Below are 55,192 nucleotides of genomic sequence, written 5' to 3'. Positions count from 1 at the left end.
TCTTCCGGCCGGTATCGGAACCGGCAGAGGACGGTTTGCCCTCCTCCTCGGGGAGAAAAGTTGGGCGGCGTCATCATCTGCCGCTCCAGTTCTGCCAGGGGTGTGTCCTTGAGAAAATACTTTGTCATACGCTTGTCCTTTCCGGACAGAGCAGTGATCCCGAAAAAGGGCGCCCAAAAAGGCCGTTTCCCTCTGCGGGATCACGGCCTCGTCCTGTTTTATAATTTACATACAGTTACTTGACGCCCTTTTTGAATCGGGCAGAAAACCAGCCCCGGTGTGATCGTTTGTGACCGATCACACCGGGGCCGTTTTTCCTATTGGTCTGTTTCTCAGCTTCGTCCCTTATCTGCGGCGTGGAGAAGCTTAAAGGTCGGAGGTAAAGTCAGGACTGCGGCACTCGTCGATGCTGATGATATCGTCCAGGGGAACCGTTGTTTTGTCCTCCATGACCAGAACACGCTCAACCTCATCGATCCGCTTCAATCGTCCGGTCGTTGTAACATAGCGCCCGCCATCCTTTTTCCCGTCAGGCTGGAACCATGTCACCGACACATCTGGATGTTCATCGATCCGATCCATCAGCATCTGCTGTTTGAAGTCCAGAGCCGCTTTCACATCCTCATCCAGCTCTATGCGCCGCTCTGTCAACCGGGCAGTTTCTGCGATTGCGGTGCCATGGCCGCTCAAAGCCGCAAAAGGGGCAAACTGGGCGGCGCGGTCTGAGCGGGACATTCTGGAATGCCGTCTGGAGGTTGGGTGCGGCAGGTTCAGCATATCATCGTAGGGGCCCGTCATGCCTGATGCCCTCCTATGGTTTCATTTCGTTCCTTCGCAGTGGCACCCTCCTCCAGATTCATGCCTTTGAGAATGGCGTTCTTCCCATATTTCTTCTTTATATCCAGCATGGTCTCCTGGATCCTCCGCTCCCGCGCATGGGTGGCGCTTGCCTCCGCCTTTTGTTTTTCTCTGTCCGCATAGTTAGTAAACAGGTCGATCTGTTCGACTCCATCCTCTTTGGGGACAGCCGATTCATCCAGCAGGCGGTTGGCGCTGATGCTCAGCCGGCGGATCAGCAGGTCCCGATCCACGATCCGGTCATAGAGGCTGCAAACCGCTCTCAGCAGATCGTTGGCGGAGGAGGTGTAGTCAAAGTTTTCTGTGCCAACCGCGTGCTTGGGGATCTTCCGCCCGTAGCGGTCGGTGGTCACCGGCCCCTGATAGCGATGATTTTCCACAGAGAGATTTTCAATATCGTAGCCGACTGTGAGCACCAGCTGATTGGTGGCCAGTCCCTTATCCACCAGGTCCAAGGCCAGAGCGTCCGCCATCTCCCGCACGACCAGTCTGGCTTTCTCAAACGTATAGGGGCACTGGAGCACCTGGCCGGAGACGATACTTTTATGCTCCGGCTTATACGCTTTTACATCCGCGATGGTACAGGGTTCCCATCCCCATGCGTGATCAATGAGCAGTTCGGCGTTGACGCCGAAGAGTTGATACAGCAGTTCCTCGTTATGGTAATCTGTTGGTTTTCCTATGGAGCAGCGGGCGATGTCGCCCATCGTATAGAGGCCGCAGCCCTCCAGCTTTGCCGCGTATCCTTTGCCGACTCGCCAGAAATCAGTGAGAGGGCGGTGGCTCCACAGGAGCCGCCGATAGGTCATTTCGTTCAGCTTGGCTATACGAACTCCGTCTTTATCCGCATGAACATGCTTCGCTACAATGTCCATGGACACCTTGGCCAGATACAGGTTCGTGCCCATTCCAGCCGCGGCGGTGATACCAGTAGTTTTCAAAATATCCAGGATGATGGTTCGGGTCAGTTCCCGTGCTGTCATCTTGTAGGTATCCAGGTAGTCGGTAATGTCCATGAACACCTCATCAATGCTGTAGGGATAGATGTCCTCCGGAGCAATGTATTTCAGATATACCTGATAGATCCGCGTGCTCCAATCGATATAGTTGGCCATCCGGGGCGGGGCCACAATGTAGTCCAGCTCCAGCGACGGATCCCGCCGCACCTCCGGGTCATTCCAGGAGGAACCGCTGAACTGATGTCCGGGCGCGTTCCGCCTGCGCTGGGCGTTGACCTCAGCGACCCGCTGCACCACCTCGAAAAGCCGTGCCCGACCGGAGATGCCATAGGCTTTCAGCGAGGGAGTGACGGCGAGGCAGATCGTCTTTTCTGTGCGGCGTTTGTCTGCCACTACCAGATTCGTGGTCATGGGATCCAGCCCCCGCTCCACACATTCCACCGAAGCGTAAAAGCTTTTCAAATCACAGCAAACATAGGTCCGTTCTTTCATGCCCCGGCCACTTCCTTTCAAGTCCTGATATAGTGTGTGCCCTGTGATGGCCGCCCATTCTACCCTTCTGACTATGAGCAGCGCCCTTTTTGCGGGGCGTTCCCGGTTTGTATGAGGAGTCCGCTGAACTTGAGGGCCCCATTGATTATAGCACAAATGTTTCATTGATTCTATGGAAAATATATTGCGCAGATGACAATCATAATTGCTCTGGTTCTTTTCTGTGTTTCTGCGTTTAGCGCCCTTTTTGAACGGTACAGGAGAAGGCCCGACCTACATTTTCATCATCACGTCCGGTTGTTCCTCCTCTGCCACTGGCTCCAGCTCTCTTTCGCTGGACTGGCTGACCAGTTCCGCCAGATCTGGTACAGCGCACCTGACCTGTTCTGCCACACCCTCCAGCAGCTTCAGCCGTTCCGGAGTGATGGGATATACGCTCTCCAAGGTTTCGTGGACACAGCGGTAGACCTCGGCAAGCTGCTCGTTGGTGAATAGGCGGTTCTGATCCATGAGGCCGGAGCGGACGCAGAAGTCTTGTTTCGCGGACAGGTACCCATTGGGGCCGCTTCCGGGGTCATAGTAATGGCCCTGCCACAGCCCGGTTCGACCATAGCTCCACTCCCATGTGACAAACTCAACTCCGTATCTGCTGGGGTGGCCGGCAGGCACAGCGCCGTTGAACTCCGTCAGGAGCTTATAGTTTTCGCCCAGTCCATCCACTTTCAGGTCTGGGGCCTGCTCGATGAGTGTCATGTACTCCCTGACCACACCGGCAATATCTGTGACCCGGCTTCGAGCCGCTTCTGCTGCAGGGTCTGTAGTATCATCCGTTCGGAAGCGGATGCCGCCGCTCTCGGTGACTTGGCACAGCCTGCGGTCGTTCCATTCGATTGGCAGGTGACCATCCTCCACAGCCTGTACGGTGTAACCGGCTTTCTGGAGAGCAAGTTTAAGTTCCGCAAAATAGGTGTGCTGTGTGTTGTCCATGGCTGTTTCCGTCCTTTCCTGGGCTTGGCGCCCTTTTTCGTTTGTGCCGGAAAACGAAGAACCCCGGCCTGTTGATTTTCTGATACCAACAAACCGGGACTCTATTTTTCGTATATAATTTTTCTGTACTCGGGCGCCCTTTTTGGCTTGAAAAAGGGCGCCCGCTGCTACTGTGGGCTCCCAAATATCTAAATTCAGAGTTCAAGTCCATTCGGTTTAAAAAATTCCTGTTCGGCATCTTTTTTTGAACTTCAGAAATTTTGAAAATAAAAAAGCCGCAACACCTTGGCACAGTAGACTTACAGCCCACTATATCCAAATTGTTGCGGCTTTTTGGCGCAGAAGGAGGGATTCGAACCCTCGCACGGTTTAACCCGTCTACTCCCTTAGCAGGGGAGCCCCTTATAGCCACTTGGGTACTTCTGCAGCTATCAATAGCGCCTCGTCAGGAAAGAGGTGGCGGAGAGAGTGGGATTCGAACCCACGGCTCTTGCGAGTCACCGGTTTTCAAGACCGGCTCCTTAAACCACTCGGACATCTCTCCCTGTTGATCTCCAACTCAGAGGCGAATGAAAGCATACCATATTTTGAGCCGTATGTCAACCTTAAACTGCGTTTTTTGTGGGCTGTTTTTTCTGAGCCTCAAAACAGGGGCGGTCAGCCCGCCGGCCCCCGACCGAAAAGGCCCCTGGAAAAAACGGGCAGTGCATGTTCCGCAGGGCGCTTTTGGTTTTTGATATAATAAGAAGGACCCCGTCCAAATTCATATTTGGGACGGGGTTTTTTGATGGAACTTCCCGATTCCCATTTGGTGCGGCTTGTTTATGCAGGGTGTTCTCTGCCGCATCAATCTGAATTGGGGCGATGAAAAGAGGAGGAGCCGGAAAGCGTGGAATATGGATATGTTCGGGTGTCGGGAAAGAGTCAGAATGAGGAGAGGCAGCTCTATGCCATGGAGAAGGCGGGAATCGCCAGGGAGAGGCTTTACATCGACAAGCAGAGCGGGAAGGATTTCAACCGCCCGGAATACCAGCGCCTGCTCCGCAAGCTGCGGGAGGGAGACGCGCTCTTTGTCCAGAGCATCGACAGGCTGGGGCGGAACTATGAGGAGATCCTGGAGCACTGGGGGCTGCTGACCCGGAAAAAGAAGGTGGATATCGTGGTATTGGACTTTCCTCTCCTGGACACCAGGGGGAGGGGAGAGGACCAGAGCCTCACCGGGAAATTCCTGGCCGACATGGTGCTGCAGATACTGGCCTATGTGGCACAGAAAGAGCGGGAAAACATACGTCAGAGACAGGCGGAGGGCATCGCCGTAGCGAAGGCCAGCGGGAAGCGCTGGGGGAGAAAAAAGAAAAACTTACCTCCTGATTTCCCGGCACTCTACACGGCCTGGAAAAATGGGGAGATAAGTGAGGGGCAGCTTCTGGAAGTCTGCGGAATGAAGCGCAGCACGCTGTATAAACGTCTGCAGGAGAAGAGGGCGTGCCAGAGGGAGTAGGAAGAAAAGTCCCAAAAAGTGTACTCAGATAGACGAAAGAAAAAAATCTTTTCTCTCTGTAATACTTAACTTTTCCGCCGGAATGCCGAAGTACATAACAGAGACCCAGGAGCAGACAGAAGTCTATCTGAGTACACTTTTCTGGACTTGGAAAATCCTTGGGCGTTTGGAGGGAAGAGCATGCTGGTGTTGGGAGTGCGCTCCGGCGAATACATCACCATCGGACAGGATATCGTGATCCAGGTCGTCAAGGCCGGTGAAGTGACGCGGCTCGCCGTTCAGGCGCCCAGGGAGTGCCCTGTGGTGCGGGGAAAGCTGGTGGAGTCCAGCGGCGGGGCGCCCGACTGCATCCGTAAGCTGCGCCAGAAGAAGACACCTCCCCATACATCAAGATTCAAACAGGACCGGGACGAGACCGGGGCCCTGTCTGAATAGTACTATCCACCCCTGCGGACCGGAGGGAAGGAACCGTCCGGGAATATCAAAAATAAAGGAGAAATCACTATGCGTATTCAGCACAACATCATGGCGATGAACGCCTACCGCAACTACACCAACAACACCAGCGCCCTGTCCAAGAACCTGGAGAAGCTGTCTTCCGGCTATAAGATCAACCGGGCCGGCGACGACGCCGCGGGTCTGGCCATCTCCGAGAAGATGCGCGCCCAGATCACCGGCCTGGACAAGGCCCAGGACAACGCCAAGGACGGTATCTCCCTGGTGCAGACCGCCGAGGGCGCCCTCACCGAGGTCCACGACATGCTCAACCGCATGTATGAGCTGGCTGAGCAGTCCGCCAACGGCACCTTTGAGGACGGCACCGACCGCAAGCAGCTTCAGAAGGAAGTCACTCAGCTCCGCTCTGAGATCGACCGCATCGCCGACTCCGCCAACTTCAACGGCATCAACCTGCTGGACGGCTCCATGGAGGACGGTGCTACTATCACACTTACGGTTACTGGAACTGCTGGCGGCAAGGCTGTCACCAGCGCGACCAATCTGAAGTCGGGTGTAACTTTCCAGCAGGGAGACAGCTTGAAGATTGGCGGCAAGACATTTACTTTTGATGGCACGACCATCAAAAGTACTGCTGCATTTAAGAAGGCGATTACTGACGCAGGATTTACTCTGGGAAGCAAGGGCAATGCGGGTGGAACAGGCAAGGCACTAACATTGCAGATTGGCGATACCTCTGCCAGCTACAATCAGCTGAATGTTTCCATCAATGATTGCCACACTGCCGCTCTGGAGATCGATAAGCTGGATATCGGTAACCAGAAGGGGGCTGCTGCTGCGTTGGACGTGATCAAGAACGCCATCAACTATGTCTCCGACGTCCGCGGCACCCTGGGCGCCACCCAGAACCGTCTGGACCACACCATCAACAACCTGTCCGTCATGCAGGAGAACATCCAGGATGCCGAGTCCACCATCCGGGACACTGACGTGGCCGACGAGATGATGGCCTATACCAAGAACAACATTCTGATCCAGTCCGCCCAGGCCATGCTGGCCCAGGCGAACCAGGTGCCCCAGGGTGTGTTGCAGCTGCTGCAGTAAGCATCTGGCGCAGTTGTTCTTCCATAGCAACCATAGCAACCACAGGGGGCCGGGCATTGAGCCCGGCCCCTATTTTTGAGCTGAGATTGGGAGGAGAAGGAATATGAAGGAACAAACCGCTCTGGATATCGCCCGCCGGATGGCGGAGCTGGGGGAACATGGGCACGCCGTGACGGCCTATACCCTGGCCTTGGCTGACGCCCAGGACTGCCAGCCGGATACCGAGCTGGAGGCCGCCCTCTACATCCTGGAACACGGCGGGAACTATAAGGTAGCCTATGACGCCTTCCAGTCCCTCTACAGCCGGGGCTTTCAGAGGGAAACTCTGCTGGAGCTGATGACCCAGGCATTTTACATGCCCAATCGGAAGTTGCTGAAAAGCCGATATGAGAAGAATTGCCGTCTGCTTCGTAAATACCCCTACTGCTTCCGGCAGGACTTTCCCGCCTTTGAGGACCTGCCTATCCTGTTTTACCCCTATGATGACCGGAACTATATCCCCTTTACCGTGGAGACAGAGACCTTTGGGGCGCATCTGGATCCCCGGCACCCGGTAGTCAGCCGGAACTTCTTCAGGGACCTGGACAAGCCAGTGCTGGCGGCGGACGTGTACTCCCAGTATGAGCTGGAATACCTCCGTGACAATGTGCGGAACAGCGAGTGGGTGGGCCGGGAGAACCACATCTATCTCCACTACACGGACTGGGGGAACTTCTGCTCCTATCTCCAGATTCTGAACCTTCGGCCTCTGCTGGAGGCGGAGAAACTGGTTTTCCTGATAGAAGATGAGATCGAGCAGTACCCTATCGAATTCCAGTCCCGCTTCGGCATCGATTACAGCCAGTACCCGGTCAAGCCTATCGGTATCCGGGAAATCCACCGGCTGATTTGGCACACCCAGCTCTCCAGCCATAACGGCGGTGACTTTTTTAACGAGATCTTTGACAATCACCCCAACCTAATTGCTGTAGAATCTATTATGTTTTACACGATTCAGGAACACCTGGATAAGTTGCGGGAATGGCTTGCTAATGATGGAAATCAAGCGGTTGATACAGATATTATCCTTGGGGATGGAAATGAAGAGAAAGCAGATCTGTTGCTCAACCAACTCAGGCAGATGCGTGATTGGACGGAGAAGGATCTTTTTGTGGTGATTTATCTGCTGATGGCGGATTTACGATCCCTGGATCACGAGTCCCGTATCGTGCCAGCGATTTTTTTCCAGCCGCACTTTCATGACTATCATCCAAGTATCGAGGTCAATCGACGTGGCTGCGCGGTTGCAGATTCCCAGGAATATCAAAAGCTCCATAACTTTGCACCGTTGAAGGGCTTCAAGTATATCAAGACCTTCACACCCATGCGCCGGCCGACGTCCTCCACTGGGGCATGTGTGCGTTTCATGCAGAGGCAGATAGATGAGTGGGAGCCGGGGCAGGAGTTGCAGACTATGCCCGATGAGCTTGCCATGCGTGCACTCAATCGGAATTATATGGTGGACTGGCAGGATCGGCTGTTTCAGGACTCGGTACTGGTCCGCTTTGAGGACGGCAAGCTGAACCCAAAGGCCACCTTCACCGCCCTGGCGGCCTTTTTGGACCTGCCCTATACGAAGAGCATGACCTACTGTTCCCGCAACGGTGAGCGGGATCCGGAGTCCCTGAAAGGCAATGACCGGGGCTTTGATCCGGCGGCCATCTATCGGACCTATGAGAAGTACCTGGGTCGGGAAGAACGGGTGTATCTAGAGTATCTGATGGGAGATGTGTATCGGCGTTACGGCTATGACTTCCAATGCTATGATGGTTCTCCCATGGATAAAGAAAAGATGGACGATCTGCTTGGCCGGTTGCACGGACATACGGATCTAATTCTAGCATCTTACAAGAAATATATCGAGCGGAAAAGGCTTTCTGGGGAGAAAGTCTCAAAGGAGCTGGAGGAGTCGCTTCTACAGGAACGTAAAGAGAACATCGATGAAAATAGGAGTAAGATCGCTTCGATCTTAATGCGGAGGTTGCGGTTCGTGAACAAAAACGGCGCGCCGCTGAATTTCATGCCCCTATTGGAGCTGGACCCGGCCCTGCTGGAACAGCCGCTCTATCACTGAGGAGGACCACATGGAACACAAGGGAACCGTTTACTTTTTCACCGGCCTCTCCGGCGCGGGCAAGACCACCGTAGGCAGCCTCTTTTACCGGCGGCTCAAAAACACCAAGCCCAACGCGGTCTATCTGGACGGTGACGAGATCCGGGTGGCCTTCGGTGAGGATGTGGGCTACACCAACGACGAGCGCCTCCGATGGGCGGGGCGGATCTTCCGGGTGTGTAAGCTCCTCTCCGACCAAGGCATCGACGTGGTGTGCTGCTCCATCGCCATGTATCAGAGCGTCCGGGCCTGGAACCGGGCCAATATCCCCAATTACAAGGAGATCTATCTGAGGGTGAAGCCGGAGACCCTGCTGTCCCGGAACCAGAAGGGGCTCTACACCGGGGGGCACAATGTGGTGGGGGTGGACCTGCCCTTTGACGAGCCCCAGACCCCCGATCTGATCATTCAGAACGACGGAGAACGCACCCCTCTGGAGGCGGTGGAGGAGATCGAGCGGGTCCTGTATCCCAACATCGTCGAAAACCCCATCGATAACCGGGACTACTGGAACCGCTATTATCAGGACGGCCTCTGTCCCATGGACCCCTCCCCCTTTGCCCGGTATGCCGCCACTCTGGTGGAACCGGGACGGACCCTGGTGGACCTGGGCTGCGGCAACGGGCGGGACGCCCTCTACTTTGCCTCCCTGGGCCTCTCTGTCATTGCCATTGACCTGTCAGACACGGCCATTCAGACGCTGCGGGAGCGGGGCGGAGACAACCCGCGCTTCCTCTGCGGGGACTTTATCAACGCCCCCATCCACCGGCCTGCCAGCTATGACTATGCGTACAGCCGCTTTACCATCCACGCCATCAACCAGCAGCAGGAGCGGATGCTGCTGCTGGCCATGCACCGCGCGATCAAGCCCGGCGGAAAGTTTTTCATCGAGGTGCGGGGCGTCCATGATCCGCTGTACGGCAGGGGACAGCCCCAGGAGAAAAACGCGTTCTTCTACAACAATCATTACCGACGCTTCATCGTCATGGAGGAGCTGACCGCCTCTCTGCAGGAGGTGGGGTTCCGCGTGGAGTACGCTCAGGAGCGGACCGGCTTCGCCCCCTACGGAAATGATGACCCGCCGGTGATACGGATCGTTGCCATCCGCAAGGAGATGAAAGCATGACCGTCCTGGCAGACCTCCACACCCACTCCACCGCGTCTGATGGGCAGTATGCGCCGGCGGCGCTGGTGGAAAAGGCTGCCGCCGCCGGCATCCAGGTGCTGGCGGTCACCGACCACGACACCATTGACGGCGCCGAGGAGGCGGTCCGGGCGGGCACGGCCCTGGGCCTTACAGTGCTGCGCGGCGTGGAGCTGGGGGCGGCCGAGGACCGGCACATGCACATACTCGGCCTGCACCTCGGCCCGGAGTGCCCCGCCCTGACAGCGCTCTGCCGCAAGCTGCGCGCCAGCCGGGACGAGCGGAAGTTCCGCATCGTGGACTTTCTCCGGGAAAAGGGCATGGATGTGTCCCTGGAGGAAGTGGAGGCGCTGGCAGGCGGCGGGGTCGTCGCCCGGCCTCACTTCGCCCAGGTGATGCTCCGGCGCGGGTATGTCACCTCCCTCCGGGAAGCATTCGACCGCTATCTGGATTCCGATGAATATCAGCGCATCGAACGCTGGAAGGCTGGCGCCGCGGAGTGCATCGCCGCCGTCCACAGCGCCGGCGGCAGGGCCGTGCTGGCACACCCTTACCAGCTGGGCTATGCGGACGATCGATTGGAGGAGACCCTCCGCACCCTGCGGGAGAAGGGGCTCGACGGTTTGGAGTGCTTCTATCCCCGTCATACCCCGGGACAGACTGCCGCCTATCTGCGTCTTGCGGAAAAATATGGGCTCCATATCACAGCGGGCAGCGATTTCCACGGGGAAGCCGTCCGTCCGGACACCAGACTGACGCCCATTTCCCTCGAACTGGGGTGGCTGATTTAACAGCGGGGGAGGTAGACTTGACAAACACATCGCTTCCATCAGCGCAGGTAATATGAGACCGGGTTTGGCAAGAGCGCCAAACCCGGTCGTTTTTCAGCCATCCCAGCTTCCAGTATGTTCAAAATTCCTCTTTTTCCTTGAGAAAGACATAGTGATCGTGCCCGGAATGGGCGGCGTCATACCGGTAACCCAGATCCTGAAAGTCTTTCAGCTCCTCGCTCCGGCGGACGCCACGCTCTGCCATCCATCGGACCATCTGCCCCCGGGCCATCTTGCACAGCGTGCCCTTTTCCACCACCCGGCCGTCCTTACGCAGCTCGCCGAAGGTGCAGGTGAGCACCTCCACAGAGGGGGGCAGGTGGGGGAGCACCGCCCGGCTGTACTCCTGGGAGGCCAGGTCCACCACCAAGCCGGCCTCTCCGGCCAGCGCTCGGGCCAGCCTGTCTCCCCAGAAGGCGTACAGATCAGGGCAGCCGTTCACCGACAGACGGGCCTGCATCTCCAGGCGGTAGGGCGTCACGCCGTCGAAGGGGCGGAGCATGCCATAAAAGCCGGAGAGGATGCGCAGATGTTCCTGAAGATAGGTGAACTGGCCGGTCTCAAAGACGCCGGGGGCCATGTACTGATACTGGATGCCCTGATAGGAGAGCAGGGCGGGGGTGAGGCCCTTCTCCAGCTCCATGCGGGCCAGCCGCTCCACATTCAGATCAGTGATGGCATCGCTGCACCGCCACAGCTGCTTCAGCTCCTGCCGGGACAGGGAACGCAGAGCGGAGAGCAGGCGCTCCGTCTCTGGGAGAAAGGCGGGCAGGGCCTGGGGAGAGAGCGTGTCGGTGTCGGTCCGCATCTTTTTGGCGGGGGAGATGAGGATCTTCATGTGCTCTCCTCCTCCCACTGCCTCAGAACCGCCAGCTGTTCCGGGGTATGGAACCAGTGCTCCATCCCCTCCGCCGCAGTCAGGGAGCAGCGGAAGCGGCGGGCAAAGCGGTCCACTGTGTCCCGGGGCACCAGATGGTCCTTTTGGGCCCAGAGGATGCGGGTGGGGGTCTCCCAGCGGGAGACAGGGTGGGCGCGGACGTACTGGAGATAGGGCCAGGACAGGGTCTCACCGAACTCAGTGGAAATCTCTCCCTCGGCCTCCAGGCGTGACTCGGTCACCCCGGCCCAGGACATCATCTCCTGGATCAGGCGCTCCATGTCCAGCACCGGGGAGACGAAGAGGGCTCGGTCCAGGGGGCGGTCCTGAAAGGCCAGCAGGGAGAACCAGGCCCCCAGGCTGACGGCCCGGAGGGCCAGGCGGTTCCACTTCTGTCCGGCCAGGGAGAGCAGGTCTCTCAACTCGGGGACAGCGTGCCAGGGGGTGAAGAGCTCCGGCCCGCCGGACCGTGCCCCGTGGCCGGGCAGGTCGATGGCCAGTACCTGCCAGCCCTTGGGGCAGACCACCTGGGCGAAGGACTCGGCCTCCTCCTTGCGGCCGCCCTTGCCGTGGAGGCAGAGCCAGACCTGAGGGGACGGGAAGCCGTAGAGGACAGCGGGGACGGAGGCGTGGTTCAGAGTCAGAGTCATGGTATCCATAAGGTTCCTCCCGCTCCCTGGGGAGCGATCTGTCGTAGGATGGCTGGGGAGGCGTCAGGGCTGGATGGCCACCTTGATGACGCCCTCCCGCCGGGACTCGAAGAGCTGGTAGGCCGCGTCGATGTCCTTGAGAGGGTAGGTGTGGGTGATGAGGGGAGTGGTGTCCAGCTTCCCGGCGGCGATCAGGTCCAGGGTCTGGGCACAGTTGCAGCCATCCACCCCGCCGGTCTTGAAGGTGAGATTCTTGCCGTACATGTCGGGCAGAGGGAGCAGCTGCGGCCGGTCGTAAAGGGCCACCACCGTCACCACCGCATTGGGCCTGGCGCACTCCCAGGCCAGACGGAAGGTGTCCTCGCTGCCCGCCACCTCCAGCACCACATCCGCCCCTCCGTGGGCGCTGTGGGCCAGGACCGCCTCCCGGAGCCCCTCCGGCTCCAGTGCCAGCACCTGAGGATAGTGGGCACGGACGAAAGCCAGGCGCTGGGGGTCCCGCTCACAGACGATGACCCGCCTGGGGTTTTCCAGCAGGACGCACTGGAGAGTGCACAGGCCGGTGGGGCCGGCGCCCAGGACGAGCACCGTGTCCTCCGGTGAGATCTGGGAGATCTGAGCGGCCCAGTATCCGGTGGCCAGGATGTCCCCCACGAACAGGGCCTGCCGGTCCGTCACGGCGTGAGGGATCTTGGTCAGCCCCTGGTCGGCATAGGGGACCCGGACATACTCCGCCTGCCCGCCGTCGATGCGGCAGCCAAGGGCCCAGCCGCCGCTGGGATCGGTGCAGTTGTTGACCCAGCCGTGTCGGCAGAAAAAGCAGGAGCCGCAGAAGGTCTCCACATTGACGGCCACCCGGTCTCCGGGGCGGAGGGTACGGACGTCCGGGCCTGTCTCCTCCACCACGCCTACCATCTCGTGTCCCACCGTGACGCTGGGTACCGCCCGGGGAACAGAGCCGTGCTTGATGTGCAGATCGCTGGTGCAGATGCTGGCCAGCGTGACCCGGACGACCGCGTCCCCAGGGTCCAGCAGGACCGGCTTTGGCTTGTCCAGCAGGGCGAATTTCCCCCGCTCCAGATAGGTGTAGGCGAGCATGGATCAGACCTCCTGTGTTTTGAGATGGATGAAGGCGGCGCCGGATCGGAGAGAAGGTGCCGGTGCCCATGTCACACAGCGCGCCGGAACCCAGGGCGCGCCCTAACAGCGCCGCCCGGCCTGCCCATTATACCTCAGGAAGAGAAAAACAGCAACTCGGGAAGTTAGGGGGAGCGGCAGGGGACATGTGATGATAAAACCTGAGAGGAACTAAGGCCGTCAGGCAGTTTGGTCAAATGTCCTGATAGTTTGTTCCCTGAAAAAGCTGCAGTAATCTGCAGACTCCCCAAGGAATTTCATCCTGATAGGACAGAGAGGCTTCTGACTGCTCCTGCGCTAGTTTTATGATGGTGCTGTCTGTTGCTTCGAGTTCATTTCCGTTTGGATCTAAAAGCTCTCCCAATAACAGCACTCCGTGCGGCCCGCAGAGTTCCTCTTTAAATTTCAAGGCGTCAATAGCCTTATTTTCTTGTTCTGGAGTCACTGTATAAAACATCAGCTTCTTTTCGATCTGCTCCAGTTGTTCTTTTGCTGTTTTAAAAATCGGGAACAAATCGAAGCACTCTTCCAGTTTGGTAAAAGCGGCGCGCTGGGGAGCGGTAAAGCGGGAGTTGTCGAGCAACCGTTGACGATGTGCATATATCTGCGCGGGCATGCCTAAACGCACGGATATACCGTCAAAAACATCGTCTACATGTTGGAAATTTCGAAGGGCATATGTAATTTTATACTCATCGTAAGTATCGAAGGCAAGCGTGGTCAGCTTTTGATAAGCGGAAAAATAGTTGGATCCCTCGCCATAAGCTCTGACTATATAGGTTCTCCAATGATCAAGACACTCGTTGAAAGAGTACAAGAAATTTGCCACAGCATCCTTTGCGTTACGTTCTAACTTTGCGGCGTTTTTTTCAGGGGCTTCCAGGATTTCCGCTAATGCAGAAAATCGATCTTCTACCCTCTGAAAACGGTCAATATTCTTCTGATAGGGGCCCAGCTCCTGTGCTAATGAGTGATACCACTTGCGCTCATCGCTTGTGGCCGGACGCAGATGCTGAAGAGTGCTATCATCGACATAGAAAAAATACTCTATATCCATATCTATATTCTCCTCTTTCAAATTTTAAAATCAAGAATCTCATAGAGTTACTTTTGGTATATCATTTATTAAAAATCCTGTCACTCAATTTTGCTTTCGAGTGTAGTTATAGGATTTCCAGTTATGAATATTCCTACCATTCCACATGCACACAGGCATAGCAAAAGACCGCCGACAAACGTCGACGGTCTTTCCAATTTGGTCGGAGTGTAATTATAGGATTTCAGAAAACGCAGATATATCAACGGTTTGCTGGCAGTCGGAAAGAGGTATTTATTCTAAAAATCTAAAATGACAAGAACAACGCCGCCCAAACAGGACAACGGGCGGCATTGTGCATGTTACTTTTGAAATATTAGACCCGTTGAGTACCTTTATGACGAGGGTTTATGAAACAAGGCGCCTTTCAATCTCATGAATGAAATCATTGAAACTCGGCGATTCGTTCGATTTCAAATCCATATGTATTCCTATATTTTGCGCCCATTCAGCTTTCAACTTTCCGATTTCAATAAAGGAGGCATGCTCTCTGGATAACTTCGAAGTTCCACCCGGATAGACAGCATCAGCGAGTACTTCCCAAGTTCCACATATGCTATCCTGAACATAAGTATTTAATACATGCATTTTTGCATGAGGATATGCGGACAAAAGTGCATGCCTATCGCCCAGCAGCCATGCTTCAATTTCTTCAACCGCAAGGCAAAACACATGATCTATCTTTATCATGTTCTGCATTGCGACAGCTTCTAATTCAGATCGAAATTGTTGCACATCGTGATCATCGCTATCTAAGACAACAATGATTACAGAAGGAAAACTTTGAAGGCTTCTGTCAAAGCCGCGCAAGTATGTTGCTAAATCGTTGAGTAACTTTCCTGTTTTTGTTTCTTTTATCGTATTTTTTCTTGTGAATCCACCGATCCCTCGAAAACCTTTGCAATCATACGTTGCATTTGGGTAAAGCTCCACGATTTTTTGCATCAAAATTCGAATAAGCGCAGCACCTGACTGATCTTCAACAAGATACTGAAAATGCATATGCATTCCTCCTCAGCCAAAGTACTTATCATTCCACAAGTCGCCAATATATGCGCCTTCTTGAACCAAGTCACTCACAAAATCATATTCAGATGAGCGCTTTATAGTCGAAAAGCCGTCTGCCCCTTTATCTAAGACCCAGACTTGTTCTGGCGAAAGTGCATTAACAAAAAATGGACTATGCGTCGTAACAAATAGCTGCTTATTGTATCCTGTTCCTACATTTTTTGACATTTCAATAGCCAAATCAGCCAAGTATTGATGGTACAGGCCATTTTCAGGTTCCTCGATAAAAACTAATTGGCGGGGATTCTTTTCATGCAAGAGCATATAATAAGCAAACAATTTCAAGGTACCATCTGACATTCGCTGGGAAAAAAAGGGCTCATTAAATCCATTTTGCCAAAATTCTAGTACCATTTGTCCGTTTTTAAGTTTTACAGGTTCGATTTTCTTTATATTAGGAATTTTTGTTTGAATGCTCGTGAGAATTCTCTTAAAATCACCAGGATTCTCACGATACATAAACTGCGCCACGTTATTCAGGTTGCTCCCTGTACGATTTAAATACGGAGCAGGGGCCGCTGTCTGAATTTGTCTTGCAGTATCGGGAGTAAAATAACACAGATACCAGCTCTTTAAGAATGTCAGGAACTTTTCTATTCTTGAATATTGCTTCATTGCGCCAAGCGTTACAATTCCCAGCTTACGGATATCACTTAATTCGACATCTACTTTACTTCCGGTTACGACTCCTTCGTCGTCTTGCCCCCCTTCAGCGCCTTCAAATGCATACCCTTTTCCATCGATGAGGTACAAGAACGATAAAGGCCGACCACTTTTGTTTCCCGGTCTACGTTGACGCAACCTTTCGTCCTTTACATAAGGCCTATCATATTTGTCTTTTCCGATTGTCAACTCATATGTTATTGGACGAGAATTACTATTCTCTTTATAATAGATTTCAAAGTGTATAGGGCCATTGCTTCCTTGCGAAACAAGCTTGTCATATCCGCCCCGATTACTAGCATCACAAGCACTCTCAACATCGGTTGTAAGTGCATCAGCAATAAAACCGAAGGCATCAGCTAATGTGCTTTTTCCATTTCCACTAGGGCCAATAATCGCAACCATATTGCCGAGCGGTACACCTGTCTGTCCCGAATACAATTGTCCCATTTTAATATCTTTAAGCGACCCGTAGTTTTTTATGGCGATTCCAAGAATTTTTCCCATAGCACTTACCTCGCAAATATATTTTACAGTTGTTATGTCGCGACAGACTACAAAGTATACTACTATTATTAACAGAATAATAGCATATTAAGTGAGAGTTTTCAAATATAACATTCCCAATGTCTAAATAAAAAATGGGTGAGTCCTATAAGGACTCACCCATGGTCGGAGTGCCGGGATTCGAACCCGGGGCCTCTTGGACCCGAACCAAGCGCGATACCAAACTTCGCCACACCCCGATGCAGTTAGCTTATCTATTATATTTTCTTTTCTAAGATCTGTCAAGAGGAATATAGCATCTTTTCTCGGAATAGATTGGGGGTATCCATCAAACAGGACAGGGAGGGGCATCTATGTACAGCCAGTCCACACAGGCGACGCGTCGGAGGAGACCGGCCGCGCAGGGGAGGCGCACAGGGAAACAGGAGGAGAGCGGCAGGAGGGAGCGTGTCCGGCTGGTCCAGCTGCTGGCGTGTCTGGCACTGTTCCTCACCGTGTTCATCGGAAAGGGAGTCTTTCCCCAGCGGCTGGACCAGCTGGGGGAGGATATCCTGGCGCTGATCGGCTCCAACACTGATTTCCGGGCGGCATTTTCCGACCTGGGTGAGTCGCTGGCGGAGCAGGACTCCGTGCTGGGAGACATCGGGGAGTTCTGCATCCAGGTGTTCGGGTCCGGGCAGGACTCCGGCGGAGAGGCATCTCCCGCCCTGGCTGGCGGGGTGGAGGAGGAGAGCCGCTTCCTTAACAGCCGGCCGGACATGGCGGAGCTCACCGCCCACTATCTGCGGCTGGACCGGGTGCCCGACAGCTGGCTGCCGGGGGAGCAGGCGGAGGGAGAGGCAGCCCAGCAGACACCGCAGGCCCAGACGGCAGCGCCTGCGGTGGGAACGGTGCTGCTGAAAGCCAATTATAACGGCCCGGAGCTGCCGGCCAACTATACTATGGACCAGATCTCCCTGGGGGACCTGGAGACCGTGACCCCGGTGTTCGGCCCCCTCTGGTCCACCTACGGCTACCGGGACCACCCCATTGACGGAGAATACAGATTTCACAACGGAGTGGATATCGGCGCCTATCAGGGGGACCCCATTCTGGCATTCGCCGCAGGCACGGTGGAGTATGTGGGGGAGAACGACGACCACGGACTGTATTTCCAAATCGACCACGGCAACGGCATCAAATCATTTTACGCACATTGCAGCAGGATCTGTGTGACCACGGGACAGACCGTGTCCGCGGGGGAGAAGGTGGCAGAGGTGGGGTCCACAGGGAACTCCACTGGTCCCCACCTGCACCTGGAGCTGAAATACGCGGGGACCCATCTGGACCCGGCATACTATATCGACTACAAGCAGGCCGTCTGAGTGGGGCGGGGGAGGATCACGGTCACGCCCGGATTCCTGTTCCTGATGGCCTGGTGCAACTATGCGGACCAGCAGGGGCTCCTGCTCCCGGCCCTGGCAGGGTGCGCGCTCCACGAGCTTGGCCACCTGGCGGCCATCTGGGGGCTGGGCGGATCGGTGCGGCGCCTGCGGCTGACGGCTGTGGGGGCGGAGATCCAGATGGAGCGGCCCATGTCCTATCCGGGGGAGCTGGCAGCGGCGCTGGCGGGCCCGGCGGCCAACCTGGCGGCGGCCTGGCTGTGCTGCCGGGCAGAGGGCGGGGCCCTCTTCGCCGGGCTGAATCTGGCGCTGGGCTGCTTCAATCTGCTTCCAGTGGGCAGGCTGGACGGGGGACGGGCGCTGCACTGTCTGCTGTCCATGTCCATCGGGCCGGCTGCGGAGGAGGCGGAGGCGGTCCTGGACCGGGTCCTCATCGCCTTTTTGCTGGCGCTGGGCGTGCTCCTGATCGGCTGGGGAGGCAGTTTTACCCTCCTCCTGGTGGCGCTCTGGCTGCTGGCAAAAGAAAAAGAGGGGAAAAAGGGAAGAAATAGGTCTTGTCAAGGGCTTCAGAAACGGGTAAAATGGTTCCTGCACTCGAAATGAGAGTTACCTGGAGGGACATCATGAACCGGACACTGGAGCGTATTCTGCCAAAAGTACAAAAGCCCGCCCGTTACACCGGCGGAGAATATAATGCGGTGGTGAAGGATCGGGCCCAGGTGGACACCCGGTATGCCCTCTGCTTTCCAGACACCTATGAGATCGGTATGTCCAACCTGGGGATGCGTATCCTGTATGGGGCCATGAACCAGGTTGAGGGCCTGTGGTGCGAGCGGGCTTTTGCTCCCTGGGGAGACATGGAGGAGGAGATGCGCCGGGAGGGCATCCAGCTGTACGGCCTGGAGAGCGGCGATCCTCTGTGCGACTTTGACATTATCGGATTCTCGCTGGGCTACGAGATGGCCTACACCAATGTGCTGAACATGCTGGATCTGGCGGGCCTGCCTCTGCGCTCGGAGGAGCGGCGGGACCTGGCCCCGCTGGTGGTGGCGGGGGGGACCTGCGCCTATAACCCAGAACCCCTGGCCCCCTTTGTGGACTTCTTCGTGCTGGGGGAGGGGGAGGAGGTCACCCTGGAGTACATCGCCCTCTACCGCCGGGCCCGGGACGAGGACTGGACCAAGGAGGAGCTACTCCGGGAGGCGGCCCGCATCCCGGGCATCTATGTGCCCTCCTTCTACGAGCCGGTCTACCGCCCCGACGGAACCCTGGAGGAGATGCGCATCCGGGAGGGCTCCGGCGCGCCGGAGCTGGTGCGCAAGCGGGTGGTGGAGGATATGAACAAGTCCTATTTCCCGGTGAAGACCATCATCCCCTCTACAGAGATCGTCCACGACCGGGTGATGCTGGAACTGTTCCGAGGCTGTATCCGGGGCTGCCGGTTCTGTCAGGCCGGATACGTGTATCGCCCGGTGCGCAGCCGGGACCCCAAACAGCTCGCAGAGTATGGAAAGGCGGCCTGTGAGGACTCCGGCTATCAGGAGATGACCCTGTCTTCTTTGTCCTCCACCGACTATCCCTGCCTGCTGGAGCTGTGCGATGACCTGCTGGACTACTGCGCCCCCCGGGACATCGGGCTCTCACTGCCCTCCCTGCGGGCGGACACCTTCTCCATGAATCTGATGGAGCGGCTCCAGCGGGTGAGGAAGGGAGGCCTCACCTTCGCGCCGGAGGCGGGGACCCAGCGGCTGCGGGACGCCATCAACAAGAACCTGCGGGAGGAGGACCTGCTCCAATCCTGCCGCACCGCTTTCGCCGGCGGGTGGAGCGGCGTGAAGCTCTACTTCATGCTGGGCCTGCCCACCGAGACTGATGAGGATGTGCTGGGGATCGCGGATCTGGCCCGCAAGGTCTATTTCGCCTGGCGGGAGTACACTCCCAACCCCAAGCGGGGGGTGCGGATCACGGTGTCCACCTCCTGGTTCGTGCCCAAGCCCCACACGGCCTTCCAGTGGGAGGCCCAGATCCCCGTGGAGGAGTACCAGCGGCGGGTGGGCCTGCTGCGGGACGCCCTGAAGCGGGACAAGTCCATCACCTACAACTGGCACGACCCCCAGACCAGTTATCTGGAGGCTATCTTCTCCCGGGGGGACCGCCGCCTGGCCGACGTGTTGGAGTGGGCCTGGCAGCATGGGGCCAAGTTCGACTCCTGGAGCGAGTATTTCGACTACCAGCGGTGGATGGATGCCCTGGAGGCCTGCGGGCTGGATGGGGACTTCTACGCCCACCGGGAGCGGCCGCGCAGCGAGGTGTTTCCCTGGTGCCGCATCGACCCCATGGTGACCCCCGCTTTCCTGTGGCATGAGCGGGAGCTGTGCTACCAGTCCCAGACAACCCCGGACTGCCGCACCCGTTGTTCCGGCTGCGGGGCCAACCGTCTGCTGAAAGGAGGGGTGTGCAATGGCTGACCGCCTGCTCTTCTCCAAGACTGGGAGAGCCAAGTACATCTCCCATCTGGACCTGATGCGCACCTTCCAGCGGGCCTTTTTCCGCTCCGGCATCCAGATCAGGCACACGGAGGGCTTCAATCCCCACCCCTTCGTCTCCATCGCGCTGCCTCTGTCAGTGGGCTACTCCAGCCAGTGCGAGATCCTGGAGTTCGGGCTGGTGGGGGGCGCATCCTATGAGGAGGTGCCGGCGCGGCTCACTGCCGCCATGCCGGAGGGCATCGTGATCCATAGCTGCTATCCGGCCCAGCGGCCGGTGAAGGAGCTGTCTCGGGTCAACTACATCATCAATATGGAGTACGAGGAGGGGCGGCCTTTGGAGGCAGAGACCGCCCTGAGCCGCCTGCTGGGGCAGGAGAGCCTGGTGGTGCGGAAGAAGTCGAAGAAGGCCAAGGCCGGCTTCACCGAGGTGGACCTGATCCCTCTGATCTACAGCTGGAACCTGGAGGTGCAGCGGGACACCATGACCCTGGATGCGGTGCTGGCGGCCCAGAACCCGGGACTGAATCCAGAACTGATCCGGGCGGCTTTTTGCGAGACTTACCCAGATCTCCAGCCGGATTTCGTCACCTTCCACCGCCGTGCGGTGCTGGACGGGGAGGGAAAGGAATTCCGCTGACCGGCGTGTAAAACCAGGTTTGAGAAAATTTGCAAAAAAGGCTTGTCAACCGAAGGGGAAACAGGTATAATGACAAAGACGCCTTTTGGCAGCACTACCGAATTTTTGGAGGGAATCTACCTTGGATAGTGGGATGTACAGCATTGTTTTGTTAGTCCTGATGTTTGCGCTGCTCTACTTCTTTATGATCCGCCCGGAGAACAAGCGGAAGAAGCAGGCGCAGGCCATGCGGGACTCTCTGACCGTTGGGGACGAGATCACCACCATCGGCGGCATCATCGGCACCATCTGTGCTGTGAAGGAGAACACCATCGTTATCGAGACCGGTGCCGACCGTGTGCGGATCGAATTCACCAAGTGGGCCGTGTCCACCAAGGGGGCCCAGACTTCCGAGACCACGAAGTAAAGGACTCCGTGCCGTGCTTCCGGGCTGCTGTGCCCTGGGGCAGAAATGACAGGCATGACAAGCACCCTTCCCGCATAAGATTCCATACCTGGAACTTGCGGGGAGGGTGTTTTTTGTGAAAACGAAAGGAAAGCGGGAAGAGGCGGAGAGCCCCTGGCTGGGGACCATGTGCGGGATGCTGAAGGGGGGCGCACTGGCGTTTCTGACGGCGGTGGCCATCCTGTTCCTGTGTGCGCTGGCGGTGTCCAACCGCTGGCTGGGGCAGGGGATGATGGACAGCGCAGTGATGGCGGCCTGTGCCCTGGGGGCTCTCGCCGGCGGCCTGCTGGCCGTCCGTCAGGGCCGGGGCAGGAGCCTGCTGATGGGCTTCGGGGCAGGTCTGATCCTGTTCCTTCTGCTGCTCACTGCCGGTTTCCTGTTCTATGAGTCAGCGGATCTGCGCAACGGCGGGCTGGGACTGCTGCTCTCCTGCGGCTGCGGCGGCGCCCTGGCGGGCGTACTGGGGGGAAAACCAAAGAAAAAACGCAGAAGATGATTGAAATCCCGGCCTGTGTATGGTATAATCCTACCATACATATTGGCGGGGCCATGCTCCGCCCTATGACAGCATATTAGGGAGGAAGATTCCGATGAAGCACATCCAGACTCTGAACGGAGCCACTTTGAAGAACAGCGCAGCCCACGGCGGCTGCGGCGAGTGCCAGACCTCTTGCCAGTCCGCCTGCAAGACTTCCTGCACGGTCGCCAATCAGAAGTGCGAGAACGACAACAAGTAAGGACAACATCCTGACCGGAAAGGGGCGGGCGTCAGCCTGCCCTTTTTTCGCGGCTGGAATCGGCCGCAATCTTTGCAAATTCGGAGGAATATCATTATGGTACACACATTTTCCGCGCTGGGCCGGAACTTGGCGGTGGATGTGAACAGCGGGGCGGTCCATGTGCTGGACAAGCTGTGCTGTGACCTGCTTTCTCTGGTGGAGGGCCCCATGGGAGATGCCTGTCCCCAGGATCTGAAGGACCGCCTCTCTCAGTACGACGCCAGGGAACTGGACGAGGCCTGGACGGAGCTGCTGGAGCTCCAGCGGGCGGGGCTGCTCTTCTCAGATGACGACTACATCGACCCGGCTGCCGCCATGGCCCTGCCCAAGGCGGCGGTGGTGAAGGCACTGTGTCTGCATGTCTCCCACGACTGCAACCTGCGCTGCCGCTACTGCTTTGCCTCTACTGGCGACTTCGGTACCGGACACCGCATGACCATGGACTTTGATACCGCCAAGCGGGCCATCGACTGGGTGGTGGAGAAGTCGGGCAAGCGGCGGAACATTGAGGTGGACTTTTTCGGCGGGGAACCGCTGATGGCGCTGGACACCGTCAAGCGGACGGTAGAGTACGCCCGCTCCCTGGAGGAAAAGCACGACAAGTGTTTCCGCTTTACGATCACAACTAACGGTGTCCTGCTGGACCAGGACACCATCGACTACATCAACCGGGAGATGTCTAACGTGGTGCTCTCCCTGGACGGCCGGCGGGAGGTCAACGACCACATGCGCCCCACTGTCAACGGGAAGGGGAGCTATGACGTGATCGTCCCCAAGTTCCAGCAGCTGGTCTCTCAGCGGGGGACCAAGGACTACTATGTGCGGGGCACCTTCACCCGGGAGAACCTGGACTTTGCCGACGACGTGGAGCACCTGGCTTCCCTGGGCTTCCGCCATGTTTCGGTGGAACCGGCCAGCGGACCGCTGGACGACCCCTTCGCCATCAAGGAGGGAGACCTGCCCGCAGTGGAGGCAGAATACGAGAAGCTGGCCCGGCAGCTGCAGGGGAGGAAGGACGTGAACTTCTTCCACTTCAATGTGGATCTGGCTCAGGGGCCCTGCGTCATCAAGCGGCTGCGGGGCTGCGGGGCGGGCTGTGAGTATGTGGCCATCACTCCTGATGGGGACATCTATCCCTGTCACCAGTTTGTGGGCAGGGAGGAGTACCGGATGGGCAATGTCCGCTCCGGGGACTTCGATATGGACATCTCCGGGAAGTTCGCGGAGCTGAACATCTACACCCGGGAGGACTGCCGGAACTGTTGGGCCCGCTTCTATTGCAGCGGCGGCTGCTCCGCCTCCAACCTGCTTGTCAACGGCGACATAAAAAAGCCCAATGCGGTAGCCTGCGAAATGGAGCGTAAGCGGCTGGAGTGCGCCATCGCCCTGCGTGCCATTGCGGCCGGGATGGGAGAGACGGAGAATACAGAATGTAATAATACGGACTGTAGTCTGTGCGGCTCCTGCGCGGAATAGCAGGAAACACAACATCTGCGGTGCCTGACGGTACAAAATCACTATATTTAGAAAGAAGGCGGGCCAGCAGACACTGGCCCGCCTTCTTTGGTCAACAAAGTTTACATAATCATGTTGACATAAAGTATTGACGGAAATGACGAATTTTCACAAATCCTTCAAAACCCCTTGCGGAAACGGGCGCCGAGCGGTATATTAAGGATAAATTCAGATTCGGTAGGGGGATCCAAGGGTTCCCCGCTTCTATTTTTTTATCCCGCCTCATAGGCTGACACTGAGGTGAGCGCCATGGGGAGACAGGGAAAGATCATGCTGGATGTGCCGTCTGGGACGTTGGCCGCGATGGCGGTGCTGGGTATGGCGTTCCTGCTGGGGGGCGGCGCGGGCTGCCTGCTGGGCGGCATGGTGAATGGTGCGGGCGGCAGCGCCCTGTCCGACTATCTCCAGACCTATCTGACGCTGGCCCAGGACGGGACTGAGGGAGCCCCGGGCTTTTGGGCGGTGCTGTGGGAGCAGATGCGTTTTCCCCTGGCGGCCCTGCTGATGGGATTCACGGCGTTGGGGGTGATCGGACTGCCAGTGCTGTTTGCCGTGCGGGGCTTTTTATTTTCCTTTTCCGTGGCCTGCTTCTGCCGCTTGTTCGGCGGGGCGGGGCTGATCCCGGCGCTGTTCTTGTTCGGGCTGCCGGCGCTGCTGTGGGCGCCAGCCCTCTTCGTGCTGGGGGCCCAGGGGATGCTGGGGGCCTACGGCCTGCTGCGGCGGGTGACGGGGGACAGCCGCTATCCCCTCAGCTATGACACTGCCTACGGGGTCCGCTGCGCGCTGTGCGGCGGGGCAGTCATGCTGTGTGTGATCTTGGAGCTGAGCATCGTTCCGGTGCTGGTGGGGGCTTCGGCCCGCTTTGTGCTGTGACTTGCGGGAGGGCCCGCAATCTGGAATCAGGGAGTTTTGTGTGTGTCGAATCTGTTGGAGGACTATGAGAGCTATCTGACAACTGAAAAGAAGGCCTCGGCCAACACGGTGAGCTCCTATCTGCGGGACGTGCATCAGTTTGCCCAGGAGATGGAGGAACGGGACGTCCCGCTCGACGAGGTGCTGCCCCGGGACGTGGAGGACTATATCCGGGGCCTGACCCGGCGGGGCAAATCCGCTGCCACGGTGACCCGGTCCGTGGCATCCATCAAGTCCTTCTACAACTGCCTGCTGTCAAGGGGACTGGTGGAGAGCAACCCAGCCCGAAACGTGACTGCGGCGAAGGTGGAGCGCAAGCTGCCCCAGATCCTCACCAGCCGGGAGGTGGAGCTCTTTCTGGAGCAGCCAGACTGCAGCGACCTGAAGGGGTACCGGGACCGGGCCATGCTGGAGCTGCTCTACGCCACGGGTATCCGGGTGTCGGAGCTGATCGAGCTGGACGTGGACGACCTGAACCTCTACGCCGGGGTGCTTCACTGTGCCAGCAAGGGGAAGGAGCGGGTCATCCCCCTTTACCCCGCCGCCATCCGGGCGCTGGAGGAGTATCTGCGCAACGTCCGCCCGCAGCTCATCAACGAGCCGGACGAGACGGCGCTGTTCGTCAACATGAGCGGGGACCGGATGAGCCGCCAGGGCTTCTGGAAGCTGATCAAATACTACCAGGAGAAGGCCGGCATCCAGAAAGACATCACGCCCCACACCCTGCGCCACTCCTTCGCCGCCCACCTGCTGGAGAACGGGGCGGACCTGCGCTCCATCCAGGAGATGATGGGGCACGCGGACATCTCCTCCACTCAGATCTACTCCCGGATGCTGAACCACAAGCTGAAGGACGTCTATCAGAAGGCCCACCCCAGAGCATGAGCCAGGCCGGATGCAGTTCGTCCTGGTTTTTGCTTGACAGGGCGGCTCCGCTGTGCTACACTGCATGGGAATCTAGAAGAAATGGAGGCGGGAAAATGCGCAATGCCGCTTGCTGAACCGCATGATGGAAGAGAGAGGGGCCTGAAAAGCCCCGGTTCTGTCATGCCTGAGCAAGAGGGTGTTGTCTTCCCGCTCCGGCTGTTCGTATGGAGCTGCCCCAGGGGGGCGGCTGTGGATCGTCTGCCAAAGCCGTGAGAAGGTGCGCCTTCTTGCGGCTTTTTTCATATGCCCCGCCGGCGGCGGGGCGGAAAGGGAGGCAGAACAGTGTCTTTGATCCGAATCGAACATTTGTATTTTACCTATGATGGCGGCAGCGAGCCGGTCTTTGAGGACCTGGACCTACAGCTGGACACAGACTGGAAGCTGGGGCTGGTGGGCCGAAACGGCAGGGGGAAGACCACCCTGCTGCGCCTTCTGGAGGGCGGGCTGGAGTACCGGGGGCAGATCCGCACGGGGGGCCTGGCCTGCCGCCGGTTCCCCTGCGCCGTCCGGGAGACGGAGGTCCCGGTGTCCCAGGTGCTGCGGGATATCTCACCGGAGGCAGAGGAGTGGCAGCGGGTCCGGGAGCTGTCCCTGCTGGGGCTGGATGAGGAGGTGCTGGAGCGCACCTTCTCCACCCTGAGCGGAGGGGAGCAGACCCGGGTGCTCCTGTCCGCCCTGTTTCTGGACGAGGGGAGCTGGCCCATGCTGGACGAGCCCACCGACCACCTGGACGAGGAGGGGCGGGAGCTGCTTGCCCAATATCTCAGCCACAGCCGCCGGGGCTTCCTGCTTGTCTCCCACGACCGGGCGTTTCTGGACCGGTGCGTGGACCATGTGCTGGCCCTGAACCGGACGGGGCCGGAGCTGGTGAAGGGAAATTTCTCCGTGTGGTACCAGGAGAAGCAGGACCGGGACCGGCGGGAGCAGGCCCAGAACCAGCAGCTGAAGGGGGAGATCCGCCGACTGGAGCAGGCGGCCCGCCGGACCTCTGCCTGGTCCGACCAGGTGGAAAAGACCAAATACGCCAGTAAAAATTCCGGACTGCGCCCCGACCGGGGCTATGTGGGCCACAAGTCGGCCAAGATGATGAAGAGGGCCAAGAGCCTGGAGAGCCGGCAGGAGTCTGCCATCCAGGAGAAGGCGGCTCTGCTCCACGACGTGGAGCGGGCCGAGCCCCTGAAGCTGGCCCCCCGGGCGTTCCACAGTGCCCGCCTGCTGGAGCTGGACCGCGTCTCCATCGACTACGGAGACGGGCCTGTGTGCGGCGAGGTCAGCTTCTCCCTGAGCCAGGGGGAGCGGCTGTGCCTGGAGGGGAGGAATGGGAGCGGCAAGACCAGCCTGCTCCGGCTGATCCTGGGGGAGGAAGTGCCCCACACGGGGACCGTGCGGCGGGCCTCTGGCCTGGAGATCTCCTATGTCTCCCAAGAGGTGGACCATCTGCAGGGAGCCCTTCGGGACTTCCCGGCGGAGGAGGGGATAGACGCCACCCAGTTTATGACCATCCTGCGCAAACTGGACTTCCCCAGGGCGGCCTTTGAGGGAGAAATGGGTGCGTACAGCGCGGGCCAGAAGAAGAAGGTCCTGCTGGCGGCCAGCCTGTGCCGTAGCGCCCACCTGTATGTCTGGGATGAGCCGCTGAATTTTGTGGACCTGTTCTCCCGTATCCAGATGGAGGAGCTGCTGCTGGAGTACCGGCCCACCCTGCTGTTTGTGGAGCACGACGAGGCGTTCCGGGAGCGGGTGGCCACCCGGCGGGTGTCCCTGCCTGAGCGCGGGCTGGAAAAAACAGACAAAGATATGAAATAAGATTTGCAGTTTTTCCATCCCCTGCACGTATAGAGGCAGGAGAAGACTTGGCAGCCACGGGAGAGGGGGGAGTCAGGGCAAAAGGCAGGAATGGGTGTGGAAAGACTGTTGCCTCAGATGCTGATGTCCATAGCCGCCATCCTGGTTGGGATCCTGCTGGTCCTCATGGGGCTGCTGCGCATAGGGAGGTCAATCAAGTTCCACCATCACCATCGGATTTTCCTCCAGCGTTGTCGTGACCATCGACAGAGGCCAGCTGGAGAAATTCTTCCGCCGATCCGGCTGGGCCCGGTGGCCGATATCTGCATAACAGAGGGGCTCCCCGGCAGTGCCGGGGAGCCCTGACGATGTGGGAAAGTGGGCGGTCCAGAGCGCAGTTAGCGGGAGGCCCGGGGGCAGGCGGTGCCGGTGCCTGACTCCGCAGAGGCTGGAGCGGCCGCCTGGACATAGACGGCGTCGTCCCTGGGGTCCAGCACGGCCAGTGCAGACAGGGCCTCATCGTCGGCCCTGGTGAGGGACAGGACCAGACGGTTGTTCTCCTCGTCCAGGGCGCAGGAGGACAGCACCGCCTTCACTGAGGGCTGGGCACAGATCTGCTCCTGGAGCTTGGTGAGGGAGGCGAGGGAGTAGCGGGCCCTGGCAAAGGACACCCCGCCCCCGGCCCAGTCCCGGACCTGACTGCGCAGGGCCTGTGTGTCGCAGCCCTGGACCAGCAGGACCACCACATCTCCCGCGCTGTCCAGATAGCCGCCGCCGTACCAGTCCGGGTAGGTGCCGTTGCCGTATTCCCGTTGGATCTCCCGAGTCAGGCGCTCCAGGAGCAGGGCGCCCTCTCCTGTGTCGGCATCGGAAGAGGTCTCTCCCTCCGCACTGGGCAGCTGCTGGGCAGGGTAGCCGCCGTCTTGGGCGGAGGCGGGAAGCCGGCTGAGGTCGTACGGCTCCCCCTCCTCTGCGGGGAGGGTGTCCGGTCCAAGTCCGCTCTCGCTGATGATGAGGCCGGGGCGGGGGGCTGCCTCCTGGGTACTGGCGTCCTGTTCCTGCCCCGCCGCTTCCTCCACCGTCACATAGCTGTGGAGGGGCGGAAAGAGGAGGGCGTGTCCCAGCGGCAGGGCGGCCGCCAGAAGGAGGCAGGCGGCCAGCACCCAGTACCGGCACCGGTGGACGGGGCGGCGGACAGGCCAGGAGAGCCCCTCCTCCAGCGCGGCCCGGGCCGCCGGGCTGGGGATGAGCTGTTCCTTCATCTGAGAAAAGATGGGGTCATTCATGAAAATAGTCTCCTTTCAGCAGCTCCCGCAGGTGCTCCCGCCCCCGGGACAGGCGCATCCGCACCGCGCCTGGGCGGAGGGAGAGGAGCCGCGCGATCTCCTGGGTGGACAGTTCTTCAAAGTAGAACAGGTAGAGGGGGACCCTCAGCCCGTCTGGCAGAGAGGAGAGGGCGGACCAGAGCCCGGTCTGTTCCGGGGTCTGGAACTGCACCGGCGCATCCGCACGCTCCGAGAGGGGGACCACACGCCTCCGCCAGGGGGAGGCGGTCACCCGGCGGCTGAAATTGAGAGTAGTGCGCAGGAGCCAGGCCCTGCGGTGCTCCTCCTCCCGGAAATGTTTGCCGCACTGGAAATAGGCCAGAAATACCTCCTGAAACACATCGTCCGCATCCGCCCGGCTGCCGGTCCGAGCCAGTGCGAAGCCGTACACCATTTTTTCGTACCGCTCCAGGATGGAGGCGAATCCCTCCTCCGGGCTCAGCGGTTGCTCTGCCATATCACGACCTCCCTTCGCATAATACTCCATTTTGCAGGGGGAAATGTCACGGTGGAAGCAGACTTTTTTCTCCAGAGCCCCCATCCCATTTTCCGTTGTACCATACACCCGCCGGGAAAGCAAGGGAGTGCCTCTTCCCATGCCTCCCGACAGCCGCCCAGTGTGCCGCGGTATCGAAAGAGACAGGGAAAGTGAAAACAGTCTTTCCATTTGGAGAAAAACATGATACACTTACTTCGTATGTATGGAAGCGGGAGGGGCCCATGATCGTTTTAGGCATCGACCCGGGCGTGGCCACCATCGGATTCGGGGTGGTGCGTGCGGAGCGTCAGAAAAACACGCTGGTCCAATACGGCGTCATCACCACCCCACCGGGCATCCCCCTGTCCAGCCGCCTGCTCCAGATCTCTGACGACATGGAAGAGCTCATTCGCACCTTCCACCCGGACGAGATGGCGGTGGAGGAGCTGTTCTTCACCAAAAACATCACCACCGGCATCGCGGTGGCCCACGGCCGGGGGGTCATCCTCCTCTCGGCGGAGCGGCTGGGGGTCCCCGTCTTTGAGTACACCCCCATGCAGGTGAAGCAGGCTGTGGCGGGCTACGGCGGGGCCGACAAGCGGCAGGTCATGCTGATGACCCAGCGCCTGCTGAACATGAAGCAGGTTCCCCGGCCCGACGACGCCGCCGATGCCCTGGCCCTGGCCATCTGCCACGGCCGTGCCGCCACCAGCCTCCTGAACACCGAACGGGTCTTTGACCCCATGAAATACGACACACGATGAAAGAACAGCGGATCAGGAGATAGGACCAGGGGGACTTGACTCCCGGAAAGGATGGGACCCATGCCTGTCATCGTAAAGCAGCCCGCCCCAGACCTGCCCTACAGTCTCCACGACGCCTATATTCTGGAGGTGCGGCTGGAGGGGGATACCCTGCGGCTGGTCACCCAGTACGGCTATGTGGAGACAACAGAGCCCTTCGACCAGGTGCAGGGGGATGTGGAGATCACTGGGGTAGACTGGGACAGCTCCCACGCCTATGTAATGGAGTACCGCGGCGTCCTCTGCGGAAACCGAGGGCCCTTTACCGGCCGGAAAATGGCGGTGGAGGATTTTTTGAAGACATACCCTCAGGGGACGCTGGACATTATGGACGAGACCTACGGGTACCGCCAGGTGAAGCTGGACGGCTTTCTCAACCTGACCGGCCGCTGCCTGGAGTTTCGGCTGGAGCTCTATTATAGCGGAGAATTCCGATACCTGCTCAAGGAGCCGGCGCCTGGAGCGGCTGTCTGAACTGTGTCCGGCGGAGCTGGATACCGCATCCATATCTCATAACTCCTATCTGATCTAATGTGAGGTCCTATCTTATGTTTTATTATCTCAGTGGAACCGTGACCCATATCGAGCCCTATCTGGCTGTCATCGACTGCGGCGGAGTGGGCTATGCCTGCCGCACCACCAGCTATACCCTGTCCGCCCTGAAGAAGGGGGATAAGGGAAAACTCTTTACACATCTCAACGTGCGGGAGGATGCCATGGAGCTCTACGGCTTCGCCACCCAGGAGGAGCTGAACCTGTTCCAGCAGCTCATTTCTGTCTCCGGCGTGGGCCCCAAGGCCGCCCTGTCCATCCTGTCGGCCAGCACCCCGGCCAACCTTGCTCTGTCTATCATTACCGGGGATGAGAAGGCCCTCACCTGCGCCCAGGGCATCGGCAAGAAGATCGCCCAGCGGGTCATCCTGGAGCTGAAAGATAAGCTGGCCAAGGGCCAGACCATCAACGGGGCGGGGGAGACCTATGGAGGCACCGGGGTCACCGTCATCCCGGAGAACAAGCTGTCTGAGGCCTCCGCCGCCTTGGCGGTGCTGGGTTACTCCCAGGGGGAGATCAACCTGGCGCTCAAGGGGATCGACTTGGACGCCCTTACCCTGGAAGAGGTCATTAAGCAGGCGCTGAAGAAGATGATGAAGGGGTAAAGTTCCGACTGGAGGTGCAGGGAAATGGCCAAGTTTGAATGTGTGTTTCCAAGCGGCTATTCCTTTAACGATATCCTGCAGTATTTCCATACCCATCTCACCAAAAACCACGGGGAATGCACGGGGAGCAGCGACTATTCCTCTGAACGTGCCCGGGTTGCCGTCCGGGTGTATGAGCGATACAGTCTGATGGGGGACAACTATCTAAGCCTGACGCTCACCCTGGTCAATGACGGCGGGGATACCTTCGCATCCGCTATCTCCGCTGCCGGGCGTGGGGGCGGTCTGGGGATCTCCATTCACTGGGGTGAGGACAAATTTTTGGAGATTTTTTCCGACGGCGCAAACATGTTCCAGGGGATGAGGGTCCTGGAGAAAGGCTGAAGGGTGCCGGGACGCGGCGGCCAAATATGAAAAACACTTCCGCGGCGATTTTAGACAGGTTTTGACCCTGATCGACCGGGCAGTGATGGACGGCGGCTCCTCTGCCGCGCTGGAGACCGCAGTGGCATGAGCTGCGGCGAGGCCCGCCCCGTGGGCGGCCGGGACAGGAGGGGACGATGAAGAAGCTGGAGCGGAACATACCGGGAGTCTACGACTTTGATGAGGTGCTGGACTATCTGCACCGGGGGATCATGGACATGCGGACCAATGTGGTGTGGAACCTGATCCAAATGCAGGATACGGTGACCCTGGCGGGCCAGTGGGACGGCCGGCGGGATGGCGTCCGCTGCGCCTTCCGGGTGTATGAGAAATATATTTATACTCATTCAAGAGGTTACCGCCTTACCCTGACCATGATGCTGGCGGGCCGGGACGGCAGGCTGTTTTTGTCCGTTGTCCCAGGCGCGTCCCACCAGTATGCTGATATAGCCGGAGTGGATGAGACGATGGACTGGATCAGGACACTGGCGGACCAGCTCACCGGCTGAGTCCGCCGAAGGAGGAGACACGATGGCAACGCTGGAGCGTGAGTTTTCCGCCCGCTGGGGCGTGGACGAGGTCTTCCACTATTTCCGGGACGGGATCCTGGCGGGGAGCCAGTCTGTTACCGACGGGGGAGGGAGTGTCTATGAGACAGAGGGGGCGCGCTTTATTGTCCGGGTGTTTGAGCGGTTCAGCCTGACAGACTGGGATCTGGTCTCGCTGAGCCTGCTGCTGGCCGACCTGGGGGACGGCAGGATCCGGCTCACAGGGATCACCGCCGGCTGCGGCGGGCTGGAGAAGCTATGGACCTATGGCGAGGAGGCCTTTTTGAAGAAGCTGACGAAGCTGGCAGACGGGTTCGATGCCGCCCACCCACAACAGTAGGGGAGAGGGCGCCCTCTGCTGGCGGCCGCTGGCACCTTGCTAGAGGTCATCAGCGCTGAGCCGCCTAAGATCTTTTTCGACGGCTTCGGCATGGAGCTCCCGGAGGGGGCCTATCGGGAATATCCCAAATGCGACCTGCTGTACGACCTGCCCTGACCGGCGGGGCGCGTGCGGCCGGGATCGGACCAATGAACAGGAAGTGGACCTATGGCCATTGATTTTTCCAATACAGAATTTGAAGCGGAGGGGCTGGAGGAGCCCCTGGTGACCACCTCCCTCACCCGGGAGGACGAGGGAGAGTACTCCCTGCGGCCCAAGACCCTGCGGGAGTACATCGGCCAGGAGAAGGCCAAGGGCAACCTGGAGGTGTTCATTCAGGCGGCCAAGATGCGCCATGAGCCCCTGGACCATGTGCTGCTCCACGGCCCCCCTGGACTGGGCAAGACCACCCTCAGCGGCATCATCGCCAATGAGATGGGGGTGAACGTGCGCATCACCTCCGGCCCCGCCATCGAGAAGGCGGGGGACCTGGCCGCCCTGCTTACCAACCTGAACGAGAACGACATCCTCTTTGTAGACGAGATCCACCGCCTGAACCGGGCGGTGGAGGAGGTGCTCTACCCTGCCATGGAGGACTACGCCATCGACATCATCATCGGCAAGGGGCCCTCAGCCAACTCCATCCGCCTGGACCTGCCCAGGTTCACCCTCATCGGGGCCACTACCCGGGCCGGACAGCTGTCCGCCCCCCTGCGGGACCGATTCGGTGTGACGCTGCGGCTGGAGCTTTACAGTCCGGAGGAGCTGGCCCTGATCGTCACCCGTTCCGCCGGCATCCTGGAGGTGCCCATCGAGCCGGAGGGAGCCATGGAGATCGCACGCCGCTCCCGGGGGACGCCCCGCATCGCCAACCGGATGCTCCGCCGGGTGCGGGACTTCGCCCAAGTGCGGGCTGGGGGCGTCATCACCCGGAACGTGGCAGACCAGGCCCTTACCGCCCTGGAGATCGACCATCTGGGGCTGGACGCCATCGATCACCGGATGCTTCGCAGCATTATGGAAAACTACCGGGGCGGCCCGGTGGGGCTGGAGACCCTGGCCGCCACCATCAACGAGGAGGCGGTCACCCTGGAGGACGTGTATGAGCCCTACCTGATGCAGCTGGGCTTCCTCACCAGGACCCCCCGGGGCCGCTGCGTCACTCCCAAGGCCTATCAGCACCTGGGGCTGCCGATGCCCGGGGGCGCGGGCGGCGGCGGACTGGACCAGCTGAGCTTCTAAATCGGAAAGGGGAGAGGACCATGGGCTTTTGGCTTTTCTGCACCGCCTCGTCCCTGCTGATCCCGCTGGTGATGCTGTTTTTTGGCCGGCGTTTTTTGACAAAGCCGCCCAAGAGCATCAACTCCCTCTACGGTTACCGCACCGCACGATCCATGAAAAATCAGCAGACCTGGGACTTTGCCCACCGGGTGTGCGGGAAGCTCTGGTCTCGGGCGGGGGCTGTCATGCTTCCTCTGAGCCTGCTGGCTATGCTGCCTGCCTTGGGGCGGGGCACAGAGGAGACCGGGATGTGGTGTATTCCGGTGACAGGGGTGCAGCTGGCAGTGCTTGTGGGCAGCATGTTCCCTGTGGAGCGGGCATTGAAGGAAAACTTTGATCAATTCGGAAGAAAGAGGTAATCATATATGGGTAAACTATTCGGAACTGACGGCATCCGGGGCGTGGTCAACGCCGGTCTGGACGCGGACCTGGCCTATAAGGTGGGCCTGGCGGCGGCGGAGGTGCTGGCCAAGGGCAAGCAGCCGGGGGAGAAGCCCCTGGTCACCATCGGCAAGGATACCCGCATCTCCGGCGACCTGCTGAAGGGCTCCCTCATCGCGGGGCTGTGCACCGCGGGGGCCGACGTGCTGGACCTGGGCACCCTGCCCACCCCCGGCGTGGCCTGGGTGACGGTGGACGAGGGGGCGGATGCGGGCATCGTCATCTCCGCCAGTCACAACCCCTTCGAGCACAATGGCATCAAGATCTTCAACGGCCAGGGCTTCAAGCTGTCCGACGAGCTGGAGGAGAAGATCGAGGAGATCGTCCTCTTCGGCCACAACGACGTGCCCCGAAAGACCCACGGGGAGATCGGCAAAGTGAGTTATGTGGCCCCCAAAGCGTCAGAGGACTACATCGACCACCTGGAGTCCACCATCGACTCCACCCTGGGCGGCCTGCGCATCCTGGTGGACTGTGCCAATGGTGCCGCCTCCGCCACCGCCGCCCGCCTGTTCGACCGCTTCTCCAAGCTGCGCACCGACGTCATCAACGCCGACCCGGACGGGGTCAACATCAACGAAAAGTGCGGTTCCACCCACATGGACGCCTTGGCCGCCATGGTAAGGGCTGGGGGCTATGACATCGGTATCGCCTTTGACGGCGACGCAGACCGCTGCCTGGCAGTGGATGAGCGGGGGGAGCTGATCGACGGCGACCAGATCATGGCGGCATGCGGTCTGGACATGAAGCGGAAGGGGAAGCTGCCAGGAAACGCGGTGGTGGCCACCGTCATGTCCAATCTGGGGCTGCATCTGTTCGCCAAAGAGCACGGGATGGACCTGGAGTGCACCTCCGTGGGCGACCGCAACGTGCTGGAGCGTATGCTGGAGAAGGGCTATGCCATTGGAGGAGAGCAGTCGGGACACATGATCTTCCTAGAGCACGCCACCACCGGAGACGGGCAGCTCACCGCCCTCCAGGTGCTCGCTCTGCTGAAGGAGAGCGGGAAACGGGCCTCTGAGGTGTTCGGGATCTGCCAGCGGTATCCCCAGGTGCTCATCAACATCCCGGTCGCCGATAACGACAGGAAAAAGGCCGTTATGGCCAGCCAGGCCCTGGCCGATGCCGTGGCTGCGGAGGAGGAGAAGCTGGCCGGCGAGGGCCGGGTGCTGGTGCGCCCCTCGGGCACTGAGGCCCTGATGCGGGTCATGGTGGAGGCCAGGGATCAGGATACGGCCCAGGCGGCGGCGCAGCGGCTGGCGGACCAGATCGCCGCCCTGTGACAGAAAACTGGAAGGTGTGGAAGTTCGTGACAAGGGGCAGTTTTCCTGCTCTGTGAGACTTTCACAAATCGATTCAAAATTTTTCTTGACAAATCCGTCGGTTTTGTTTATTATGTATAGGAGCCATAGTATATGGATTTGGTGCAGTCCCAAACACAGTCTTACTCGGATGAATCGCTCTGCCGTCTGGCCGCCTCCGGCGACCCGCTGGCAGAGACCGAGCTGGTCGGCCGCTATACACGTCTGGTGCGAGTGTGTGCCCGCCCGCTTTTTCTGGCAGGCGGCGACAGCGAGGATCTGATCCAGGAGGGGATGCTAGGACTGCTGGCCGCCATCCGCGGCTTCCAGAGCGGCAAGGAGACCTCCTTCCGCACCTATGCGGAGATTTGTGTCCGCAGCAGGCTCTATGCCGCCGTCCGGGCGGCGCAGCGGGATAAACACTTTCCCCTGAACCATAGCGTCTCATTCGAAACCCCTCTTTTTGACGGAACCAGCGCACACCTGTTCTCCAGCGAAGAGAGCCCGGAAGATGTTGTCATCGGCAGGGAAGAACTGAGAGAGCGCCTAGACGCTCTGAAGGGACAATTATCCGGTTTCGAGGCAGAAATCCTATCCTACTATCTGGGCGGTCTCTCCTGCGCCGAGATCGCCAGCCAGGTCGGGCGCTCCACTAAGTCAGTGGACAACGCCGTTCAGCGGATCAGGCGAAAGGTGGCGCGGCAACTTTCTTCCGGCGATCTCAGCAAGAGCTGATCGCAAATATTACACCACCCATGAAAAATGGGGAACGAGTCAAAGAGAGGGAAAACCATGTACGAAGACAAGATCCTGGTATGCAAAGAGTGCGGCAATGAGTTCACCTTTACCGCCGGTGAGCAGGAGTTCTACGCGGAGCGCGGCTTCCAGAACGAGCCCCAGCGCTGCAAGGCCTGCCGTGACGCCCGCAAGAACGCGGCCCGTGGCCCCCGTGAGTACTTCACTGCCACCTGCGCTGCCTGTGGCGGCGAGGCTCGGGTCCCCTTTGAGCCCAAGTCTGACCGTCCTGTTTACTGCAGCGAGTGCTTCGCCAAGATGCGCGAGCAGCAGGGCTGATTTCATCCAGGAAAAAAGGGTGCCCACCGGGCACCCTTTTTCTCTTTTCCACCCTTTCTCAGATGTTGAGGAGCGGGAAGGAGGTCCCGGGGCTGAGAAGATAGGGGGGGCCGTCCTCTTTCTCAGGGAAAGAGACCACATCTGGAGAAAGCAGAAAACATAAAATTCTCCATTGCAAAAATCCTGTCGATAGGATATACTATTCTTATTCCAAAGAAAACGGAGGAATTCTGCTATGACCATCACCAAGGACACCATTATCGGTGATATCCTCAACATTGCGCCTCAGACCGCCCCCCTCTTTATGGGGATCGGCATGCACTGCCTGGGCTGCCCTGCCTCCCGCGGGGAGACCGTGGAGCAGGCCTGCATGGTCCACGGGGTGGACGTGGATGATCTGCTCCAGCAGGTCAACGCCATGATCGCCGCCGAAAACTGAGCTGCTGAAAAAGCGGGGCGGAGCAATCCGCCCCGCTTTTTTATTCATTAAACAACAGGGGAGGAAACAGCGTTGAAATATACGGTTTTGATGGGGAGCCCCCGGAAGAACGGCAATACCGCCGCTCTGCTGCGGGCATTTATGGAGGAGAACCGGGACATGGGGATCGAGCAGGATATGATCTGGCTCTATGACCGGACCATTTTGCCCTGCCTGTCCTGCAAGCAGTGCCAGAGCACGCCCTGGGGGACCTTCGGCTGTCCCCAGGAGGACGACATGCAGGCCATCTTTGATTCCGTCCAGACCAGTGAAGTACTTATCCTTGCAAGCCCTATCTATTCCTGGTACTGCACTCCGCCTATGAAGGCGGTGATGGACCGGCTGATCTATGCACCCAACAAGTATTATGGGCCAGAGGGCCGTCAGCCCGCCCTTTGGAAGCTGAAGCAGGTGGCTGCTATCGCCAGCTGCGGCTATCACCCCGACCGGGGCGCGGACCTGTGGGACGAGGGGCTGAAGCGCTGGTGCAAGCACGGGGAGATGGACTATCTCGGCATGCTGTGCCGCCGGGACTTCGGGCCCCAGGAGCCCTTTATGAATGAAGAGCGGGATGAGGCAGCCCGGGACTTTGCCCACGCCCTTTACCTGACGGTCAGCCTGTCCCTGTGACTATGGAGAAGCGGGCGGAGCTGAGCCCCCGGCTCCAGGGGGTGGCGGAGATGATCCCGGAGGGGGCCCGGCTGGCTGATGTGGGGACGGATCACGCCTATCTTCCGGCATGGCTGCTCCAGAACGGACGCATCCCCAGCGCCATCGCCTCAGATGTGCGGGAGGGGCCCCTCTCCAGGGCCCGGGCCACCGCCCGGGCCTGCGGCTGCTTTGAGCGGATGTCCTTCCGCCTGTGCGACGGCCTCTCTGGGATCGCTCCGGAGGAGGTGGACGCTCTGGTCATCGCCGGGATGGGTGGGGAGACTATCACTAATATCTTGGAAGCGGCGCCGTGGATAAAGGAAAAAGACTTTCCAATTATTCTCCAACCCATGAGCACTCAGGCGGAGCTGCGGGGCTGGCTGTGGCGCAATGGATTTCTATGCCTACGGGAGAAAACGGCTTTGGAAGGGGAAACCCTTTACAGTATAATTTTGGTGAGACAGGGAGGCGCGGTCCCCATGACGCCCGCCGAGGAGTGGGCGGGGCGCCAGTACCCGGGGATGGAGGACCCGCTCCGGGGCTTGCTGCTGGACCACTTGCTGGGGCGGGTGAGGCGCGCACTGGATGGGATGGCCCGCTCCCGGGCGCCGGCGGAGGCGCGCCGCAGGGAGCTGGAGCAGGTCCTGGAGGGCCTGATGGAGATGCGGAAGGAGTGGGATGCATGGCAGCAGCGATAATAGACGTCTACCGGGCTCTGGACCAGTGGGCCCCCTTCGACACCCAGATGGACTTTGACAATGCGGGCTTCCTGGTGGGCCGGGGAGAGCGGGAGGTCCGGAGGGTCCTGGTGTCTCTGGACATCACGGAGGCGGTGGCGGCGGAGGCCGGCCGCTGGGGGGCGGAGCTGATCGTCTCCCACCACCCGGTGATTTTTCATCCGGTGAAGGCCCTCACCGACCAGACCAGCACCGGGCGGACCCTGCTCCTGCTGGCGGAACAGGGTATCGGGGCGGTGTGCGCCCACACCAATCTGGACGCCGCCCAGGGGGGCGTCAATGACTGTCTGGCCCGGGCCCTGGAGCTGGACGGTGTGGAACTGCTCTGCCGGGACGGGACTGACGGACAGGGGCGGCCCTACGGCATCGGCCGGGTTGGGACGGCCCCTCAGGCCGGCTGTTCCGCCGCTGAATTTGCCGCCTTTATCAAGGAAAAGCTCTCCGCCTGCAGCATCCGTTTCGTGGAGACGGGCCGGCCGGTGCGCCGGGTGGCGGTGGGGGGCGGCGCCTGCGCCTCCATGCTCTCCGACGCCCTGGCGGCGGGGTGTGACACTTTCGTCACTGCCGACGTGAAGTACGACCAATACCTGGAAGCAAAGGCCCTGGGCATCAATCTGATGGACGCGGGCCATTTTGCCACAGAGGATGTAGTGTGCCCAGCGCTGGTGCAGTTCCTCTCCCGGCACTTCCCGAAGGTGGAGGTCCGGCGGACGGAGAGCCACCGGGAGGCTTATGATTCGGTGTGAGAAAGGCGAAAAACAGGGAAATTCTACTTGCATTTTGAAAAATACTGTGGTATAATCCTTTGGTCTGATAACGGGCGGTCCTCTGCGGCGCCCCAGCGACAGCGGGGCAGACGGCCGGCAAGAACGCCTATATAAACAGGAGGAATCATTATGGATCTCATGCAGGCTTTTACTCAGAAGCACCTGAAGGCTGAGCCCCCCGTCGTAGAGGTGGGCGACACCGTGCGGGTGCACATCAAGGTCAAGGAAGGCAACCGCGAGCGTATCCAGGTCTTTGAGGGCACCGTCATCGCCAAGAAGCACGGCGGTCTGGAGGAGACCTTCACCGTCCGCCGCGTGTCCTACGGCGTCGGTGTGGAGAAGGTGTTCCCCGTCCACGCTCCCTCCATTGAGAAGATCGAGACCGTCCGCCACGGTAAGGTCCGCCGCGCCAAGCTGTACTACCTGCGCGACCGCGTGGGCAAGTCCGCCAAGATCAAGGAAGCCCTGTAATCCAACATAAAAAGGGAGCGGTACTGGTACCGCTCCCTTTTTATACCATGGCGGCGGGGAGAGCGGAGCACGCCCTCCGCCGTAGGGAAGGAGAAGACGAGAGTTGAATATTCAGTGGTATCCGGGACATATGACCAAGACCCGACGGCAGATCGAGGCGGACCTGAAGCATGTGGACATCGTGGCGGAGATCATCGACGCCCGCATCCCCATCTCCAGCCGGAACCCGGACATCGATGCCATCTGCGCCGATAAGCCCCGGCTGATCGTGCTGAACCGGGCAGATCAGGCCGACCCGGCCCAGAACCGGGCCTGGGGCGAGTATTTCCGGAAAAAAGGATATGCGGTGCTGGAGACTGATGCCAAGACCGGCCGGGGTGTAAACCAGTTCTCCTCTGTGACCCAGGAAGTGCTGAAGGAGCAGATCTCAAAATGGCGGGAGAAGGGCCAGGTAGGCCGTCCGGTGCGGGCCATGGTGGTGGGAGTCCCCAACGTGGGAAAGTCCACCTTTATCAATAAGGTGGCCCGGAAGAAGTCGGCTAAGGCGGGGGACCGCCCCGGCGTTACCCGGGGCAAGCAGTGGGTCAACGTGGACAGTGCCCTGGATCTGCTGGACACACCGGGCATCCTGTGGCCGAAATTTGAGGACCCGCACACTGGCATGGTACTTGCCTTTACAGGCGCTGTCAAAGACGAAATCATGGATGTGGAGACCCTGGGCTGTCATCTGATGGCCTATCTTGGGGAGCACTATCCCCAGGTCCTGACCCAGAGTTACAAGCTGCCGGAAGTTCCTGCCCGCCAGGAGGAGGAAAACGACATCGCCTACGGCTACCGGCTGCTGGAGGCCGGCGCGGCAAAGCGGGGGATGCGCATCTCCGGCGGCGAGTTGGACACGGAGCGGATGGCTCGGGTCCTGCTGGATGAATACAGGGCCGGGAAGCTGGGACGCTTTACACTAGAGACACCAGAAGGAACGTCTATATGAGCAGCCTGGAGAAAAGGAAGGAAGGCATGGGACCGGGAGAGTATGAACAGAAAGCAGTGGAGGCCGGCTTTGTCCGGGTCTGCGGCTGTGACGAGGCGGGGGCCGGACCTCTGGCCGGACCGGTGTACGCCGCGGCGGTGATCCTGGCCCAGGGCGCGGACATCCCCGGCCTGAATGACTCCAAGAAGCTGACAGAAAAAAAACGGGAGGCGCTCTTTCCACTCATCCAACAGAGTGCGCTGGCCTGGTCGGTAGCCCGGGTGGAGGCTGAGGAGATCGACCGGACCGATATCCTCAGCGCGCGGATCAGGGCCATGCAGCTGGCCATAGAAGGGCTCTCCCTCCGCCCGGATTTTGCCCTGATCGACGGAAACCGGGACCACGGGCGCTCTGCCGCCATTACCGTTCCCCACTGGTGCGTGGTGAAAGGGGACAGCATCTCGCCCTCCATCGCCGCCGCCTCCATTCTGGCCAAGGTGAGCCGGGACCGCTTCATGCTGGAGATGGCGGAGCGCTATCCACAATACGGGTTCGAGCGGCACAAGGGGTACGGGACCCGACTGCACTATGAGATGCTGCGCCGGTACGGCCCCAGTCCCATCCACCGCCGCACCTTTTTAAAAGATCTGTGAGCGGGGGAGAGAGCAGGCTGCTGGGCCGGTGGGGAGAGGCTCTGGCGGCGGAGGAGCTGCGCCGGCGCGGGTGCCGCCTGGTGGAGGCCGGCTGGCGCTGCCGGTTTGGCGAGGTGGACCTGATCGCGGAGGAGGGGCCTTTCCTCTGCTTTGTAGAGGTCAAGCTGCGGAAGGACGGACGGGTGGCCCAGGCGCGGGAGTTCGTGGACCGGAGGAAGCAGGAGAAGCTGCGGACCACGGCCCAGCTCTATCTGGCGGAGCATCCCACGCAGCTCCAGCCCAGGTTCGACGTGGTGGAGATCTACGCGCCCCAGGGGCTGGCGACCAGGGCCCCGGAGATCTATGTCATCCCTGACGCTTTTTGACGTCCCCCTGCCCCAATCCGGAAAATGGGCGGGGCCCGGGGGGAGAAAATCGGGGAGAAGGGGAGACTGCCCCTCTTTTTTGCGACAAACGCTTGACCGGAGAGAAAAGAACTGGCATAATAAAGTATTAGATTGAATAGCGGGGCGAGGCGGCCCTGTGGTCTTGATGATCGAGATTTGACTGGATAAAGGACTGAGAGAAATGCAGTACATCAGCACACGAGATAAGAACACCACATATCTGGCATCTCAGGCCATCGCCCAAGGGCTGGCCCCGGACGGCGGCCTGATGACCCCGGCGTATCTGCCCAAGCTGCCGGGCAAGTCCCTGTCTGACCTGAAGGAGATGTCCTATCAGCAGCGGGCGGTCTATATCATGAAGCTGTTTCTGGACGAGTTCTCCGTCAAGGAGCTGACGGAGTTCGCTGCGGCGGCCTACGGGCCGGAAAAATTCGACACTCCCGCCGTGGCCCCGGTCCGCGCCCTGGATGACGGAACCTTCTGCTTGGAGCTGTGGCACGGCCCCACCTGTGCTTTCAAGGACATGGCCCTTCAGATGCTGCCCCATCTGCTCACAGCCTCTCTGGTGAAGACGGAGGAGGAGAAGACGGTGTGCATCCTGGTGGCTACCTCCGGGGACACTGGGAAGGGGGCGCTGGAGGGCTTCCGGGATGTGGACCGCACCCGCATCCTGGTCTTCTACCCCAAGGACGGAGTCTCCGCCATCCAGGAGCTTCAGATGGTCACCCAGGAGGGGAAGAATGTGGGCGTCTGCTCGGTCTTCGGCAACTTTGACGATGCCCAGACCGGAGTCAAGAAGCTCTTTTCCGACGAGGCGCTCCGCCAGGAGCTGGCCCGCCGGGGGTACTTCCTCTCCTCCGCCAACTCCATCAACTGGGGCCGGGTGCTGCCCCAGATCGTTTATTATATCTCCGCCTACTGCGACCTGCTGCGGGACGAGAAGATCCAGCCAGACCAGGCGGTGAACGTCTGCGTCCCCACAGGAAACTTCGGCAACATCCTGGCCGCCTACTACGCCAGGGAGATGGGGGTCCCGATCGACAGGCTGATCTGCGCCTCCAACAGCAACAATGTGCTCACTGACTTCATCCGCACCGGCCGCTATGACCGCAACCGCGCCTTCCACAACACCATCTCTCCCTCTATGGACATCCTGATCTCCAGCAACCTGGAGCGGCTCCTGCTGGCGCTGACCCAGGATGACGAGCAGGTGAAGGACTACATGGCCCAGCTGTCCGCCACCGGGACCTATCAGGTCAGCGACCGGGTGAGGGAGAAGCTGCAGAAGCGGTTCGCTGGCTATTTCTGCGACGACGCGGAGACCAAGGCCGTGATCGGCCGCATCTATCAGAAGTACGACTACCTCATCGACCCCCACACCGCCGTGGCCTTCGACGCCCTGGAGCAGTACCGGAGCGAGACGGGGGACCAGACCCCCTGCATCGTGGTCTCCACCGCCAGTCCCTTCAAGTTCTGCGACAGCGTCCTCAGCGCCCTGGGCGAGGAGGAGAAGCAGAACGGGCTGGAGCTGCTGGACGAGCTGAGCGAAAAGACCGGGATGCCCGCCCCCAAGCCGCTGTCATCCCTCCGGGACAAGGAGATCCGCTTCACACAGACCGTGGAAAAGGACCACATGGTGGACGCGGTGCTGGGGATGCTGGAGTAAGCGATGGCCCTGTACGCCATTGGAGATACCCACCTGTCCCTCAGCTCCGACAAGCCCATGGATGTCTTCGGCGGGGGATGGACGGGATATGTGGAGAAGCTGCGGGAGGGACTGTCCGTGCTGGAGCCCGGGGACACCGTGGTGCTCTGCGGGGATCTGTCCTGGGGCATGAGCCTGGAGGAGGCGAGGCGGGACTTTGCTTTCCTCAGTTCCTTCCCAGGGCGGAAGCTGCTTTTGAAGGGGAACCATGACTACTGGTGGACCACCGCAGCCAAAATGGACCGCTTTTTCCAGGAAAATGGGTTTTCTTCCTTTCAACTGCTCCACAACAACAGCCATCTCTATGGAGACATCGCCCTGTGCGGCACCCGGGGCTGGTTCTACGAGGAGGAACGAGGCGGGCACAGTGCCAAGATCTTCAACCGGGAGCTGATCCGGCTGGAGGCATCACTGAAGGCGGCGGGGGAGCGGGAGAAATACTGCTTCCTGCACTATCCGCCCCTGTATCAGGGGTACCGGTGCCAGGAGATCCTGGATCTGCTCCATCGGTACGGCGTGACCCGCTGCTTTTACGGGCACCTCCACGGGGGGAGCCACCGCCTGGCAGCGGTGGGAGAGCAGGACGGCATCCAGTTCCGGCTGGTCTCCGCGGATTATCTGCGGTTTCAACCAGAAAAAATCTGCGATTGAGCGGAAAAATCAAAAATATCTCTGGTCAAACAGAGCCACATCTGTTAGAATATCCAGGCGAAAGTAAAAAGGCGGGCTGTTCCCAACAGGGGACCAGGAGCCTACAGGAGGAAAAGGAAACATGAAGGTCACCAACGTGGAAAAGAAAGAAAAGAGCACCGTGGAGCTGACCATCCAGGTGGAAGCTCAGGAGTTTGAAGACGCCGTTCAGAAGGCTTATCTGAAGAACCGCGCCCATATCAGTGTGCCCGGCTTTCGGAAGGGCAAGGCCCCCCGCAAGATCATTGAGGGGATGTACGGCTCCGGCGTGTTTTATGAGGATGCCATCAATATCGTCTACCCCGGCGCCTATGAGGAAGCTGTGAAGGAGCAGGGCCTGGACGATGTAGGTTACCCCCAGACAGAGGTAGTGGAGGTCGGCAAGGAGGGCTTTACTTTCAAGGCCCTGGTCTCCGTCCGTCCCGAGGTGAAGCTGGGCCAGTACAAGGGCCTCACCGCCCCCAAGGCTGAGCCGGCCGTCACTGACGAGGACATTGAGAACGAGCTCAAGCCCTACATCACCCGCGCCACCCGCCTGGTCAGCGTGGACCGGGAAGCCCAGAACGGGGACACCGCCGTCATCGACTTTGAGGGCTTTGACAACGGCGTGGCCTTCGAAGGCGGTAAGGGAGAAAATTACAGCCTGGAGCTGGGCTCCGGTTCCTTTGTCCCCGGCTTCGAGGAGCAGATCGTGGGATTGAAAGCCGGCGACGAGAAGGAGCTGAACATCACCTTCCCCGAGGACTATGTGCCTGACCTGGCCGGAAAGGCCGTGATCTTCAAGGTGAAGGTCAAGGAGGTCAAGGAGCACCAGGCCCCCGTGGTGGACGACGAGTTTGCCAAGGACGTGTCCGAGTTCGAGACGCTGGAGGAGTTCAAGAAGAGCCTGGGCGACAAGCTGCTGGACAGCAAAACCAAGTCCGCCCAGCAGGAGTATGAGAACGCTGTTATCGAGCAGCTGGTGGGCAACATGGAGGCTGACATCCCCGATGCCATGGTGGAGGTTCAGCTGGACAAGCTGATGGAGGACTTCTCCATGCGCCTGTCCAACCAGGGCATGAAGATGGAGGACTACCTGGCGATGATGGGCGCCACCCCCGAGTCCATGCGCGCCTCTGCCCGCCCCACCGCTCAGCGTCAGGTGGAGGTGGACCTGGCTCTCACCGCTGTGGCCGACGCCGAGAGCATCACCATCTCCGACGAGGAGCTGGAGGAAGAGCTGAAGAAGATCGCCGGGGAGTACAAGCTGGAGCTGGATGAGGTGAAGAGAGCCATCCCCGTGGAGGATATGAAGCGGGATCTGCGCCTGAGAAAGGCCTCTGAGCTGGTGATGGCCGAGGCCAAGGTGGGGGAGGCCCCCAAGAAGGAAGAGGCCGAGGAGAAGCCCAAGAAGACTACCCGCAAGAAGAAGGCTGAGAGCGCCGAGGGCGAGGAGGCCGCCGCCGAGGAGAAGCCCAAGAAGACCACCCGCAAGAAGAAGGCCGAGGAGGCTGAGGAGCCCAAGGCGGAGTAATTTCCAAGGTTTTTGTGTCCGGAGGTATGCGCTCCGGGCGGGCGGGCATACTATTGGTATCACTGCCCAAGTCAAAGGAGATCATTCTATGAGTTTAGTTCCTTATGTAGTCGAGCAGACCAACCGGGGGGAGCGTTCCTACGACATCTTCTCCCGACTGCTCAATGACCGGATCATCATGCTCTCCGAGGAGGTCAACGACACCACCGCCTCTCTGGTGGTGGCCCAGCTGCTGTATCTGGAGGCCCAGGACCCGGACAAGGAGATCCAGTTCTACATCAACAGCCCCGGCGGATCGGTGACAGCCGGCATGGCCATCTATGATACCATGCAGTATATCAAGTGCGACGTGTCCACCATCTGCATCGGACTGGCCGCCTCCATGGGGGCGTTCCTGCTGTCCTCCGGGACCAAGGGCAAGCGGCTGGCCCTGCCCAACGCCGAGATCATGATCCACCAGCCTTCCGCCGGGACCCAGGGGCAGATCACCGACATGGCGATCCACCTGAAGCGGCTGGAAGTGGTCAAGAAGCGGATGAACCGCATCCTGTCGGAGAACACCGGCAAGGCCATCGAGGTGGTCACCGCCGACTGTGAGCGGGACAACTTCATGACCGCCCAGGAGGCCGTGGAGTACGGCCTGATCGACAAGGTCATCGAACACCGTTAAAGGAAACAGGGGAGTGGGAACAGGCTTCTGTTCCCACTCCGATTCCTATCTGAACGCACAACAATGAGGTGCATTATGGCAAGAAACGACGAAAAAAAGTCCATCCGCTGCTCCTTCTGCGGCAAGCATCAGGACCAGGTCCGGCGGCTGATCGCCGGCCCGGGCGCCTATATCTGCAACGAGTGTGTCCAGCTGTGCATGGGCATCCTCAGCGACGATGTGGACCTGCCAGAGGAGGGCTACGCTGGAGAGATCCCTGACGAGATCCCTACGCCCCGGGAGATCCATCAGGTCCTGGACCAGTATATCATCGGCCAGGATCAGGCCAAGGTGGCCCTGTCAGTGGCGGTGTACAACCACTACAAGCGCATCTATTTTGGAGGCGCGGAGGATGTGGAGCTCCAGAAGAGCAACATCCTGCTCATGGGCCCCACCGGCTGCGGCAAGACCCTGTTTGCCCAGACCCTGGCCCGAATCCTGAAGGTGCCCTTCGCCATTGCCGACGCCACCACTCTGACCGAGGCGGGCTATGTGGGCGACGACGTGGAGAACATCCTGCTTCGTCTGGTGCAGGCCGCCGACTACGACGTGGAGCTGGCGGAGCGGGGCATCATCTATATCGACGAGATGGATAAGATCGCCCGGAAGAGCGAGAACACCTCCATTACCCGGGACGTTTCCGGTGAGGGCGTGCAGCAGGCCCTGCTGAAGATCCTGGAGGGCACGGTGGCCAATGTTCCGCCCCAGGGCGGACGGAAGCACCCCCACCAGGAGTTCATCCAGGTGGACACCAAGAACATCCTGTTCATCTGCGGCGGCGCCTTCGACGGCATCGACAAGATCATCGAGAACCGCCTGGATAAGCGCAGCATGGGCTTCGGCGCCCAGCTTCAGAGCAAGAAGGAGCGCAATGTGGGCGAATTCCTGAAGGAGATCCAGCCCCAGGACCTGCTGAAATTCGGCATCATCCCAGAGCTGGTGGGCCGCCTGCCCGTCATCACTACCCTCCAGTCACTGGACCGGGAGCAGATGATCCAGATCCTCACTGAGCCCAAAAACGCCTTGGTGAAGCAGTATCAGAAGCTGCTGGACTATGACGAGGTGGTGCTGGAGTTCAGCCGGGAGGCCCTGGAGGCGGTGGCCGACCGGGCGGTGGCCCGGGGCATCGGAGCCCGGGGCCTGCGGGCTGTGCTGGAGGAGGTCATGACCAAGATCATGTACAGCGTCCCCTCTGACCCCACCATCGTCAAGGTGACAATCACGGCTTCCTGCGTGACGGACGGGGCCGACCCGGAGATCGTCCGGGACCCGGAGCGCCGCCAGCGCCCCCGTCTGGGCAAGGCGTCCCTGCGGGCCGAGCGCGGCGGTGCGGTGGGCACCAACGCCGGCTGAATCCCATTTGAATGACCATTGCTGCAATGTCCCGCGGAAGCCTATCCTGTGCGGGCCTCCCGGGACTTGCTTTTTATTCCCAGAGAGGAAGTGACGAACATGGACCATGATCCTGTTGCCAGCATCCAGACTCTCCCGGCCATCGCGCTGCGGGGGCTGACTGTGTTTCCCAATGTACTGATCCACTTCGACGTGGGCCGCGCGGCCTCCATCAAGGCGATGGAGGCCGCCATGGCTGCCGGAGAGCCGGTGTTCCTGGTGGGCCAGAAGGACATGACGGTGGAGCGCCCCGAACGGGATGACCTGTACACAGTGGGCACCCTGTCCAACGTGCGGCAGATCCTCCGCATGCCCGGGGACAACGTGCGTGTGATGGTGGAGGGCATCTCCCGGGCCCGCCTGAGGGACGTGACCCAGAGGGAGCCCTATTTGATGGCGGAGATAGAAGCCATCCCGGAGGAGAAGGCGGGCAGGGCCTCGGCCAAGACCGAGGCCCTGATGCGCAGCACCTATGAGATGTTCCAAAATTACACGGAGCTGGCCCCCAAGATCTCCCCGGACCTGCTCATCAATGTGCTGGCCAGCGACGACCCAGGCTATATCGCGGACTATATCGCCCAGAACATCGCCATGCGCAACAGTGACAAGCAGGCCATCCTGGAGGAGCTCCGGCCGGTGCGCCGCCTGGAGCGTATGTACCGCCTGCTGTGCCGGGAGGTGGAGGTGCTCTCCCTTGACATGGAGATCCAGAGCCGGGCCCGGGAGCAGATGTCGGAGAACCAGCGGGACTACTATCTCCGGGAGCAGATGAAGGCCATCCAGGCCGAGCTGGGTGAGAGCGAGAACGGAGACAGCGAGACGGCGGACTATCGGAAAAAGATTGCTGAGGCCCAGCTGCCGGAGCCGGTGCGGGAGAAGCTGGAGAAGGAACTCAACCGCCTGTCCAAGCAGCCCTTCGGCTCCTCAGAGGCCACCGTGATCCGCAACTATCTGGATGTATGCCTGGAGTTGCCCTGGGGCAAAAAGACCCGGGAGCGGGTCAGCGTGGAGGCTGCCCGCAAGGTGCTGGACAAGGACCACTATGGGCTGGAGAAGGTGAAGGAGCGCATCCTGGAGTTCCTGGCCGTCAAGCAGCTGGCCCCTGAGCTGAAGGGGCAGGTGATCTGCCTGGTGGGCCCGCCCGGTGTGGGAAAGACCTCCATTGCCATGTCCATGGCCCGGGCCATGAATCGTAAGCTGGCCCGCATCTCTCTGGGCGGCATCAGCGACGAGGCGGAGATCCGGGGCCACCGCAAGACCTATGTGGGGGCCATGCCGGGCCGTATCATCAACGCCATCAGCCAGTCTGGGAGCAGCAACCCCCTGCTCCTGCTGGACGAGATCGACAAGCTGGGCTATGACCACCGGGGTGACCCGGCCTCGGCCCTGCTGGAGGTGCTGGACGGAGAGCAGAACGCCTCCTTCCGGGACCACTTCCTGGAGGTGCCCTTCGACCTGTCCGATGTGCTGTTCGTGACCACCGCCAATACCACGGAGACCATCCCACGGCCCCTGCTGGACCGGATGGAGGTCATCGAGCTGAACAGCTATACCGACGAGGAGAAACTTCAGATCGCTAAGCGCCACCTACTGCCCAAGGAGCTCAAGCGCCACGGGCTGGCCCGGACCCAGCTGAAGGTGTCTGATGGCGCCATCCGGGAGATGGTGGCCTCTTACACCCGGGAGTCGGGAGTGCGGGTGCTGGAGCGCAAGATGGCCACCCTGTGCCGAAAGGCCGCCATGAAGCTGGTGGAGGGAGCATGCAAGTCTGTTTCCATTACAGAGCGGGACCTGGAGGAATATTTGGGAGCGCCCCGCTTCCACCCGGAGCGGGAGGCACTCGCCCAGCGGGTGGGCGTAGTTAATGGCCTGGCCTGGACCTCTGTGGGCGGTGAGCTGCTGGAGGTGGAGGTCAACGTGGTCCCCGGCAGCGGCAAGGTGGAGCTCACCGGCAACCTGGGCGACGTGATGAAGGAGTCGGCCCACGCAGCCCTCAGCTTTATCCGCAGCCGGGCCTCTCAGCTGGGCATTGACGGAGATTTCTACAAGAACAGGGACATCCATGTCCACTTCCCCGAAGGGGCGGTCCCAAAGGACGGCCCTTCCGCGGGCATCGCCATCACCACGGCTATGGTGTCCGCTTTGACAGATACACCGGTAAAGCCGGGACTGGCCATGACCGGCGAAGTAACGCTGAGAGGCCGGGTGCTGGCCATCGGCGGACTGCGGGAAAAAACTATGGCGGCCCTGCGCAACGGCATCAAGACCGTGATCGTTCCGGCGGAGAATGAGAAGGACCTGGAGGAGATCGACCAGACGGTCCGCGCCGCCCTCCATTTTATCTTGGTGGAGCAGGTGGACCAGGTGCTGGCCGCAGCGCTGTCTCTGTCCGGCACCGCCTGTGAGCGGGACACCGAGCAGGGGGGACCCTTCCCTGCAGGAAAGGGCAGGACGTCCATCGGCCTGAAGCAGTAAGAGGGGGAGAGACCATGGCCATCAACTTCCAACAGGCGGAGTTCATCCGCTCCGCCACCGCCCCCAAGGATTTTCCCAGAGACGGGCTCCCCCAGGTGGCTTTTGCCGGACGCTCCAATGTGGGGAAGTCCTCGGTTATTAACCGGCTGCTGGGGCGCAAAAACTTTGCCCGGGTGGGGGCGGCCCCGGGCAAGACCGTCCATATCAACTACTTTCTGATCGATAAGACCTTTTATCTGGTGGATCTGCCCGGCTATGGCTACGCCAAGGTCTCCAAGGCAGAGCGGGACCGGTGGGGCCGCCTGATGGAGGACTACTTCGCGGACCGGGAGCTGATGACCTTCGGCGCCATGATCGTGGACGCCCGTCACAAGCCCACCGCCGATGACTGCACCATGGCCCAGTGGTACCGGGACGCCGGCTGCCCTTTTGTGGTTGTGGCCAACAAGCTGGATAAGCTGAAAAAAAGAGAGATCGAGTCCAATCTTCTGACAATTCGAGAGACGCTGGAGCTGGATGATTCCGTAAAGTTAATTCCCTTTTCTGCTGAGAAGGGCGAAGGAAAACAGGAGCTGCTGGATCTGATCCTATCGAAATTGTGAGGAAGCACGGCCCCTCTGCGCCCATGCGGGCACGGAGGGGCCGTGTGCGTGTTCCCGCTGCGGCGGGGAGAAAAGGGAGGGAAACGGAGATGTTGGAGCGGAGCTATCAGACGAGACAGGGGACCATCCGATACTGGGTGAGCGCGCCCGGCCCTCGCGGGACCGCGCTGGTCTTTCTGCCGGGCCTGACGGCGGATCACCGGCTGTTCCAGATGCAGTTCTCCTTTTTTGCATCCCGCCGGCCCCTGCTGGTGTGGGACGCACCGGGCCACGGGGCCTCCCGACCATTTGCCCTGGATTTCTCCCTGATGGAACAGGCAGAGTGGCTCCACGGGATCTTGGTTCGGGAGAGGATGGGAGGGCCTGTATTGATCGGTCAGTCCATGGGAGGGTATCTGGCGCAGTGCTTTATGGAGCGATTCCCCGGACAGGCCCGGGGATTTATCTCCATTGATTCCGCCCCGCTTCAACGGAGGTATGTCACGGCGGCAGAGCTCTGGGCACTGCGGCGCTGCGAGCTGCTCTACCGCTGTTACCCCTGGAGCATACTGCGGAAAGCCGGAGCCAGAGGGTGCGCGGAGACAGCCCAGGGGCAGACGCTGATGAAGGAGATGATGGACTGTTACAGCAAAAGGGAATTCAGCGCCCTGGCGGGGCACGGGTTTCGGGCTCTGGCGGAGGCGATGGCGGCTGATCTGCCGTACAAAGTGGACTGTCCCGCCCTTCTGCTGTGCGGGGAACGGGACCGGGCGGGCCTGACGAGACGGTATAACCGCCGCTGGTCGGAAGAGACCGGCATCCCCCTGGTGTGGCTCCAGAGCGCGGGGCACAACTCCAACACGGACGTGCCGGATCAGGTCAACTCCATCATCCAGGGCTTCCTCAGGGAACATGGACTTTGAAACGTGTCGGCGGGGACCTGGCCCGGTGGGGAGGCAGAGGCCGCCCTTCTACGGCAGATCTCAGTCATCCTCAAAAGGAAAAATCTTACCCTCCGGCTTTCTGTAAATTTCCGAAGTTCTCTCTACGCAGCATTTTTTGAAAAAGAGCTGCCTGATTCGCCGTCTTGTATTTTCTTTGAGAATCTGGTATGATAAATAAGTATTTATTTGTCCATGGGTGCCCCATGGACAGGGAAGGGAGGCCGCCATGGGGTCGCTGAATGGTTTTCTGGAGCATATGGACTGGTTTCAACTGTTTCTGCTGCTGATCGGTGCGGTGGCCTGCCTGTTCTGCATCACCTTCCACGAGCTGGCCCACGGGTTCGCGGCCTACCAGCTGGGGGACCCCACCGCCAAGGTGAACGGCCGTCTGACGCTGAACCCGATCTCTCATATCGACTGGATCGGCCTGATGCTGCTGCTCACTGTGCGGGTGGGCTGGGCCAAGCCGGTGCCAGTGGATATGCGGAACTTCCGCCACCCAAAGCGGGACATGGCTATCACCGCCCTGGCCGGCCCTGCGGCCAACTTCCTTCTGGCCACGGCTGCCCTGGGGGTGGCCTCCCTGATCTATCACTTCGCGCCTCAGGGGACGGCGGCGGCCTATGCCATCTATTTCTTCCTGTATATGGCGGTGCTCAGTGTAGGGCTGGGGATCTTTAACCTGGTCCCTATCCCACCGCTGGACGGTTCCAAGATCCTGTTCGCCCTGCTGCCCGACCGGATCTACTACCAATACCTGCGCTATGAGCGGTTTTTTATCCTGGCTGTGGTGCTGCTGGCCTGGATGGGGGTGTTCAGCGTGCCCCTGAGCTTCTGCATGGAGGGCATCGTCCGCGGCCTGTGCGCGGTGACCGCCTTCCCGTTCCAGCTGGCGCAGTACTATTTCTTCTGAGAGGCATTGGGGGGAACGCTTTGGACAGTCCGATCTACCACCTGGAAGGGGTGGTCAAGGCCAAAACAGAGGACATGGAGGACTTTGTCGGCCCCCTGGACCTGATCCTTCACCTGCTGAGCAAAAACAAGATGGAGATCAAGGACATTCAGATCTCTCTGATTCTGGACCAGTATCTGGCCTGGATGGCCGCCCGCAAGGAGATGGACCTGGAGGTAGCCAGCGAGTTTGTCACCATGGCCTCCCAGCTGGTCTATATCAAGACGAGGATGCTCCTCTCCATCCACGACGAGGAGGCCCTGAGCGAGATGGAGCAGCTCATTGCCAGCCTGGAGGAGCACCAGCGCAATGAGAACTATCTGAAGATCAAGGAGATCACCCCCCTGCTGGACCGGCGGTACAGCTATGGGAGAGACTTCATCACCAAAGTGCCGGAGACCATTCAGCCGGACAGGACCTACCGCTATGTCCACGACAGGGAGGACCTGAAAAAGGCTATTCTGTCTGTCCTGTCCAGGGCGGACCACCAGCTGCCGCCCCCAGTGGCGGCCTTTCAAGGCATCGTGGGGCGGGAGCCATACCCCGTGTCGGAAAAGGCAGGGGAGATCATCCGCCGGCTGCTCCGGACCGGGGTCACCCGGTTCCGCGCCCTGTTCCAGGGCAACCGCAGCCGCTCCGAGGTGGTGGCCACCTTCCTGGCGGTGCTGGAGCTGTGCAAGGCCCACCGCCTGCGGCTGGCCGGGACGGAGGAGGACTGTACCATCACCTCCACCCAGGGGGAGCAGGGGGACCATTTAGAGGTCACAGCGGATTCCTTTGAATTTTAACAGGATGGGAGAAGAGGCATGGAACTGAAGGAGCTGGAGGCCGCGCTGGAGGGGGTCCTGTTCGCCGCCGGGGAGCCGGTGGGGGTGGAGCGCCTGTGTCTGGGGCTGGAGGTGGATCGGGCCACCATGGACGCAGTGGCCCAGCGGCTGATGGACCGGTACAGCTATGAGCGGCGGGGTATCCGCCTGGTGCGGCTGGATACCAGCTACCAGCTGTGCTCTGCTCCGGAATTCGCTCCCTATATCCGCAAGACTTTGGAGAATCGGAAGCCGGCGCGGCTGTCCCAGCCTGCGCTGGAGGTGCTGGCGGTGATCGCCTACTACCAGCCGGTGACCCGGGCCTATGTGGACCAGATCCGGGGGGTGGACAGCGCCTATACGGTGGGACTGCTGCTGGAGCGGGAGCTCATTGAGGAGTGCGGTCGGCTGGCCGTTCCCGGGCGGCCCATCCTGTACCGCACAACGAAAAATTTCCTGCGCTCCTTTGGGCTGTCCAGCCTGGAAGAGCTGCCTGAGCTGCCGGATGCCTCCCAGGAGAGCGGACAGCTGACCCTGGAGCTGGAGGCGGCGGTAGCCCGTTTGAGGGCGGAGGAGAGTGGGCAGACTGTCCAAGAGGACGGGGCAGCTCACCCGGCCCAGAAGGAGACGGAATGAGGGGGTGGATCGTTCTGGCGGCGGTCCTGCTGCTGTTGTTCCTGCTGGGGCAGCTGCGCCTGGGCGCGGTGGGGGAGTATGGTCCCGGAGGAGCCGGAGCCTGGTTCCGGGCGGGGCCTGTCCGCATCCGCCTCTACCCAAGGAGGCGCTCAGGGCCTTCGAAAAAGGAGAAGGCGCCCAAGCCCGGGAAGGAGCACCCTGCGGGGGAGGCACGCGGCGGCGGACTTTTGGAGCTGATGAAGGAGCTGCTGCCCCTGGCCTTGGAGGCGGCGGGCTGTTTCCGCCGCAGGCTGCGGGTGGATCAGCTGGAGCTGAAGCTCACCATCGGCGCGGCGGACCCAGGAGACGCAGCTATCCGATATGGACAGGCCAACGCCCTGCTGGGAAGCATCTGGCAGCCCCTGACAGAGGCGTTCCATGTGGAGGAGGGCCGGGCCCGGGTGGAGGTGGACTTCACCGCGGCGGCCCCGGTGCTGACGGGGCAGGTGTCCCTGTCCCTGAAGCTGTATCAGCTCCTGTGGCTGGGGCTGCACTTCGGCCTGCGGGCCCTGAGTACCTATGTGAACCATCGAAATCGGCATAAACAGCAGAGAGAGGCGGTTTGAATATGGAAAAACAGCATCCCATCAATGAAATGATGAGCACTACAATGGAGAAGATCCGCAGCATGATGGACGCCAACACCATCATTGGCGACCCCATCCAGACCGGGGAGGTCACCCTGATCCCGGTCTCCAGGCTGTCCTTTGGATTTGCCAGCGGCGGGAGCGACTTTGTGACCAAAAATCAGAAGCCCGGGGCTGAGAACACCTTTGGCGGGGGCAGCGGCGCCAGCGCGAAGATGGAGCCGGTGGCCTTCCTCATCATCAAGGGGGACAGCGTCAAGCTGCTCCCGGTCGATCCACCTCCCGCCACCACGGTGGACCGGGTCATCGAGGTGGTGCCTGAGGTGGTGGAAAAGGTCACCGATTTTCTGGAAAAGCAGAAAAAAGCAGACGAGCCCCCGGAGGGAACGGACCACTTTGTGGTGTGACCGCACTGATCTGACAGAATTTGCCGGATCCGGCAGGGAGAGAAAACCGGCGGCCCGGAAAATACTAAGGTCACTTTGTTTGAT

62 protein-coding genes and 3 tRNA genes (1 of these 65 running past the window's edge) are annotated in these 55,192 nt (G+C 60.0%); 50 read left to right on the top strand and 15 right to left on the bottom strand.

Going from position 1 to position 55,192, the window contains the following annotated elements; all coding sequences use genetic code 11:
* The 6 genes from L9O85_RS07915 to L9O85_RS07890 all read right to left on the bottom strand — a co-directional run.
* Positions 1-128, bottom strand: partial view of a hypothetical protein gene (locus L9O85_RS07915; RefSeq protein WP_108979406.1) — the 5' end (the start) only. Its footprint begins 577 nt before the window's first position; only the first 128 of its 705 coding nucleotides appear in the window; its start codon is at positions 126-128; its stop codon lies beyond the left edge, outside the window.
* 238 nt (positions 129-366) lie between these two features.
* Positions 367-798 (bottom strand): hypothetical protein, encoded by a 432-nt coding sequence (locus L9O85_RS07910; protein WP_195495294.1) that lies wholly within the window; start codon positions 796-798, stop codon positions 367-369.
* A complete protein-coding gene (locus tag L9O85_RS07905; RefSeq protein WP_195495295.1) occupies positions 795-2,309 on the bottom strand; it encodes a DNA methylase in 1,515 nt (504 codons plus the stop codon). Before L9O85_RS07905 ends, L9O85_RS07910 begins: the two co-directional genes overlap by 4 nt.
* A 273-nt stretch (positions 2,310-2,582) precedes the next feature.
* On the bottom strand, positions 2,583-3,296 hold the full coding sequence (locus L9O85_RS07900; RefSeq protein ID WP_195495297.1) for a hypothetical protein: 714 nt from the start codon (positions 3,294-3,296) through the stop codon (positions 2,583-2,585).
* Between the two features lie 334 nt (positions 3,297-3,630).
* Positions 3,631-3,722, bottom strand: a tRNA-Ser gene (locus L9O85_RS07895).
* 31 nt (positions 3,723-3,753) lie between these two features.
* Positions 3,754-3,840, bottom strand: a tRNA-Ser gene (locus L9O85_RS07890).
* 345 nt (positions 3,841-4,185) lie between these two features.
* On the opposite strand from L9O85_RS07890, the gene L9O85_RS07885 reads away from it, so the two are divergent.
* The 6 genes from L9O85_RS07885 (at position 4,186) to L9O85_RS07860 (ending at position 10,444) form a co-directional block, all read left to right on the top strand.
* Positions 4,186-4,797 (top strand): recombinase family protein, encoded by a 612-nt coding sequence (locus L9O85_RS07885; protein ID WP_301578371.1) that lies wholly within the window; start codon positions 4,186-4,188, stop codon positions 4,795-4,797.
* Between the two features lie 180 nt (positions 4,798-4,977).
* On the top strand, positions 4,978-5,232 hold the full coding sequence (locus tag L9O85_RS07880; protein ID WP_108981171.1) for a carbon storage regulator: 255 nt from the start codon (positions 4,978-4,980) through the stop codon (positions 5,230-5,232).
* 69 nt (positions 5,233-5,301) lie between these two features.
* The gene (locus L9O85_RS07875; protein WP_301578370.1) at positions 5,302-6,357 is read left to right on the top strand and encodes a flagellin; all 1,056 of its coding nucleotides are present in this window, start codon (positions 5,302-5,304) and stop codon (positions 6,355-6,357) included.
* Positions 6,358-6,460: 103 nt separating this feature from the next.
* Positions 6,461-8,470 (top strand): hypothetical protein, encoded by a 2,010-nt coding sequence (locus L9O85_RS07870; protein WP_301578369.1) that lies wholly within the window; start codon positions 6,461-6,463, stop codon positions 8,468-8,470.
* 10 nt (positions 8,471-8,480) lie between these two features.
* Positions 8,481-9,635: an adenylyl-sulfate kinase gene (locus L9O85_RS07865; protein WP_301578368.1), complete on the top strand. Its 1,155-nt coding sequence runs from the start codon at positions 8,481-8,483 to the stop codon at positions 9,633-9,635.
* A complete protein-coding gene (locus L9O85_RS07860) occupies positions 9,632-10,444 on the top strand; it encodes a PHP domain-containing protein (protein WP_301578367.1) in 813 nt (270 codons plus the stop codon). The genes L9O85_RS07865 and L9O85_RS07860 overlap by 4 nt, the downstream gene beginning before the upstream one ends.
* A gap of 118 nt (positions 10,445-10,562) precedes the next feature.
* Here the strand turns inward: L9O85_RS07860 and yaaA are convergent, their stop codons facing one another.
* The 7 genes from yaaA to L9O85_RS07825 form a co-directional block, all read right to left on the bottom strand.
* On the bottom strand, positions 10,563-11,321 hold the full coding sequence (gene yaaA, locus L9O85_RS07855; RefSeq protein ID WP_301578366.1) for a peroxide stress protein YaaA: 759 nt from the start codon (positions 11,319-11,321) through the stop codon (positions 10,563-10,565).
* On the bottom strand, positions 11,318-12,019 hold the full coding sequence (locus tag L9O85_RS07850) for an alpha/beta hydrolase (RefSeq protein ID WP_346015840.1): 702 nt from the start codon (positions 12,017-12,019) through the stop codon (positions 11,318-11,320). The genes yaaA and L9O85_RS07850 overlap by 4 nt, the downstream gene beginning before the upstream one ends.
* 54 nt (positions 12,020-12,073) lie before the next feature.
* A complete protein-coding gene (locus L9O85_RS07845; protein ID WP_301578365.1) occupies positions 12,074-13,108 on the bottom strand; it encodes an alcohol dehydrogenase in 1,035 nt (344 codons plus the stop codon).
* 232 nt (positions 13,109-13,340) lie between these two features.
* Entirely contained in the window at positions 13,341-14,204 is an 864-nt protein-coding gene (locus L9O85_RS07840; RefSeq protein WP_256181920.1) for a hypothetical protein, read from the bottom strand.
* A 387-nt stretch (positions 14,205-14,591) separates the two neighbouring features.
* The gene (locus L9O85_RS07835; RefSeq protein ID WP_108981179.1) at positions 14,592-15,245 is read right to left on the bottom strand and encodes a hypothetical protein; all 654 of its coding nucleotides are present in this window, start codon (positions 15,243-15,245) and stop codon (positions 14,592-14,594) included.
* Positions 15,246-15,257: 12 nt separating this feature from the next.
* Entirely contained in the window at positions 15,258-16,481 is a 1,224-nt protein-coding gene (locus L9O85_RS07830; protein ID WP_108981180.1) for an AAA family ATPase, read from the bottom strand.
* A 162-nt stretch (positions 16,482-16,643) separates the two neighbouring features.
* Positions 16,644-16,720: transfer RNA gene (locus tag L9O85_RS07825), tRNA-Pro, on the bottom strand.
* Between the two features lie 114 nt (positions 16,721-16,834).
* Here L9O85_RS07825 and L9O85_RS07820 point away from each other — a divergent pair.
* The 12 genes from L9O85_RS07820 to L9O85_RS07765 all read left to right on the top strand — a co-directional run bounded on the left by L9O85_RS07820 (position 16,835) and on the right by L9O85_RS07765 (position 27,718).
* A complete protein-coding gene (locus L9O85_RS07820) occupies positions 16,835-17,845 on the top strand; it encodes a M23 family metallopeptidase (RefSeq protein WP_301578364.1) in 1,011 nt (336 codons plus the stop codon).
* Positions 17,846-18,466: a site-2 protease family protein gene (locus L9O85_RS07815; RefSeq protein WP_256181913.1), complete on the top strand. Its 621-nt coding sequence runs from the start codon at positions 17,846-17,848 to the stop codon at positions 18,464-18,466. It abuts the gene before it with no gap.
* A 20-nt stretch (positions 18,467-18,486) separates the two neighbouring features.
* A complete protein-coding gene (locus tag L9O85_RS07810; RefSeq protein ID WP_050624889.1) occupies positions 18,487-20,331 on the top strand; it encodes a TIGR03960 family B12-binding radical SAM protein in 1,845 nt (614 codons plus the stop codon).
* Positions 20,324-20,989 (top strand): TIGR03936 family radical SAM-associated protein, encoded by a 666-nt coding sequence (locus tag L9O85_RS07805; RefSeq protein ID WP_050624888.1) that lies wholly within the window; start codon positions 20,324-20,326, stop codon positions 20,987-20,989. The genes L9O85_RS07810 and L9O85_RS07805 overlap by 8 nt, the downstream gene beginning before the upstream one ends.
* A gap of 133 nt (positions 20,990-21,122) precedes the next feature.
* Positions 21,123-21,395 (top strand): preprotein translocase subunit YajC, encoded by a 273-nt coding sequence (yajC, locus tag L9O85_RS07800; RefSeq protein WP_050624887.1) that lies wholly within the window; start codon positions 21,123-21,125, stop codon positions 21,393-21,395.
* 115 nt (positions 21,396-21,510) lie between these two features.
* A complete protein-coding gene (locus tag L9O85_RS07795) occupies positions 21,511-21,930 on the top strand; it encodes a TIGR04086 family membrane protein (RefSeq protein ID WP_050624886.1) in 420 nt (139 codons plus the stop codon).
* Positions 21,931-22,024: 94 nt separating this feature from the next.
* Positions 22,025-22,171, top strand: a complete 147-nt coding sequence (gene scfA / locus L9O85_RS07790) for a six-cysteine ranthipeptide SCIFF (protein ID WP_077138769.1) — start codon at positions 22,025-22,027, stop codon at positions 22,169-22,171.
* 96 nt (positions 22,172-22,267) lie between these two features.
* A complete protein-coding gene (gene scfB / locus L9O85_RS07785) occupies positions 22,268-23,689 on the top strand; it encodes a thioether cross-link-forming SCIFF peptide maturase (protein WP_108981182.1) in 1,422 nt (473 codons plus the stop codon).
* A gap of 288 nt (positions 23,690-23,977) precedes the next feature.
* Positions 23,978-24,601 (top strand): hypothetical protein, encoded by a 624-nt coding sequence (locus tag L9O85_RS07780; RefSeq protein ID WP_256181905.1) that lies wholly within the window; start codon positions 23,978-23,980, stop codon positions 24,599-24,601.
* Positions 24,602-24,643: 42 nt separating this feature from the next.
* On the top strand, positions 24,644-25,525 hold the full coding sequence (gene xerD, locus L9O85_RS07775; RefSeq protein ID WP_050624883.1) for a site-specific tyrosine recombinase XerD: 882 nt from the start codon (positions 24,644-24,646) through the stop codon (positions 25,523-25,525).
* A gap of 324 nt (positions 25,526-25,849) precedes the next feature.
* Positions 25,850-27,373, top strand: a complete 1,524-nt coding sequence (gene abc-f / locus L9O85_RS07770) for a ribosomal protection-like ABC-F family protein (protein ID WP_301578363.1) — start codon at positions 25,850-25,852, stop codon at positions 27,371-27,373.
* A 96-nt stretch (positions 27,374-27,469) separates the two neighbouring features.
* On the top strand, positions 27,470-27,718 hold the full coding sequence (locus L9O85_RS07765) for a hypothetical protein (protein ID WP_301578362.1): 249 nt from the start codon (positions 27,470-27,472) through the stop codon (positions 27,716-27,718).
* A 32-nt stretch (positions 27,719-27,750) separates the two neighbouring features.
* Here L9O85_RS07765 and L9O85_RS07760 read toward each other — a convergent pair whose 3' ends face one another.
* Together L9O85_RS07760 and L9O85_RS07755 are read right to left on the bottom strand one after the other, a co-directional pair.
* Positions 27,751-28,638, bottom strand: coding sequence for a hypothetical protein (locus tag L9O85_RS07760; protein ID WP_301578361.1), 888 nt, complete (start codon positions 28,636-28,638; stop codon positions 27,751-27,753).
* Entirely contained in the window at positions 28,631-29,134 is a 504-nt protein-coding gene (locus L9O85_RS07755; RefSeq protein ID WP_157954752.1) for an RNA polymerase sigma factor, read from the bottom strand. Before L9O85_RS07755 ends, L9O85_RS07760 begins: the two co-directional genes overlap by 8 nt.
* Before the next feature lie 263 nt (positions 29,135-29,397).
* Between L9O85_RS07755 and ruvC the strand changes: the two genes are divergently transcribed.
* From ruvC to ytfJ, 32 genes are all read left to right on the top strand, one after another.
* Entirely contained in the window at positions 29,398-29,919 is a 522-nt protein-coding gene (gene ruvC, locus L9O85_RS07750) for a crossover junction endodeoxyribonuclease RuvC (RefSeq protein WP_050624878.1), read from the top strand.
* A 60-nt stretch (positions 29,920-29,979) separates the two neighbouring features.
* Complete coding sequence (locus L9O85_RS07745; RefSeq protein WP_133248312.1) at positions 29,980-30,432, top strand: hypothetical protein; 453 nt, start codon at positions 29,980-29,982, stop codon at positions 30,430-30,432.
* A gap of 74 nt (positions 30,433-30,506) precedes the next feature.
* Positions 30,507-31,115 (top strand): Holliday junction branch migration protein RuvA, encoded by a 609-nt coding sequence (gene ruvA / locus L9O85_RS07740; protein ID WP_050624876.1) that lies wholly within the window; start codon positions 30,507-30,509, stop codon positions 31,113-31,115.
* Between the two features lie 24 nt (positions 31,116-31,139).
* Positions 31,140-31,499 carry a DUF6054 family protein gene (locus L9O85_RS07735; RefSeq protein WP_050624875.1) on the top strand — a complete coding sequence of 120 codons (360 nt, stop codon included), beginning with the start codon at positions 31,140-31,142 and terminating at the stop codon, positions 31,497-31,499.
* Between the two features lie 176 nt (positions 31,500-31,675).
* On the top strand, positions 31,676-32,047 hold the full coding sequence (locus L9O85_RS07730; RefSeq protein WP_256181893.1) for a DUF6054 family protein: 372 nt from the start codon (positions 31,676-31,678) through the stop codon (positions 32,045-32,047).
* A gap of 22 nt (positions 32,048-32,069) precedes the next feature.
* The gene (locus L9O85_RS07725; RefSeq protein ID WP_301578360.1) at positions 32,070-32,426 is read left to right on the top strand and encodes a DUF6054 family protein; all 357 of its coding nucleotides are present in this window, start codon (positions 32,070-32,072) and stop codon (positions 32,424-32,426) included.
* Positions 32,427-32,633: 207 nt separating this feature from the next.
* Positions 32,634-33,707, top strand: a complete 1,074-nt coding sequence (gene ruvB, locus L9O85_RS07720; RefSeq protein ID WP_108981191.1) for a Holliday junction branch migration DNA helicase RuvB — start codon at positions 32,634-32,636, stop codon at positions 33,705-33,707.
* Between the two features lie 20 nt (positions 33,708-33,727).
* Entirely contained in the window at positions 33,728-34,105 is a 378-nt protein-coding gene (locus tag L9O85_RS07715; protein ID WP_050624871.1) for an SdpI family protein, read from the top strand.
* A 6-nt stretch (positions 34,106-34,111) separates the two neighbouring features.
* Positions 34,112-35,470, top strand: a complete 1,359-nt coding sequence (gene glmM, locus L9O85_RS07710; protein WP_108981192.1) for a phosphoglucosamine mutase — start codon at positions 34,112-34,114, stop codon at positions 35,468-35,470.
* Positions 35,471-35,602: 132 nt separating this feature from the next.
* The gene (locus tag L9O85_RS07705; protein ID WP_108981193.1) at positions 35,603-36,223 is read left to right on the top strand and encodes a sigma-70 family RNA polymerase sigma factor; all 621 of its coding nucleotides are present in this window, start codon (positions 35,603-35,605) and stop codon (positions 36,221-36,223) included.
* 57 nt (positions 36,224-36,280) lie between these two features.
* Positions 36,281-36,562 (top strand): zinc-ribbon domain containing protein, encoded by a 282-nt coding sequence (locus tag L9O85_RS07700; RefSeq protein WP_008980609.1) that lies wholly within the window; start codon positions 36,281-36,283, stop codon positions 36,560-36,562.
* 235 nt (positions 36,563-36,797) lie between these two features.
* Positions 36,798-37,001, top strand: coding sequence for a DUF1858 domain-containing protein (locus tag L9O85_RS07695; protein ID WP_050624869.1), 204 nt, complete (start codon positions 36,798-36,800; stop codon positions 36,999-37,001).
* 72 nt (positions 37,002-37,073) lie between these two features.
* The gene (locus L9O85_RS07690; protein WP_050624868.1) at positions 37,074-37,670 is read left to right on the top strand and encodes a flavodoxin family protein; all 597 of its coding nucleotides are present in this window, start codon (positions 37,074-37,076) and stop codon (positions 37,668-37,670) included.
* A gap of 2 nt (positions 37,671-37,672) precedes the next feature.
* Positions 37,673-38,389 (top strand): class I SAM-dependent methyltransferase, encoded by a 717-nt coding sequence (locus L9O85_RS07685; protein WP_301580122.1) that lies wholly within the window; start codon positions 37,673-37,675, stop codon positions 38,387-38,389.
* Complete coding sequence (locus L9O85_RS07680) at positions 38,374-39,174, top strand: Nif3-like dinuclear metal center hexameric protein (protein WP_277117850.1); 801 nt, start codon at positions 38,374-38,376, stop codon at positions 39,172-39,174. The genes L9O85_RS07685 and L9O85_RS07680 overlap by 16 nt, the downstream gene beginning before the upstream one ends.
* 150 nt (positions 39,175-39,324) lie before the next feature.
* Positions 39,325-39,666 (top strand): 50S ribosomal protein L19, encoded by a 342-nt coding sequence (rplS, locus tag L9O85_RS07675; RefSeq protein ID WP_050624865.1) that lies wholly within the window; start codon positions 39,325-39,327, stop codon positions 39,664-39,666.
* Positions 39,667-39,769: 103 nt separating this feature from the next.
* On the top strand, positions 39,770-40,654 hold the full coding sequence (ylqF, locus tag L9O85_RS07670; protein WP_050624864.1) for a ribosome biogenesis GTPase YlqF: 885 nt from the start codon (positions 39,770-39,772) through the stop codon (positions 40,652-40,654).
* Positions 40,655-40,680: 26 nt separating this feature from the next.
* Complete coding sequence (locus L9O85_RS07665; protein WP_050625490.1) at positions 40,681-41,286, top strand: ribonuclease HII; 606 nt, start codon at positions 40,681-40,683, stop codon at positions 41,284-41,286.
* Entirely contained in the window at positions 41,283-41,651 is a 369-nt protein-coding gene (locus L9O85_RS07660; RefSeq protein ID WP_050624863.1) for a YraN family protein, read from the top strand. The genes L9O85_RS07665 and L9O85_RS07660 overlap by 4 nt, the downstream gene beginning before the upstream one ends.
* 202 nt (positions 41,652-41,853) lie before the next feature.
* Complete coding sequence (gene thrC, locus L9O85_RS07655; protein ID WP_108981196.1) at positions 41,854-43,338, top strand: threonine synthase; 1,485 nt, start codon at positions 41,854-41,856, stop codon at positions 43,336-43,338.
* A gap of 3 nt (positions 43,339-43,341) precedes the next feature.
* A complete protein-coding gene (locus L9O85_RS07650) occupies positions 43,342-44,028 on the top strand; it encodes a metallophosphoesterase (protein ID WP_108981197.1) in 687 nt (228 codons plus the stop codon).
* A gap of 121 nt (positions 44,029-44,149) precedes the next feature.
* A complete protein-coding gene (tig, locus tag L9O85_RS07645) occupies positions 44,150-45,580 on the top strand; it encodes a trigger factor (protein WP_050624860.1) in 1,431 nt (476 codons plus the stop codon).
* Between the two features lie 88 nt (positions 45,581-45,668).
* Entirely contained in the window at positions 45,669-46,250 is a 582-nt protein-coding gene (clpP, locus tag L9O85_RS07640; protein WP_050624859.1) for an ATP-dependent Clp endopeptidase proteolytic subunit ClpP, read from the top strand.
* A 75-nt stretch (positions 46,251-46,325) separates the two neighbouring features.
* The gene (gene clpX / locus L9O85_RS07635; RefSeq protein ID WP_050624858.1) at positions 46,326-47,642 is read left to right on the top strand and encodes an ATP-dependent Clp protease ATP-binding subunit ClpX; all 1,317 of its coding nucleotides are present in this window, start codon (positions 46,326-46,328) and stop codon (positions 47,640-47,642) included.
* Positions 47,643-47,741: 99 nt separating this feature from the next.
* Entirely contained in the window at positions 47,742-50,156 is a 2,415-nt protein-coding gene (gene lon / locus L9O85_RS07630; RefSeq protein ID WP_256181878.1) for an endopeptidase La, read from the top strand.
* A 14-nt stretch (positions 50,157-50,170) separates the two neighbouring features.
* Positions 50,171-50,758 (top strand): ribosome biogenesis GTP-binding protein YihA/YsxC, encoded by a 588-nt coding sequence (gene yihA / locus L9O85_RS07625; protein ID WP_276755769.1) that lies wholly within the window; start codon positions 50,171-50,173, stop codon positions 50,756-50,758.
* 89 nt (positions 50,759-50,847) lie between these two features.
* On the top strand, positions 50,848-51,660 hold the full coding sequence (locus tag L9O85_RS07620) for an alpha/beta fold hydrolase (RefSeq protein WP_050624856.1): 813 nt from the start codon (positions 50,848-50,850) through the stop codon (positions 51,658-51,660).
* 247 nt (positions 51,661-51,907) lie between these two features.
* Entirely contained in the window at positions 51,908-52,594 is a 687-nt protein-coding gene (locus L9O85_RS07615; protein WP_276853460.1) for a site-2 protease family protein, read from the top strand.
* Positions 52,595-52,614: 20 nt separating this feature from the next.
* Positions 52,615-53,421 carry a segregation and condensation protein A gene (locus tag L9O85_RS07610; protein WP_050624855.1) on the top strand — a complete coding sequence of 269 codons (807 nt, stop codon included), beginning with the start codon at positions 52,615-52,617 and terminating at the stop codon, positions 53,419-53,421.
* A gap of 18 nt (positions 53,422-53,439) precedes the next feature.
* Positions 53,440-54,075, top strand: a complete 636-nt coding sequence (scpB, locus tag L9O85_RS07605; RefSeq protein ID WP_301578359.1) for an SMC-Scp complex subunit ScpB — start codon at positions 53,440-53,442, stop codon at positions 54,073-54,075.
* Positions 54,072-54,680: a DUF2953 domain-containing protein gene (locus L9O85_RS07600; protein WP_108981201.1), complete on the top strand. Its 609-nt coding sequence runs from the start codon at positions 54,072-54,074 to the stop codon at positions 54,678-54,680. The genes scpB and L9O85_RS07600 overlap by 4 nt, the downstream gene beginning before the upstream one ends.
* A gap of 2 nt (positions 54,681-54,682) precedes the next feature.
* Positions 54,683-55,108, top strand: a complete 426-nt coding sequence (gene ytfJ, locus L9O85_RS07595; RefSeq protein WP_050624852.1) for a GerW family sporulation protein — start codon at positions 54,683-54,685, stop codon at positions 55,106-55,108.
* Positions 55,109-55,192 lie beyond the last annotated feature (84 nt).

The sequence above is a fragment of the Lawsonibacter asaccharolyticus genome (genome assembly GCF_022453915.1).
Classification (GTDB): domain Bacteria; phylum Bacillota; class Clostridia; order Oscillospirales; family Oscillospiraceae; genus Lawsonibacter; species Lawsonibacter asaccharolyticus.
Note: the sequence above shows the minus strand (reverse complement) of the source record. Positions and strands in the feature narration are given on the sequence as shown.

What these genes read in the sequence shown, in the direction of transcription:
- L9O85_RS07835 (WP_108981179.1), bottom strand. Translation starts at nt 15,245, where the DNA reads ATGCATTTTCAGTATCTTGTTGAAGATCAGTCAGGTGCTGCGCTTATT.
- L9O85_RS07875 (WP_301578370.1), top strand. Translation starts at nt 5,302, where the DNA reads ATGCGTATTCAGCACAACATCATGGCGATGAACGCCTACCGCAACTAC.
- L9O85_RS07860 (WP_301578367.1), top strand. Translation starts at nt 9,632, where the DNA reads ATGACCGTCCTGGCAGACCTCCACACCCACTCCACCGCGTCTGATGGG.
- L9O85_RS07620 (WP_050624856.1), top strand. Translation starts at nt 50,848, where the DNA reads ATGTTGGAGCGGAGCTATCAGACGAGACAGGGGACCATCCGATACTGG.
- L9O85_RS07905 (WP_195495295.1), bottom strand. Translation starts at nt 2,309, where the DNA reads ATGAAAGAACGGACCTATGTTTGCTGTGATTTGAAAAGCTTTTACGCT.
- glmM (WP_108981192.1), top strand. Translation starts at nt 34,112, where the DNA reads ATGGGTAAACTATTCGGAACTGACGGCATCCGGGGCGTGGTCAACGCC.
- rplS (WP_050624865.1), top strand. Translation starts at nt 39,325, where the DNA reads ATGGATCTCATGCAGGCTTTTACTCAGAAGCACCTGAAGGCTGAGCCC.
- L9O85_RS07880 (WP_108981171.1), top strand. Translation starts at nt 4,978, where the DNA reads ATGCTGGTGTTGGGAGTGCGCTCCGGCGAATACATCACCATCGGACAG.
- L9O85_RS07715 (WP_050624871.1), top strand. Translation starts at nt 33,728, where the DNA reads ATGGGCTTTTGGCTTTTCTGCACCGCCTCGTCCCTGCTGATCCCGCTG.
- L9O85_RS07850 (WP_346015840.1), bottom strand. Translation starts at nt 12,019, where the DNA reads ATGGATACCATGACTCTGACTCTGAACCACGCCTCCGTCCCCGCTGTC.
- ruvB (WP_108981191.1), top strand. Translation starts at nt 32,634, where the DNA reads ATGGCCATTGATTTTTCCAATACAGAATTTGAAGCGGAGGGGCTGGAG.
- ruvA (WP_050624876.1), top strand. Translation starts at nt 30,507, where the DNA reads ATGTTTTATTATCTCAGTGGAACCGTGACCCATATCGAGCCCTATCTG.
- L9O85_RS07730 (WP_256181893.1), top strand. Translation starts at nt 31,676, where the DNA reads ATGAAGAAGCTGGAGCGGAACATACCGGGAGTCTACGACTTTGATGAG.
- L9O85_RS07755 (WP_157954752.1), bottom strand. Translation starts at nt 29,134, where the DNA reads ATGGCAGAGCAACCGCTGAGCCCGGAGGAGGGATTCGCCTCCATCCTG.
- thrC (WP_108981196.1), top strand. Translation starts at nt 41,854, where the DNA reads ATGCAGTACATCAGCACACGAGATAAGAACACCACATATCTGGCATCT.
- ytfJ (WP_050624852.1), top strand. Translation starts at nt 54,683, where the DNA reads ATGGAAAAACAGCATCCCATCAATGAAATGATGAGCACTACAATGGAG.
- L9O85_RS07735 (WP_050624875.1), top strand. Translation starts at nt 31,140, where the DNA reads ATGGCCAAGTTTGAATGTGTGTTTCCAAGCGGCTATTCCTTTAACGAT.
- L9O85_RS07910 (WP_195495294.1), bottom strand. Translation starts at nt 798, where the DNA reads ATGACGGGCCCCTACGATGATATGCTGAACCTGCCGCACCCAACCTCC.
- L9O85_RS07615 (WP_276853460.1), top strand. Translation starts at nt 51,908, where the DNA reads ATGGGGTCGCTGAATGGTTTTCTGGAGCATATGGACTGGTTTCAACTG.
- L9O85_RS07760 (WP_301578361.1), bottom strand. Translation starts at nt 28,638, where the DNA reads ATGAATGACCCCATCTTTTCTCAGATGAAGGAACAGCTCATCCCCAGC.
- L9O85_RS07810 (WP_050624889.1), top strand. Translation starts at nt 18,487, where the DNA reads ATGAACCGGACACTGGAGCGTATTCTGCCAAAAGTACAAAAGCCCGCC.
- L9O85_RS07705 (WP_108981193.1), top strand. Translation starts at nt 35,603, where the DNA reads ATGGATTTGGTGCAGTCCCAAACACAGTCTTACTCGGATGAATCGCTC.
- L9O85_RS07600 (WP_108981201.1), top strand. Translation starts at nt 54,072, where the DNA reads ATGAGGGGGTGGATCGTTCTGGCGGCGGTCCTGCTGCTGTTGTTCCTG.
- L9O85_RS07680 (WP_277117850.1), top strand. Translation starts at nt 38,374, where the DNA reads ATGGCAGCAGCGATAATAGACGTCTACCGGGCTCTGGACCAGTGGGCC.
- L9O85_RS07830 (WP_108981180.1), bottom strand. Translation starts at nt 16,481, where the DNA reads ATGGGAAAAATTCTTGGAATCGCCATAAAAAACTACGGGTCGCTTAAA.
- yaaA (WP_301578366.1), bottom strand. Translation starts at nt 11,321, where the DNA reads ATGAAGATCCTCATCTCCCCCGCCAAAAAGATGCGGACCGACACCGAC.
- clpX (WP_050624858.1), top strand. Translation starts at nt 46,326, where the DNA reads ATGGCAAGAAACGACGAAAAAAAGTCCATCCGCTGCTCCTTCTGCGGC.
- L9O85_RS07780 (WP_256181905.1), top strand. Translation starts at nt 23,978, where the DNA reads ATGGGGAGACAGGGAAAGATCATGCTGGATGTGCCGTCTGGGACGTTG.
- scfA (WP_077138769.1), top strand. Translation starts at nt 22,025, where the DNA reads ATGAAGCACATCCAGACTCTGAACGGAGCCACTTTGAAGAACAGCGCA.
- ruvC (WP_050624878.1), top strand. Translation starts at nt 29,398, where the DNA reads ATGATCGTTTTAGGCATCGACCCGGGCGTGGCCACCATCGGATTCGGG.
- clpP (WP_050624859.1), top strand. Translation starts at nt 45,669, where the DNA reads ATGAGTTTAGTTCCTTATGTAGTCGAGCAGACCAACCGGGGGGAGCGT.
- L9O85_RS07725 (WP_301578360.1), top strand. Translation starts at nt 32,070, where the DNA reads ATGGCAACGCTGGAGCGTGAGTTTTCCGCCCGCTGGGGCGTGGACGAG.
- tig (WP_050624860.1), top strand. Translation starts at nt 44,150, where the DNA reads ATGAAGGTCACCAACGTGGAAAAGAAAGAAAAGAGCACCGTGGAGCTG.
- yihA (WP_276755769.1), top strand. Translation starts at nt 50,171, where the DNA reads ATGGCCATCAACTTCCAACAGGCGGAGTTCATCCGCTCCGCCACCGCC.
- yajC (WP_050624887.1), top strand. Translation starts at nt 21,123, where the DNA reads ATGTACAGCATTGTTTTGTTAGTCCTGATGTTTGCGCTGCTCTACTTC.
- L9O85_RS07650 (WP_108981197.1), top strand. Translation starts at nt 43,342, where the DNA reads ATGGCCCTGTACGCCATTGGAGATACCCACCTGTCCCTCAGCTCCGAC.
- L9O85_RS07900 (WP_195495297.1), bottom strand. Translation starts at nt 3,296, where the DNA reads ATGGACAACACACAGCACACCTATTTTGCGGAACTTAAACTTGCTCTC.
- L9O85_RS07845 (WP_301578365.1), bottom strand. Translation starts at nt 13,108, where the DNA reads ATGCTCGCCTACACCTATCTGGAGCGGGGGAAATTCGCCCTGCTGGAC.
- L9O85_RS07685 (WP_301580122.1), top strand. Translation starts at nt 37,673, where the DNA reads ATGGAGAAGCGGGCGGAGCTGAGCCCCCGGCTCCAGGGGGTGGCGGAG.
- L9O85_RS07700 (WP_008980609.1), top strand. Translation starts at nt 36,281, where the DNA reads ATGTACGAAGACAAGATCCTGGTATGCAAAGAGTGCGGCAATGAGTTC.
- scfB (WP_108981182.1), top strand. Translation starts at nt 22,268, where the DNA reads ATGGTACACACATTTTCCGCGCTGGGCCGGAACTTGGCGGTGGATGTG.
- scpB (WP_301578359.1), top strand. Translation starts at nt 53,440, where the DNA reads ATGGAACTGAAGGAGCTGGAGGCCGCGCTGGAGGGGGTCCTGTTCGCC.
- L9O85_RS07820 (WP_301578364.1), top strand. Translation starts at nt 16,835, where the DNA reads ATGTACAGCCAGTCCACACAGGCGACGCGTCGGAGGAGACCGGCCGCG.
- L9O85_RS07665 (WP_050625490.1), top strand. Translation starts at nt 40,681, where the DNA reads ATGGGACCGGGAGAGTATGAACAGAAAGCAGTGGAGGCCGGCTTTGTC.
- lon (WP_256181878.1), top strand. Translation starts at nt 47,742, where the DNA reads ATGGACCATGATCCTGTTGCCAGCATCCAGACTCTCCCGGCCATCGCG.
- L9O85_RS07865 (WP_301578368.1), top strand. Translation starts at nt 8,481, where the DNA reads ATGGAACACAAGGGAACCGTTTACTTTTTCACCGGCCTCTCCGGCGCG.
- L9O85_RS07745 (WP_133248312.1), top strand. Translation starts at nt 29,980, where the DNA reads ATGCCTGTCATCGTAAAGCAGCCCGCCCCAGACCTGCCCTACAGTCTC.
- L9O85_RS07805 (WP_050624888.1), top strand. Translation starts at nt 20,324, where the DNA reads ATGGCTGACCGCCTGCTCTTCTCCAAGACTGGGAGAGCCAAGTACATC.
- L9O85_RS07870 (WP_301578369.1), top strand. Translation starts at nt 6,461, where the DNA reads ATGAAGGAACAAACCGCTCTGGATATCGCCCGCCGGATGGCGGAGCTG.
- L9O85_RS07695 (WP_050624869.1), top strand. Translation starts at nt 36,798, where the DNA reads ATGACCATCACCAAGGACACCATTATCGGTGATATCCTCAACATTGCG.
- L9O85_RS07840 (WP_256181920.1), bottom strand. Translation starts at nt 14,204, where the DNA reads ATGGATATAGAGTATTTTTTCTATGTCGATGATAGCACTCTTCAGCAT.